The following is a 56490-nucleotide window of genomic DNA, read 5'->3' on the forward strand; positions in this document are numbered from 1 at the left end:
CGGGCAGCTTCCGCTTCTGCTCTTGCCTTGGCTTCTGCTTCCGCACGGGCACGGGCTGCTTCCTGTTCCGCCTTGTGTCGGGCAGCTTCCGCTTCTGCTTTCGCTTTAGCCTCTGCACGGGCACGAGCTGCCTCCTGTTCCTCTTTCAACCGCGCAGCCTCCGCTTCGGCTTTTGCCTTGGCTTCTGCCTGAACCTTGGCTTCAGCAGCTTCCCGCTCTGCCTTCAGTTTTTTCGCTTCCTGCATCGCCTGAAGGCGGGCAAGCTCCGCATCCACTTTTGCCTTGATTTCCGCCTGTGCTTTAGCTTGCGCAGCTGCTTTCTCTGCCCGTGCTTTCTCCGCCTCCTCTTCAACTTTACGTTGCGCCGCTTCTGCCTCTTCTCTCGCCTTGGCTAAGGCAGCTTCCTGCTCCAGCTTGGTTTTTTCAATTTCAGGCGGCGGAGAAACAGGATTTTCCTCCGGCTTATCCGGCTGCTTCACAGGTGGTTCAACAGGCAATGGTTTCGGTGCCGGTTTTGCAACGGGTGGCTTGACCTTAACGGGTGCCGGAGCGGCAGGAAGTGGAGGTACAGGAGAATTATCCGCCACAAGAGTCACTTTCATTTCCTGTGCGTGTTTCTCCCTCCCATGGGAACTTGTGAGCGCGGGATAAAGGACGGCCAGATGCAACGCCAGCACGATCGAAACTATAGTCGTTTGTTCAATCAGTTGCGGGGTGCGCGGCAACACATGGGGTAAATTGTTCAGCATTACCTCCACTGGGATGGATGGTATGGGCCAGCAGAACCCACCGGAACACCTACAACCGCCGCATATAATGTCTGCCTGCAGATTTTTTTCATAGTTGCTGCACTTGTCTATTGCCTACTTTCATTGAAACCCAACCCCATCCATAATTCTTTGGATGGACAATAGAGCTTTTCCCCTGTGCACCGTTATGACCAGACTGAAATGCGCAGAATCCTCGCACCCCTTGAAAATTAATCTTCGTGACTGAGCATTTGGACATTAATTTCATCCGCATTTCCAATATTGTCCCCAAACGTCACGATTATGTGCATAGCCATAACCGCCAGCTATTTAACTTGAAAAACCACTCACAAATGTCACATGGCTCCTTGTCACCTGGCTTGCGCCTGATAGGCTGTATGGGGTTGTAACCAATGCCAGCATATCCCAAAAAGATATTCAGCTTGCAAAATCAATCCGTAACAACATCTGCTTCAAGTGCCACACTACTATCAATGATAATTGTTAGCAATTATATTAACATCAAAATTCAAATGCAATATTCAGAAATTTCTTTTACATGGCACATACTCAGTAAGACAAGACTTACCTTGCCTTACAAACACCAAAGTTATCTGCTCAATATGCCCAATGCTGTCAAAAATGGATTTTCTGCAACCAGCTACAAGTAACAGGTTCACGCTACTTCCTGTTTTGCTGATTCTGAATCCCTGTCAGTAAGGATTCCCTGGCTTTTTGGCGCGACCCAGCATAGTTAAAATCCTCTATCTACCGCTGGATGCTAATTTTTCTTCCCGGTACTGCGTATCCATGATTCAATCTGAGCCTGCGTCAATTTACCGCTGAGCGCTATCGCATGCCCCTGTGCATTGTAAAAATATGTCCGGGGCAGTTCACCGTACCACTGCCTGTCTATTTCATAGCGCAGTCGCTCCGCAAAGCTGTCTGCAAACACCCAGGACTCCGCCTGTTTTAATGGGTATTTTTTCAACACTTTGGCAATCTCGCCAACCTGCTCTGCAGCATCGGTCGAAATCAGGACCAGATCAAGGCCTTGGTGTTTTTTCAACAACCTGCCAAAAATTTCCATATCATCAAAACAGTAGGTACATTCAAGGGACCACAGGCTGACAATGAAAGGTTTTCCTGTCCGGGACGCAACAATCTCCTGAAAACTGCCGCGCACAAAATGCCTGATTATTGGATCGGCAAAAACACTAACGAAACTAATGCTCAGCCACAGCCCCAACAGACACGACAAGATGCCCTTTCGGGATTTCATTGTACGCCCCCCGCTAAACGGATAAAACGGAACCCCTCCGCTACCGTATTCCAGGCAAGGTAAGACTGGTCACCATAACCAGCCAGGAATGGATAATCCGAAGTGTCTCCGGTTGAGGCAATATGCTGTGGAGCAGACCAACTTTTCCCCCCATCGGAAGAGTGCATCAGATAAACGCCGGTAACCTGCCCATCGAACTCTTTCCAGGCAACATAAACATGCTTGTTCAGGCTTAAAACATCCGGATGGGATGCTTGCGACTGGAAACGCCCGAAATTAACCGGGCTGGAAAAATGCCTTCCCTGGTCAGACGAATTTGCATAGAACAACCCGTGCCTTCCTGAAGCGTTGCTGAACCAGACAAAATGATAGATCCCATCTTTCGCGATGGACACTGCAGGGCCATGATGAGGACATGCATTCGCCTCCCAGTTTTCACTGCTCAGACGGACAGGCTGCAAGTTTCCATCTAAACGCATCATGGCATGATCACGTATGTTGTTACCAAAAATATTCCGCCAGACGATTACCGGAATACCATCGCTGTCCATTGACATGGCTACACGGCAGCATTCACAAGAGTGATCGGCGACTTTAATATTTTTGTGGAAGGTATTTCCACCATCATCTGAAATGGCGTAATAGATCGTCGCTCCCTGATATTTTTCTCCCTTCTTCTTGGCAATTATGCTGTCACGCTTGTCGATCCATGCAATATAAATTTGGCTCCGTTCATTTACAGCCATTGCATTAAAACCATGAGTTATCGGGTCCAGGTTATCATTGACCGTAATGGGGGGAGAAAAAGTTTTTCCGCTGTCCAGCGAGCGGCTATAGCGAATATGGCCGGCAAAAGGCGCTTCCAGGTTCTGGGTATAAGAAACATGAATGCCGCCGTTACGGTCTACGACTATTTTTGGCCGGTTCTCTCCTATTGCAGCCACTAATTCCGGCTCCGTATTAACAGCAACTGGGGGAGTATAGCTTTTTCCATGGTTGTCAGAATGACTCACCAGAACATGGCCACCTTGTACATAAGCTTTCCAAAGCCCGCCTTTACCATCCAGTGCAACGGAAACCGCCTGCGGTTTGCGTGAGATAGCAGCTTTCCATACTTTTGCTTTATCGGACGCATGACTGGAGCTATGCTCTGCATGATCTGCCGCACTACACAATCCGCTGGCTGCAATGCAGGCAATCCACAGCAGAATTCTGCAACTATTGCCAAACTGTCGTTCTACCCGATTCCACGCCCGGCCAACAATGGATTTGTTCATGGTGTTATCCGAACATCGGACAAACTGCAGCTGTTATCGTGCTCTGCAGACATAATACGTTCTATAAATTTCATAAATGCATTCCTTAAGAAGGAGAAATTCAGCTTGATGGAACAAACTTAACTGCGCGCACGCATGAAACCACGATTGAATAAAGTATTTTGCAAACTTTATCATTGTAGAAAAAAAGGGGCAGTCGCAAATGCGACAAAGTGTCGCACCCTGCCCGACCCTTCTTCATCGCAATCTCATGTACAAAATACATCCCATCCCGGCAACCTAGAAAGTTCCACGCACTCCCATGATGAACCCGCGACCTGGAAGAGGTGCGATTTCCTTTAGAAAAGAGGTGTGGGTCCGCGCTTCCTCGTTAAAAAGATTATTTCCTTTGAAGTAAGCATCCCAGTGGATTCCCTGTGTCTTGATGCGATAGGTCAACATGGCATCGGCAAGGGTATAGCTGCCAGTAGATAATTCACTGGATGCAACCCGATCCTGCCGGAAGGAATGGGAAACATCGAATCTCGCACCGAAATTTCCAAGCTGGTAATCGAGACCGGCCCCCAGGCGCAAAGGAGCGATACGTGGCAACGGCTCGCCAGTATCGCTGTTTTTCGCGCGCACGTAGTCGCCGCGCAGGTTTAGATCAAGATTTCCTTTTTGCTCATAAATCCTGGATTTGCCTTCCATCTCGAAACCGTAAAACTCGGCCTTGACCGGACGATAAAATGCTTCTGTCAGATCTTCCTGCTTCTGGCCGCTCTGAAGCAGTGCAATATAATTCTGGAAATGATTATAGAAGCCGCCAATACTGACCGAATTCAGACCCGAGCGCCAGCGCAGATGCACATCTGCGCCATTTGATTTTTCCTTTTGAAGCGTTGAATCCCCCACCACAAACTGGCCGGTCGCCACATGCCTGCCATTCGCAAACAGTTCGGCATACGTCGGGGCACGCTCGGTATGCGTCAGGTTTGCAGCCAGGGTGATTTTCGGATCAATGGAATAAAGCGCGCCCAAGGCTCCGCTGTTGGCGGTAAACTGGCGTGACTGTGCAGATCCGAAACGGGTCGTGTCCGGAGTATCCCCAGCCGATTCCACGGAGGCATGTTCGTTACGTCCACCGGCAGTCAGCTTTACTTTCCCGAATGTAGCCTCTTCATACAGGAACAGCGCCTTGGTATCTGTATTCACTTGCGGCAGGAAGGCTGCTTCACCCAGTGCAGCGAAATCAACATTGGTAAGCTGCACCCCGAACGCGCCGGTAAAGGCACCCAACCGGGAATGAACAGCATCGATACGCGTATCATAGCCCTTGTTTTTGAATGTGGTGGCCACCTCCCCGCCCTCCAACTCATTGTGCAGGTAATCGGTATGGTTGTATTTGAATTTCAGCTCCTGCACGAACGTGTTCAGCTCGCGAATTTCTCCTGCCAAACCCAGCCGTTTACTGCTCATGTCAATGCGAACATCCGGTTCCGCCACAGTGCCGAAATTCGACTGCAAGTCGCTGTAGGAAAGGCCGAAATAGCCATTGTCCGAAGTGAGAGACGCGCCCACTGATCCACTGTCGCTACTGGATGAACTGTTGGGCAGACGTCCATATGGCTGCTCAATCTCGGGGCCATCCGCGGCCCACTGACGGCTGGAGCGTGCGTATCCAGGAATTCTGAGATCATCGGTGCGACGCGAAGCGATATCTGCATGAATTGCAAACTGGCCATTGCCGGCTTCCAGCATGGCTGCACCGCTGCGTTCACTGGCAGCACCGCCAAAGCGCGGCTCGAAACGTCCCGTAACCCCTTTGACAGGCGACTGCGGTATACGGTTATCCAGGGTATTCACTACGCCCCCAACCGCAGCACCTCCATACATCAAAGCAGCCGGGCCACGTACCACCTCAACCCGGTCCACCAGCAACGGGTCCACAGCAGTGGCATGGTCCGGGCTCAGAGAAGAAACATCGAGCATCGCTACACCGTTTTGCAGGATCCGTATGCGATCACCGTCGAGGCCGCGTATGATAGGTCGGCTCGCATTCGGACCGAAATAGGTCGAGCTGACGCCAGGAAGTTTGGAAAGCGTTTCCCCCAACGTAATTTCCTGCCGGAAAAGCATGTCTTTTTCCGTCAGTACGGAAACCGGCAACACAAGGTCGAGCAGGGCGCTGCCCATCGGGCTGGCGGTTACAACAACCGATGGCAGAACCCCGGCTGAGCCATCCGTACCTGGAATGGCATCCCCGGTTGCCGGGAAACGGGATGTATCATGCTGGGTGCTGGCATGAGCATCCAGCGCATGAGGATCATGCAGATGATCTTGCTGCTCCTGGCCCTTCATTCCGGCAAGACCCATGGCCGCTTCTCCAGGTTGCAATGATTCACCAGCGGCTTTGAGCTGTGCCGCACCCGAAGGCACATCGACCTCAACATCCGCATTTTTCCCTATCCGGATTACCTGTTCAAAAATCAGAACAGGGACAGTGCCCATTCTTTTTTGCACTTTCAATCTCAGATCGCCTTCCGCGACCGCCTTCTCCAGCGGACAGGCACCGGTATATTCGTCATTGATGTACACATCGGCCCCCTTATCCTCCTCTACACAGGAAACTTTCAGCCTTGGGCCAGCTGCATACGCCTTGCTGCATTCCGCAAGGGTCAAAATTATCAGAAGCATTACACAGACAAACATTCTGGTCGCAGAATGCACAGGTAGCGGAGCACAGCATACTGTGCCCCGAAAGAGGTACGTAACCATAACAATTCTCCAAAAAAATGGCATCGCCCCACAAGCAGCGGGGAATATCAGGCGATTTTCTGGAGAAGCCCGGGCGGGCCGCGCGCGATGGCAGTAACAGGCTGGTCGGAAGCAAATGCAACCACTCTGGACTGCACTGTTCCGCTCGGCAGAAGAATAACGGTAAAAGGAGAAGGCGAACTGCCGATTGCGCTGCCGATCTGAGTGTAAGCCGCACAATACCCGCATGCCGATGAATGCGGGGCATGCTTGTCCTGTTGCTGACCCTGTTCAACAGCCACATGATTCAAAACGTGCACGAACCCTGATTGCTGGGCAAATAACAGCAGGAAGGTTAACAGTAGCGGGAAGAGTGCACGATAATGTCGCATCATGAGCCGAACCTTAGCAAAATTTGGATGATGCTGCAAGATAGAGGCCATTTACTGCAGGCGGAGAAAATATTTGGCATTTATACAACACATGGAATCCTGCGGATCCAGAAAAACATGGCAATATTCATATACGCCCCATTCACAGCCAACACCTCCTGCCGTTCCTGCAGCAATACCCGGTCAAAAATACTGATATTTTTTCAGCCAGAACAATCGATGTAACATTTTCAATATGTTATAATAATTTTGTCCATATTCATATAGCGAAAGAAAGCTCTGAAACAGAACATATAGCCTGGCTCCACTTTCCTGCCGAAAGGAACCAGAGGGAATCACGGCCGGTAAAACCGGGATGCATAGCTTGAGCACCGCATGATATTCTTGTGTTTGCGGCTATCTGGATAACGACTATAATGAATCCTAGATTACTACTCTTAAAAAACTTAACTACAATTATTTCCCAGCCAGATTCATGTTTTCTTCCAGACCCATACCCTTATCCAGAGTATTTATTTTGCTTGCCGGCCTTGCACTGGCAGGATCCGTTTTAAGCCAGGATATGGGTTACGCGAGTGAACCAACCTCGACAAACGGGGAAAACGCCAAAAACACCAACAGTCCGGTAGCTCAGAAAACAAGAAACCCGAGGGATCCGCTGGAAGACTTTAACCGGAGCATGTACCAATTTAATGAAGGAGTGGACAAGGCCATTTTCAAACCCCTGGCAAAAACCTACAACTACATTCTGCCCGAACCCGCACGGAAGATGGTATCCAATTTTTTTGGGAATTTATTCGACATTCGCACCACTATTAACGACTTGCTGCAACTGAAATTTGAACAAGCTGCAAACGATGCCGGGCGTGTGATCATTAATTCGACCTTCGGCGTTCTAGGTCTTTTTGATGTTGCCGATCACCTTGAGAAACATGACGAAGACTTCGGACAGACTCTCGGATACTGGGGAGTAGGAAGCGGGCCTTATTTGGTTCTACCTATCCTGGGTCCTAGAAATATCCGCGACACCGCCGGTCTGGCGGTGGACTTTTCCACCAATCTCAACCCAATTGGCTGGCTTGACAATGTCGCTGTACGTAACACGATGTATGGAACATTGTGGGTCGATATGCGCGCAGATTTACTGGATGACGAAAACATACTTGAAGAAGCCGCAATTGACCGCTATGCCTTTATCCGTGATGCCTATATGCAGCGACGTCAAAATCTGGTCTATGACGGTGATCCTCCACGAGAGAAATTCGATGACGAGGAATTCGATGACAAAGAGGACAATGCACGGTCCGGCATCTCTACCCAAACGGATTCTTCCAGTAACGGTCAGGAAGCCGGACAGCCTAAAGCTACTGACCCTGCAGCTGCTGACGTATCCATTATTCTGACTCTGCCAGAAGAAATGAAACAAGCTGCACAGCCAGCAACCACAGACGCAGCTGCTTCGTCTCCCAGTTTTTATCAGACTGCCCCTTTAACCCAACCGGACAGATAGAACGGCTACCGCCAGATGAATGGCCCTACCTAAGCCTAAGCACACACCCACTTCCAGGCCACATCTGACCCAAGACATATCGGGTTGATTCTTCCTTCATGGGGGTCAAACACCGGAGGATTCTCCCTCTCCCTTTCAACTGACAACCCCATCAGCCTCCTTTACGTAATGCCTCGATACGCTGCTCCAAGGACGGGTGGGTACTAAATAAACTTGCGATACGGCCCCCACCAGAAATGCCAAATGCTGCCATCTGTTCAGGGAGCGCAGACTGATCCCGATTCCTTGCCAGCTTTTCCAGCGCGGCGACCATCTTGTTTTTCCCTGCCAGGCTGGCTCCACCTGCATCAGCCCGAAATTCACGCTGCCGCGAAAACCACATGACAATGACACTGGCCAAAATACCCAGCACCATCTGGGCAACCATGCTCGTAACCCAATAGGCCGGCCCATACTCGCGTTCGGTCTTGAACACCAGGCGATCCACCAGATGACCGATGATCCTGGAGAAAAAAATTACAAATGTATTGACCACCCCCTGAATCAGAGCAAGCGTGACCATATCACCATTGGCAACATGGCTGATCTCATGTGCCAGGACAGCTTCGACCTCATCCCGGTTCATGCCATGCAGCAACCCGGTACTGACTGCCACCAAGGCATTATTGCGGTTCCAGCCGGTGGCAAAAGCATTTATGTCCGGAGCGTCATAGATCGCCACTTCCGGCATGCCAATTCCCGCGGCTTGAGCCTGTCTGCTCACGATATCCACCAGCCAACGCTCTGTAGGATCGATTGGGCTCGTAATAATCTGCGCTCCAACCATCCGTTTGGCGGACCACTTGGACAGGAATAGCGAAATGATCGACCCAGCAAAACCCATGACTGCCGACATAACCAGAAGGGCGTTAAAATTAATACTGCCGCTTTCATCCAGGACTTTGTCGACGCCCAGCAGGCGCAGGGTAATGCTGATGACAAAAATTACGGCCAAATTGGTCAGGACAAACAAAAAAATTCGTTTCATGATGCAAATGTTCCTTGGGCTGAAAATATTATGAATAAGTTAATGTCAGTGCAAATCCGCAACCAATACCTCTTCAATATTGGGGATATAGCCTACCGTTTCAAGAGGTAGGCGCAGGTAAAAAATTGTATACTCGGATTTGACACGATCTCACCGGATAAATTCCCGTATGAGAATAAAAATACAAGCAAAAATCACTACAAAATAGACATCATATGGAAGAAACGCTGAATCATCCCGCCGTTCAAGGCGGTTTTGCTCCTTTTTTCATCGCACTGCTGGTAGCAGAATTACTGCAACGCGTACGACTAAGTGGCCTGGCAGCCATCGCCGGATTTGCTGTCACTGTATATCTGGCCAGCGACTTTGCCATAGAGCCACTCACTACTTCACGCAAGATAGTGTTACTGGGCCTGCTCTCTGCTTTGCTTGCAGTGCTGCTCATGCGATTCACTTGGCGCCCTTTTCGCCTGGCACTCGCAGCGACAGGAGGGGGCGCAACCATATGGATGGCATTGCGTATACTGCAACAGCAGGACATGCAGAACATGCTGCTTTGGGGCACGGGCTGTGCTTTATATACTGGCTGGCTGATTTTCTGGATAGATACGCTTCATGAAAACCCGATACGCGCTGGCAGCGCAGGAATGGCCCTGGGTGTAGGAACCGGAGGATCTGCATTGCTTGGCGCTTCTGCTCTGCTTGGCCAGTTTAGCATGGCTCTGGGTGCGGCAGCCAGTGCTTTTCTTCTGCTTCAGACAGTCTTTAACCAGAAAATGCCAGGCGGACGGGTCTTCACCCTGCCATTATCCCTTATCTGCGGATTAACTGGTGGGCTTGCCGTATTAACCGCACGACTGCCATGGTACGCTTTAATTGTACTTGCCATAATTCCCCTGGCTGCAAAAATACCCATTCCCGACAAAAGGGGAATCAGGCTGCAATCTTTATCATTGTCCGCCTTCACCTTAACCTGTGCCGCAGGAGCCATCTATCTGACCTGGAGGGTGGCCGGAGCACCCCCGCTATGATTATTCGTGGAAAGATAATAGCCAATTTACCGGGAATCCCGCCCCCCACACACCGCATCAAATAGACGATTACCATATGACGGGTTCAGAAAATCCTGTTTAGCGCCAAATCTCGCCGTACATACTTCAACGGAAACGCATAGCCTCTCTTAATCCGAAGCACGGGTCATATTCGGAACCCTACATGATACGGAATAATGTTGCTATTTCCGCATTGTCATGATAATATTCTTTTAATTTCAGTTAGTTATGTTTATTTAAATCTGACGACTTAAAAGTTTTGAAGGTTTTATCAAGGTATCAGTATTCTTGGGGTGACAGCATTAGCAATAAGAAAATTCAAAAAGATAAAGTTTCGCTACCAGCGCACAACAATCAACCTGATTTCAGTTCAATGGAAACCTTGATTTCCGCCATTCAAAAACTGGTTATCAAAGATGTTGTGCAGTACACAGATGAAAAATTGAAGCAACCAAGAAATTAGTCAGCAGCAAATCGTGAAGCGATAACGGGCAAAGTAGAAACATAACCCCCATCCTAAAAAGATGGGGTTATTTTTTAGCGTCAGCAACACTGTTCCGTATCATGTAGTCGGAACCGCATTGACAAATCGACTGCCTGAATATCCTTGGTCAGGCTGCCTATGGAAATACGTTCCACGCCGGTCTCAGCGATTGCCCGCACATTTTTCAGGGTAATTCCTCCCGAAGCCTCCAGCTCAGCGCGTCCTGCAGCGAGTTTGACTGCAGCCCGCATGTGATCGAGATCAAAGTTATCCAGCAAAATTAACCTGGCGCCTGCACCCAAGGCTTCTCGCAACTGCTCCAGGTTTTCTACTTCAATTTGAATGCTTATTCCCTCAGAAGTATTACGGTACGCCTGCTCCAGAACTGGATGGATTCCGCCTGCAGCCAGAATATGGTTTTCCTTAATCAGCACTCCATCGAATAAACCAGCACGCTGGTTATATCCACCACCCGTTTTCACAGCATATTTCTGCGCTACCCGCAAACCCGGCAGAGTTTTACGTGTATCCAGAATTTTTGCTTGGGTACCACATACTGCTTCGACATAACGACGCGTCTGAGTTGCAGTGGCAGAAAGTGTCTGCAAAAAATTGAGCCCACACCGCTCAGCGGTCAGCATTGCACGCGCATCACCGTGAATTTCGCAAAGTACTTGCTTAGCGGCTATGGGATCCCCATCACGAGCAAACCAGCGTATCCGGCAACCCCGATCCATGGAATAAAAACATGCATCGAACCAGGCGGTTCCGCACAATACGGCATCCTGGCGCGTAATGACCGTGGCATAAGCTCTGGAACCAGATGGGATCAACTGGGCGGTGAGATCACTTCCGCCTACATCTTCATCCAGGGCATTGGTTACATTAGCATGAATATGATAGGCCAGTTCATGTTGATTTGTCATTGAGTTCAATCCGGGCACCTGAATAAAGTCATAATCAGGATATTCGCTTCCAGAGAGATTGGCAATCCAAGCCGCACCCTGGGCAGACTCAGTATTCCTGTATCCGTCTGTTGTGAATACAGATAAGCAGCCACTGAAATAAATGCCTATTCCGGGAATTACTCGGCCAGGACCCTGACTATTTTTTCAGGCCCCAGTATAGTTCCAAGCGTGATCGGGTCGCCCCAGCGCACGTGATATTTATTCTCGGGGATTGACGCGAGGGACGTAAGCAGGTTATTGAAAGCAATCAAATCGCTGGTCTCGAAGTATGTTATGAAATCAGCATCATCCAGCCCTGTGGAATGATAAAGTTTTCGTTTAATACTCCCCATATATTCCAAAGTTGACAAAGTATGCACCTTCATTTCTACCAGCCTTTGATCAAAAGACAGATTCCACCATTCTGCACTTTTCTTGACCGGGATGACGATCGCGTATCGGGGAATATCACCAGTATAAGTTGCTGAGACAAGACCGGCATACAATTCAGGCAACCTTTCCTTGGTTATGTAATTCAATGGCTTGGTCACACCAATCAACGTATCCAAAACCTCGACGTGTTTTCCGATAGCTGTCTGCCTGAATTCACGCAAGAATGTCTGCACCTTGGCAAGTTCAAGGGAATGGATACGAAAGAAGAAATCAGAACGCCCTCCCAGACCTGCCGTTAAATAAACATCTACCAATACACTATCTTCATGTTTTTTAATTAATTCCATAACTCTGGATACGTAATCCATTCGCTCGGATAAAGATAGTTCGTACCATTCAGGTAACCATTTGTACGTAGTAAATACTCCAAACACCCCAGGCTGAGATAGAATTTTCGACCTATCCATCTTCAAGGCTTCCGCTTTCTGATCCTGGGCAGTAACAGGCACCATGACCACAGCCATGACCACTGCAACCATCCCTGCCAGCAGATTTCTCAGAAAGCCACCCGCTAAAAATTGATTCATGTTGTTCTCCTCTATGTAAAACATGACTATAAATCAATATAAATATAAATAGCAACAGACCCTCAGATTCGAAACCGTCAGACAGATCAGGCAGACGCTTCCTTTAATACGGTTCTTTCAACTTGAATGCTGTGATTTCCGTCGCTTAACCATACTTGCCCATCCTGAATAATGCATTGCAATTGCATGCTGCGCTGAGCCAGCATGGCAATAGCACACGTATTTTCCATCGGCAGATTAATCACGCTCAGGTTTTTGAACCGCCCGAAATGACGGCCATACTGGGCAAACCACCTATCTGCCACATGTCCACCATAGGAATAAACGACCACCTCCCTTGAGCGGCCACATGCTTTCCGTACCAGTTTTTCGTCAGGAATACCAACGTCTATCCATAAATCAATTGCACCCGTAAAATCCTTTCGCCATAGATCCGCTTCATCATCCGCGGTCATCCCCTGGCCAAATTCCAGATATTGATCAGCATGCAACGCAAATGCAAGCAATCGCACCATCATTCGTTCATCTGTTTCGGATGGATGCCGTGCAAGAGTAATCACATGATTTTGATAATAATGACGTTCCATATCCGCAATTTGCAGATTAGCTTTGAAAATTGTTGCCTTAATAGCCATATCATCCTTGGATCAGCATACAACGATGAGATTGAGTTTCACTGCTTCCGCTCCTGTAAATACCGTAACACTGAAACTTGAGTACGTTCCAGAAAACGGTATGACATAACTCTGCCCATGATCGATTCATCTGGAACAACCTTAATGGCTGGTCATTTCTATAGAATCTGCTCTACACATGCTTATGCACCTAATACCTGAGAATTGGGAAACTATCCCGCAAGCCTGGCAAGGGGGCATGATCCAAGCAATCTAACCGTGCCGTTATGAATGGGTTCGCATACCTAGCCAGAATTAATCAATATATGCAGAAACTTTTCTCAAACGCTTGACCTTCCCCCGCTGCTGCTTCCCCTCAAGGCGCCGTTGTACGGATGTCCAGGTAGGTCTGGACTTTACCCGTGGTTTTGTAGGTTCGGCCGCAGCCCTGATAAGTTCAACCAATCTGTGCAGCGCATCCTGGCGATTTCTTCCTTGGGTTCGGAACCGGCTTGCTTCAATGATGATTATGCCCTCATCGGTCATACGCCTCCCGGACAGCCTGCGCAGGCGCTGCCGCACAGCTTCGGATAATTCCGGGCAATTTTCTGCATCAAATCTCAATTGAACAGCACTGGAAACTTTATTGACATTTTGGCCACCTGGCCCGGAAGACCGGATGAAATGCAATTGAATTTGGCTTTCATCAATGAGCAGATTGGAAGTAATTGGTATCATGCAGCCATGGTAACAGGATGACCAAAGATACTGGAAGCATCTGCATGCGCTATGCAGAAATCACTTCGATGCTCGCATCACCCAAAACCACCACGGAACCCGGACCTATTTTGCATGTCTTGCGGGATTCTGGTTGCCCGTTCACCCGCACTCGCCCTTGTGCAACCAGAACTTTCCCTGCACCGCCACTGGTGCACAGGCCAGCAACTTTGAGTAATTGGTTCAACTCTATGAATTCACCATGAAGCTTGAATTTGAATGATGGCATATACACACCTTAATGGAATAAATGAGTGCATCTTTTGGCAATTTGTTTCAAAATTTTATCAATGGACCGGCCACGTTCTCCAGCCTGACATCCGTAATGCGCCAGGAATAAACATGAAAATTACGATTACATATCATCGACTGATATCGTAACCCCGGCCAGTCATCTGAGCAGATACAAAAACCCCATACTTATGGGATCCAGATGCATCTGACAAATTCTTTTCAATCTAAAATTTCACCGCATGCTCACGTGTGGCATGAAACGCTATTTTCGGCCAGCGTTCCTGGGTGAGCCTCAGATTGACATTGTTTGGAGCAAGGTAAGTCAGATTGCTGGCAGCATCATAAGCGACATTATGTGACAAGTTCTTTTCGAAATCAGCAAGCATTCTTTTGTCATCACAGGATACCCAGCGCGCGCAGGTAATGTTGGTACCATCAAAAACTGCATCCACTCCATACTCGCCCATCAATCGACTGGCAACCACATCAAACTGAAGTTCACCAACTGCACCCAGAATTAAATCTCCCCCACTGACAGGTTTGAATACCTGTACTGCGCCCTCCTCGCCAAGCTGCTGCAACCCCTTATGCAACTGCTTAATTTTAATTGGATTCCTGATACGAACGGAACGAAAAAAATCAGGGGCAAAATAAGGGATACCCGTAAATTGCAACAGTTCACCCTCGGAGAAACTATCTCCGATCTGCATATTGCCATGATTGGGCAAGCCGATAATATCACCGGCATAAGCTTCTTCTACCTGTTCTCGGGTGGATGCCATGAAAGTAACAACATTGGACACCCGAATTTCTCGATTCATGCGCAAGTGTTTGATCTTCATGCCGCGTTCGAAATGCCCGGAACACACCCGCAGGAAAGCGATACGATCACGATGGTTTGCATCCATATTAGCCTGGATCTTAAACACGAAACCAGAAAACTCCGGCTCAGTCGGTCCAACCACCCGTACCGTTGCATCCCGTGGCTGTGGCGCCGGTGCCCAATCCAGCAACGCATTGAGAATTTCTCGCACACCAAAATTATTAATAGCCGAACCAAAAAATACCGGGGTTTGCTTGCCTGCCAGAAATGCTGCATGATCAAAAGGGTGGGAAGCACCTTGAAGCAGTTCAATTTCTGATTTAAGTTGCTGTATTTCCATAGGAAACATCTCGGCAAGGCGCGGATTATCAATGCCCTGCACTACCTCAAGATCCTGGTCGGCTCGCTCCCCGCCTGCCTCGAACAGTAAAATTTCGTCACGCAACAAGTGATACACACCGCGAAAAGTCTTGCCCATGCCCACCGGCCAGGTTACCGGTGCACACTGGATATCAAGGACAGACTCAACCTCATCCAGCAGTTCAACCGGGTCGCGTGTTTCACGGTCCATTTTATTAATGAAAGTTATAATTGGCGTGTTACGCATGCGGCATACATTAAGCAACTTGATGGTTTGTGCTTCCACCCCCTTTGCAGCGTCAATCACCATAAGAGCAGAATCCACGGCCGTCAGCACTCGATAGGTATCTTCGGAAAAATCCTGGTGACCAGGAGTATCCAGCAGGTTTACCACATGATTTCGGTATTCGAACTGCATCACGGAACTGGCGACCGAAATTCCTCTTTGTTTCTCGATATCCATCCAGTCGGAAGTTGCATGACGGCCACTCTTGCGTGCTTTCACCGTACCTGCCAGTTGAATTGCGCCGGAAAATAATAGTAATTTCTCGGTTAGCGTAGTTTTACCTGCGTCCGGATGAGAAATGATGCCGAAAGTCCGGCGACGTGTCACTTCGCGCGTGACTGAATCACGCCCGCCAACTGAAGTCTTATTCCCTGATAAAGCTACTGATCCTGTTTGCATAAGGCATGGTTCCAGCTAAAAAATGGTATTTTCAATTATTTATTTTTCTGGCGCAGAACACTCTTGTCCAGCCCCAGATCACTCCACCCCGAATGACCCAGTTTACGCAAAGTTTCAATATTTTTTTCAAATATTTTATCTGCTTCAGGAAATGCAGAAACTGCCTGCAGGACACTGGCTTCGCGAAGAATATGCAACATGGGGTAAGGTGACCGATTGGTATAATTTTCGATATCATCAGGTTGCGTTTCGGCAAACTGCCATTGCGGATGGAAACCGGCTACTTGCAACTCCCCCTCCAGATCCATATCTTCCAGAGCGGCATCAACCACATCCAGAAAATCGTTGTATTCGATAAAATCAGTAAGCACATGAGGATGAATCAAAAGAGCGGTCTCGACCTTTTCAGCCGGTATTTCGGCCAGCATCTCCAGTTCCTGCATAAAATCTTTCAACAAAGACTCATGTGTGGCAGCATCGCTAATCACATATCGAATCTGATTTTTCACATGAACAGTGCTGGCGAATGGACAAAGGTTAAGGCCTATGACGGCCCGCTCCATCCAATATTTTGTTTCATCTATAATTTTTTCGTTAATTGTGCTATCCACCCCAGAAGCCCCAGAATATAAATTGATACCTGTATCAAGAAAAATTACTGTTACCGGCCGCGTCCACCAGAACGGTGATATACGGGTGAACTTGCAGCCGGTTTAGCCATGGCAGCCAGACTCCTGCCAGTACGATGTGCTTCCTGTACCTGCCCATTGCCTTGTAACCTTCTGTTTCCCTGGACACGATTCTTTCCGGTGATAATAGGCTCTGCCCTGATGCGCGGGTCCGGCTCAAAACCGGTCACCTGTTCCACAGGAATGCACCGTCCGATCAACCGTTCAACTCCCTGCAGCAGTTTATATTCATCTACGCACACCAGGGAACTTGCCTCACCTTCACTTCCCGCTCGTCCTGTCCGCCCGATACGATGAATATAATCTTCCGCCACATTGGGCATCTCAAAATTCACCACATGTGGTAACTCGATGATATCGATCCCTCGGGCTGCAATATCGGTAGCCACCAGAACCTGCAGCTTTCCACTTTTAAATTCTGCCAGCGCGCGGGTGCGCGCCGCCTGACTCTTATTGCCATGTATAGCCAGTGCTGGAATACCGCTTTTAACAAGCTGTTCCGCCAACTTGTTGGCACCGTGCTTGGTACGGGTAAATACCAAGACCTGATACCAGCCATGTTCCTTGATCAGATGAATTAGCAGCTCACGCTTCCTGTCGCGATCCACAGGGTAAATTTTCTGGCTGACCAGATCAGCAGCAGCATTGCGACGCGCCACTTCAATCATCTCTGGGTTGTCAAGCAACTCATCTGCCAGCAGCTTGATCTCATCCGAAAAAGTAGCGGAAAACAACAAGTTTTGCCGATTTTTTGGTAATTTCACGAGGATTTTTTTTATATCACGGATAAATCCCATATCCAGCATACGATCTGCCTCATCCAGCACCAGAATTTCAATGCATGACAAATCTACTGTCTTTTGCTGAAGGTGATCAATCAAACGGCCTGGGGTGGCAACCAGAATATCTACCCTGCTTTGCAAACGCTGTATCTGGGGATTAATATTTACTCCGCCGATCATGGTCATTGAGGTCAGTTTCAGATACTTGCCAAAGTTACGCACGCTGTCTTCCACTTGAACAGCCAGCTCACGAGTAGGTATGAGAACTAGCGCGCGCACTGGAGGTTTTCCACTCAAGAGTTTTGCAGGCATGGAAAGCTTTTGAAGTATCGGCAGGGTAAAACCAGCCGTCTTTCCGGTTCCAGTCTGGGCGCCGGCCAGAAGGTCACACCCGGACAGCACTGCAGGAATGGCTTTTTCCTGAATTGGAGTTGGTTTTACATAGCCGAGCTCAGTAACCGCACGAACGATTTCATCGGACAAACCGAGAGCAGAGAAAGTCATAAATTATTCCTGGAAAAAAACGGCCTGCCGCCTTTCAGTGACGCCAGTGTAGGACAGATAAACATTGAAATCAGTATGGATCGTGGCAGAAAGACAGAAACGGATACCACTTACTTTTTAAAATTATAGCAGAGATGACTGGTCTTCCGTCTTTGGTTCTATAATTGAAAAACAGGCCGGATACTGGTTCTGCCCTGCATTCATCGGAATATTCCATCCGTATATTGCCAACCGACAACCAATTCCTTCTCGATAAAATACAATCCAAGATATCTGCCTGCTCAGAAAAGTAAACGTTAACTACGAAAATGGCCTGCATCCAGCTGGAATAACAACCATCACTTACTTGATCTTTTCTGCCAATAATTTTTCATATTTGGCCTGCAATTGCTCGCGAGTTTCCACATGGGCAGGATCGAGCGGGATACAGTCTACAGGGCAAACCTCTGCGCATTGTGGTGTTGCATAGTGCCCAACACACTCCGTGCATTTCCCAGGGTCAATGTAATAAATGATATCCCCTTGCGAAATCGCATCATTTGGACATTCGGGTTCGCACACATCACAATTGATGCATTCATCGGTGATAATCAGGGCCACACTTTATCCTTATGTTCATCAGGTTCAATATTTGTCAATCAATTTTTCTGCAACCAGCGGCGAGACAAATTTCCCTACCTCTCCCCCAAAACGGGCTATCTCCCGCACCATACTGGCAGAGATAAACGTATAATGTTCAGCCGGGGTCAGGAACAAGGTTTCGACATCCGGGTGCAGGCTACGGTTCATTCCTGCCATCTGAAATTCGTACTCGAAATCCGATACTGCACGCAAGCCGCGCAACACTACACGTGCATTTTGAGCTCGCACAAAATTCATCAGCAAACCCGAAAATCCTTCTACACGTACATTTGCATAATTGGAAAAAACTTCACGCGCCATGAACACACGTTCGGTCAGGGTAAAGAGAGTTAAGCTGCGACTTTCGGCCACCGCAACCACCACCTCACCAAACAGCCCGGCAGCACGACGAACCACATCTTCATGTCCACAAGTGATAGGATCAAACGTTCCCGGGTAAATTACTTTTATCATCCAATTACCCTCTCTCCAGTCCCAATAACTGGTAATGCACTGCCCCCGCCTGAGCACGCTTCAATGCGTGCCAGCCATGTTCTGGCTCAAACACAACTCCGCTTTCCAGATAAATAACACCATTCTGGGTCAGCTTACACCCAAGCAACGGAAACAATGCTGGCAAATAGTCACTCTTAAAGGGGGGATCAAGAAATATTACATCGAACAAACCATTTTCACGACGGACATATTCCAGCCCATTTTCACAACACAGCGACACATTCCTGCAACCCAGCTTCCTGGTGCTTTCCTGCAGGGCACGATAAACTGTACGGTTGAACTCTACCATTACCACTTCAGACGCCCCGCGCGATATGGCTTCAAACCCTAATGCCCCACTTCCGGCAAACAAGTCAAGGCAACGCTTGCCATAAAGATCCTGGCCCAACCAGTTGAACAATGTTTCGCGCACGCGATCCGGGGTCGGGCGCAAATTTTCGGCATCAGGAAACTCGATCCAGCGGCGCCGATACATGCCTCCTATGATACGAACCCGGTTTATCTCCCGTCCCCTTTCCCCTTATGCGTATCCAGACTTTCTGGCGCACCAACGATCACCGTCGCCATTGCATCCGGATTGATTCGTCGCTTAAAGGCAGAACGGATTTGCTCACTCGTTACTCGATCAACATTACCGACAAAATCATCAAGATATGTCAAAGGTAACTCATAAAATCCAATTACGCTAAGATAATCTACTATTTTCCTGTTGCTATCAATGCGCAACGCAAACCCCCCGATAATGTTTTGCTTGGAAGCCTGCAACTCCTTTTCTGTTATCCCCTTGTCGATAAAATCACGTAGCGTGGAACGAACTAGTTGCAACGCTTCATCAGCCTGGTGTTTTTGGGTTTGCAGCCCAATCTGAAACGCTCCAGGCAGTTTCATTGGCATGAAATAACTGTAGACACTGTAAGCAAGGCCACGCTTTTCACGAATTTCGTGCATCAGGCGGGATACGAACCCGCCCCCGCCAAGTATGTGGTTACCTACATAAAGCGGAAAGTAATCCGGATCCTTGCGGGCCAGACCAGGGGCTCCCATCAGAATGTGACTCTGCGTGGCAGGATGCGATATACGCTGCTCTACCGCTTTTATTTGCATAGTCACCGGGGCAACTTGTGCCAAATCCCCACCCTGTGGCAAATGCTCGGTAAGTTTTTGTGCTATCCATTCCGCTTCGGTACGCGTCACGTCGCCCATGATCGCAACTACTGCTGTTTTAGCCTGATAATGCTGACGGTAAAAATTTTCGATATCTGAACGCTGAATTTTTTCCACACTGGCTATTTCACCTGAGACAGGAAAGCCATAGGAATGACTACCAAATACGGACTTGCCGAAGGCTTTTTCAGCAATGCTGTCAGGCTTGGTTTCGCTTTCCTTCAAAGCCGCGACCAAGCGCGCCTTTTCCCTGGACAATACCTTTTCCGGAAACAGAGGATATTGCAACAAGCGCGCAACAATATCCAGAGACTGGGTTCGTTCTGCAATGCTGCTCAGCGTACGCAGGCTCACCCCGGCACGATCCGCATCAAAATTCATGCCCAGCTGGGCACCGATATCCGCCAGACTCCGTGCGATATCATCCTCGCTCAAGCCCTCTGCACCGAGATCCAGCATGCTGTGGGTCAGCCCTGCCAGTCCGGATTTTTCGGTTGTATCAAAACTGCTTCCTGCAGCAAAGGTAACCGTCATATCCAACATCGGAAGATCATGGTTTTCTACAAAATATACCCGGGCACCGCTTGGTGCTTGCCAGTGCTGGATATGAGGAGCCGCAAATGCCGATGAAATGCTGACAATCAAAAACCACAAAGCGGCAAATAATTTAGTGTGCATGAGTTGCCTCTTTAATCTGATTGTACCATCTTGCCCGGAAGCGGCTGCGGGTCAAGTACTGCAATGGTTAATTGGTCATCCGGCAAATACTCGCGGGCCACATCCTGCACCTGCCGGGGTGTTACCGCCTGCAATTTTTGCAGAATCACAGGGATATCCTTGAACGACAGACCAATGCTTTCCATTTGTCCAATCTGCATCGCCTGATAAAACAACGAGTCAAGCTTGTATACTTCGCTGGCAGTTACCTGGGCCTTTACCCGCTTCAGCTCATCTTCGCTAACGCCATCCCGTTTAAGCATGGCTATCTGTTCGCGCAGGCCGTTTTCTAATTCTGTCACGCTTCTACCTTCACTTGGAATACCTGCCAGCATGAACAGACTTGGCCCGCGTGAAGTGGAATCATATTCAACATTCACGGCACTGGCCAGTTGCTGTTCGCGTACCAATGCCCTGTTCAGACGGGCAGAAGCATTGCCATCCAGTATCCCGGCCAGAATTTGCAGGGCGTAAGGTTGCCAGTCCTTTTCCGTATCGCGCAGCGTAGGAGCGTGATACGCCATTACCAGCTGAGGAAGCTTTGCCGGCGCCTTGACGACGATACGCTTGATGCCTGCCTGCGGGGGTTCGCTGAAAGGCTTGCGCAGGGGGAGACTTCTGGCAGGGATTCCACCATAATATCGCTGTGCCAGCGCAAACACCTCGCTTGCCTTTATATCTCCAGCCACCACCAATGTGGCATTATTCGGCGCATACCAGTTTTTATACCATCTTTTTGCATCTTCTACGGAAAGAGTCTGCAGATCGTTCATCCAGCCAATTACCGGGTTGCGATATGGATGCTCCTGATAGGCAACAGCCATCAGCTTTTCATTCATTAAAGCCTGTGGATCATCATCCGTACGCATACGCCGTTCTTCCATGACTACTTTTATTTCCTTACTGAATTCTGTCCCGGTCAGATGCAGGTTACTCATGCGGTCCGATTCAAGCTTCATCGCAAGAGCCAATCTGGATTTGTGCAACTGCTGGAAATAAGCAGTGTAATCATTGCTCGTGAAGGCATTCTCACGTCCCCCTGCGGCAGAAATCAGCTTGGAAAACTGACCTGTGGGCACTTTTTTAGTGCCCTTGAACATCATATGTTCCAAAACATGTGCAATACCTGTAACTCCAATATTTTCATCCATACCGCCGGCGTGATACCAGATCTGCTGAACGACCACAGGGGCTCTGTGATCTTCCTTGACAATCACCTTCAGGCCGTTACTGAGTGTTTTTTCAAATATTTCTGCACTGGCTTGTGGCAATGACATAAACAAGACGGGCCACAAAACCGCTAGAACCAGCCAAAATTTTAATATTTGTGTACGCATTTTTTTAGCCTAAAACAACACATTCAGAATAAAATAACCATGACGGCAAAAACCGCCATAATCCAAAAGATGCATTATGCGCTATTTGGTTCTATTTCTGCCACATCGACAAATTTCCAGAATATGTTTGGTTTTTTAAAAAAATCTGCAACCGAAAACAAAACCTCTCCTGCCGAAGACTTATCCCAAAAAGCTGGCTGGTTCAACCGGCTTAAGAGCGGGCTGACGCGTACTGCCAATCAGGTATCGGCTTTATTCGGGCGCGGCGGAAAAATCGACGACGAACTGTATGAAGAACTCGAAACCATTCTGATTACCGCTGACGTAGGTATGGAAGCCACCCGTTTCCTGCTGGCTGAATTGCGTCAGCAGGTCAAAATTGAGCGACTCACGGAAGCAGCACAACTAAAAGAAGCACTGGCCTCCAGCCTGATCAGGTTACTCCAACCACTCGCCCAGCCTCTGCAGACTAGCCTGCATCAGCCTTTCGTCATCATGCTGGCCGGGGTAAATGGCGCAGGCAAAACCACCTCCATTGGGAAGCTGGCCAAATACTTCCAGACCCAGGGGAAATCAGTACTGCTGGCTGCAGGCGACACATTCCGCGCTGCAGCGCGTGAACAACTGATCGAGTGGGGGGCGCGCAACAATGTTACCGTGATTGCACAGCAAGGCGGCGATGCGGCAGCGGTAATCTTTGACGCAGTGCAAGCCGCCCAGGCACGCAAGATTGACATTGTGTTGGCGGATACCGCCGGACGCCTTTCAACCCAGAGCCACCTGATGGAGGAAATCAAAAAAGTCAAACGCGTCATCGCAAAGGCGCTGCCCGGTGCTCCACACGAAGTGCTGCTGGTTCTGGATGCAAACACCGGGCAGAACGCACTTAGCCAGGTCAAGGCATTTGACGATGCACTCGCTGTTACTGGACTCATTTTGACCAAGCTCGATGGCACTGCCAAAGGAGGAGTCATTGCTGCCATAGCCAAAGCTCATCCCATACCACTTCGCTTCATTGGCGTTGGAGAAAGTCTGGATGACATGCGCCCTTTCGTAGCAGAAGACTTCGTCGTTGCACTTTTGGGGCTGGACGAATGATCCAGTTCAGCAACGTATGTAAACGTTACCCAGGTGGAATTGATGTACTGAAAAACATCAGTTTTACGATTGGGGAAGCGGAAATGGTTTTCCTTTCTGGCCATTCCGGCGCCGGGAAGAGTACCCTGCTCAAACTCATCGCCGCCATTGAACGCCCCAGCTCTGGCAGCATACTGGTCAATGGTCAAAACATCAGCTTGATCAAGGATGGAGCTTTGCCCTTTCTGCGGCGCAATTTTGGCCTGATTTTTCAGGATCACAAACTTCTATATGACCGCAGCATATTCGAGAATGTGGTGCTCCCCCTGAAAATCTGTGATTTCGATCATCGTGAAAGCGCCAAGCGCGTACGAGCCGCTCTGGATAAGGTAGGTTTGTTGAATCGCGAAAAGGCCAACCCGATCGCTTTGTCCGGAGGCGAGCAACAACGCCTATGTATTGCGCGTGCAATTGTAAACCGTCCTTCCATTTTGCTGGCAGATGAACCCACCGGCAACCTGGACACGGAATACTCCGGGGAAATCATGAAGATCTTTAGGTCATTTCACCAGGTCGGCGTCACCTTGGTCATTTCTACCCATGATGAAGGTATGCTAGGCCAGTTCAATGGACGAGTGCTTGCACTCAAAAATGGGGAACTGCACCCATGAAAAACTGGCTGATTCTACATGTCCATGTATTTCTATCTGCCCTGCGCAAGTTTTTCTCCACACCCCTGTCCAGCCTGTTTAATATTCTGGTAATAGGCATAGCGCTCAGCCTGCCAGCTGGCATGTATGTCATGCTTAAAAATATTCAGAACCTTGCAGAGCAAAAAATTGCATCGCCTCAGATCAGCCTGTTCTTGAGCATGGATACCAGCAAAGACGATATCACTCGCATTGACAGGCAGTTAAAGCAGCATGCTGCCGTTGGACAGGCTCGGTTCGTACCCCGTGAACAGGCACTGGAACAACTGAAACAGACCACCGGACTGGAGGATGTAATCGGCGGATTGGAGCATAATCCACTGCCGGATGCATATATCGTCCATCCAAAAATATCCGATGCGAGTGCCCTCAAGACGTTGAAGCATGAATTGCAAAGATGGCCCAAAATTGAGCATGTGCAACTGGATCTGGACTGGGTTCAGAAGCTGGAAGCCATACTGAAATTTGGCCTGATGGCCATCCTGATTCTCTCCATGCTGCTCGGTTTTGCACTGGTAGCTGTCACCTTCAACACGATCCGCCTACAAATTCTTACCCAGCGCGAGGAAATCGAGGTGTCCAGGCTAATTGGCGCTACCAGTGCCTTTATTCGCCGTCCATTCCTTTATTTTGGCTTACTCCAGGGATTACTCGGTGGTGCTGCAGCCTGGTTCATAATCAGCATAAGTCTCTATATGCTGAATAGCAACCTCTCCCAATTGACGGATTTATACTCCGCCAACTTTACGCTGCACCTCCCCTCCACGGAAGATCAGCTCGCACTGTTGCTATTATCGGCATGCTTGGGCTGGATGGGTGCATGGCTGTCTGTTTCCCAGCATTTATGGAAAATTGAACCCAGGTAAATGGCAGGTTTCAAAGGGCTGCAAAGCAAGATCCCAACCGTACGTACAAACCCGTGTAGGAGACAAGAATTCTCGTACATAACCTGCTCTGAAACCCATTACCGAGTAATTGAAATGAGGCGACCATGAAATCCCGATCTGTATATTTTATTCTGACCACAGGTTTAATTTTTTGCCTGCACTCCAAACTTGCAGCCGCCGATACCCCAGAACAAATTTTTGAGAAAGTGTCCCCATCTGTTGTAGTCGTGGACATCTTCAATATTCAGGATGAATATATCGGTCAGGGTAGTGGCGTGGTTATTGGCCCTGGCCAGATCATTACCAATTGCCATGTAGCAAAAAGAGGGAAAAGCCGCCAGGTGAGGCAATCCGGGAAAAGCTACTCAGCCACCCTGCAATACGCTGACCCAAGCCGCGACCTGTGTCAGCTGCATGCCCCCGATTTGCCGGCTCCTCCAGTTGAGCTGGGCACAACCAAAAAACTCAAGGTAGGCCAGCGCGTTTATGCAGTAGGTGCACCGGAAGAACTGGAACTAACTCTGAGCGAAGGCCTCATCTCCAGCCTGCGCCCCCATGAAGACTCCGAATATATCCAGAACTCTGCCGCAATTTCCCTTGGTTCCAGCGGCGGCGGACTATTTAATGACCAGGGACAATTAATTGGCATTACCACCTTTTATCATGCGGAAGGCCAAAACCTGAATTTCGCACTTCCTGTCGACTGGATAAACGAACTACCGCAGCGCGCGCAGGATGCAACACTGCTCACAAAGAAAAAGAAAAGCGGGTTATTCTGGTTGAACAGAGTAGCAGCCATGGAGCAGAATAAAGACTGGCAGGGAATGCTAACATTTTCCCAGCAATGGGCAAAAAGTGAACCAGTCAATGCAGATGCATGGTTTAGCCTGGGCATAGCCCACAAAAATCTGAAACAATATGAACAGGCCATCAAAGCCTACCAGACAGCGTTACGCTTCCAGCCGGAGTACGCTGACGCGTGGAATAATCTTGGCAATATCCACAACAAAATCAAGCAATACGAACAAGCCGTCCTAGCATACCAGGAAGCGTTACGTGCTGAGCCGGATTTCTCCGCAGCCTGGAACAACCTGGGGATTGCATACGGGAATCTCAAACAATACAGGCAGGCAATTTCTGCCTATCAGGAAGCAGTTCGCATTGAACCCGAAAAATCCAGTTTCTGGTATAACCTGGGCGAAGCCTATTTTCGCATTGGTGAATCAGACAAGGTACGAGAGGTATATCAATCTTTGCTAAAACTCGACATGAACCTGGCCAGCGCATATTCCACCGCATTTATTTCCCTGCTAAAAAAATGAGGCAAGCCAGATTCAGCATATTGCACACTGGCAAACACATCTGGTTCTACATCCCCTTCTTACTTTGATGGAAATCATAATAGATGCAAAATATCCTCAAAAAAATCCTGCTGACCTTACTTCTGACGCAAGTCATTGCTGCTGCTCATGCAGCCCGCGTCGAATTCCGCTGGTATGGACATTCCGCATTCAAGATCACCACTCCTTCCGGAAAGGTGCTACTGATTGACCCATGGATTACCAACCCTGCTAACAAACATGGGCAGGAAGACTTATCCAAAATCGACAAAGCCGACCTTATCCTGATTTCACATGGCCATTTCGACCATATAGGCGACAGTGCTGCAATCGCCAAAAAAACCGGGGCCAGACTAGTAGCAACATTTGATCTGGGAAAAGCTTTAACTCAGTATGGGGGCTATCCGCATGAGCAATCCGGCATGGACACTCTGGGAAACTTTGGTGGTGAACTCACTCTTCTAGAAGGAGAAGTAAAGATTGCCTTTATCCCTGCTGTTCACAGCTCCACTGTTACCAAACCACAGGATACGCAGGACATCCGTGACGGAGGGAGTCCCGGTGGTTTCCTCATCACCATTAAAAATGGGCCTGCAATTTACCATGCCGGAGACACCGACCTGTTCAGCGATATGTCTCTGATAAATAAATTTCACAAAGTAAATATTATGCTGGTGCCAATCGGGGGACACTTCACGATGGGACCTGAACGCGCCGCAGAAGCGGTCAGACTGGTTAACCCGGCAATTGTCATCCCGATGCACTTCGGAACTTTCCCAATATTGAACGGCACGCCGGAATCACTTGAAAAAGCCTTGAAGGCAATCCGCTCCAGAACACGAGTAATCCCTCTGTCCGTAGGGGAATCCATCGAACTGTAAGGACTCCCACCCAAATAAAAAGCAGGGCTTTCGCCCTGCTTTTTATTATTTCTGGTCATCTCAACTCAAGCAAAAATGACCAAGCTGATTAACCAGCGGGAATCCGGTAATGGATATTCTACATCTGGCTTTGAAGCCAATTCTGAATACCGACTTTCTGCATTACCTCCACCTGGGTTTCCAGCCAGTCAATGTGTTCTTCAGTATCTTCCAGGATTTCCTTGAAAATCTCACGCGAAACATAATCGCTCACCTTTTCACAGGCAGCCATTCCGGCTACCAGGTTCTCGCGTGAGGACAGTTCCAGCTTAAGATCGCAAGCCACACACTCCTCAGCCTTTTCTCCGATCATCAGCTTGCCGAGTTCCTGAAGATTAGGCAAGCCTTCCAGAAACAAGATCCGCTCTATGAGCAAGTCGGCGTGCTTCATCTCCTCGATGGATTCATCATATTCATGCTTGCCCAAACTATTAAAACCCCAGTTTTTATACATCCGGGCATGAAGAAAATACTGGTTGATGGCAGTCAGCTCATGCTTCAGTTGACGGTTAAGAAACTGAATAATTTCAGCATTACCTTTCATGGTTAGCCTCCTAAGACTTAAGTTGTCGCTCCAGCCGTGGGCTGTATTAATGTGAAATTATGCAGTCTTGTCTGGATTCTGCCAGGGTTTCATTCAAAATTTCTCTGGCATGGCAGGCGCATTTACCACACTGCGTACCTACGCCCAGACAGGTTTTCAAATCGCGCATGCAACATGCACCCTGACAAACTGCTTCACGTATAGCAGAATCAGTAATTGCCTTGCAGATACAGATATACATAACTTCAGCCTTTAATTATATACCAGTGAGTCAACCCACGTCTACCAAGCTAACCTAATTACCTGAAAATACAATATAATTTATAGTTATGTTTTGTAAGATTCTAAAACTAACAATAATGAGAATGATACTTAATAAAATGAAAAATGCAACTACTTTTTATCGCTCTCTGAGACATATTTTTCAGATTTTTTCGTAATCCGCAGAACCGGGATACCAGACAGTTAGAATCATTTTGCCTGCTGGCCCCACTTTATCCATTTCCGGATGGGTTCAATATGCTCAAGATCATGTGGAGCAATCCAGAAATGCTTCAATTTAATTGGCTCCCAGAAAACCCTTCCCTGATCTTGAAAAGCTCGGAAGACCGGAGGCATTTCTTGCCTGACACTCGCTGCAAAATGCATCCACGTTATAATTCATATTTCCACACCACACCTATCCATCATGCAGATTACCCGAAGGCTAGAATTTGATGCAGGACACCGTATCCCCAGTCACTCCAGTCAGTGCCGCCACTTGCACGGCCACCGCTATATCATTGAAATCACCTTGTCCGGCGAAATTATCGCCACCGAAGGTTTATCCGAGCAAGGCATGGTGATGGATTACTCAGAAGTGAAGCGCATCGCCAAGGAACAGTTGGTAGACGCATGGGACCATGCTTTCCTGGTATATTGCAAAGATCAGGTAGTATTGAATTTCCTGAATTCCCTACCAGACCACAAAACGGTAGTACTGGAAATGCCGCCTACCGCAGAAAACCTTGCAACGCTTGCATTCAGGAAACTCGACAGCGCATACCACCATAATTATGGGAATAACCTGAAGCTGGAACGCGTGCGCATCTATGAAACCCCGAATAACTGGGCAGACTGCATGCGTAGCACAAGCTGACGAAAATACCAAGGGGCCGCTGCTGCGGCCTGCCCAATCCCGGCTACACCTCACCGGCCAGTTCCGTCCAAAAAAAAGGCACGCCTGCTGGCGTGCCATGGATGTCCAAAAACTGTCAATAGCCTACACTTGCGGGTGTGCACGCTCCGCTTCATTCCCCAGTTTATTCAATGCATGCAAATAAGCTTTGGCAGACGCAACCACGATATCCGTATCTGCGCCCTGACCGTTGACCACCCTGCCTCCCTTGGACAGACGTACAGTAACTTCACCCTGTGCATCCGTACCGCTAGTTATATTGTTCACAGAATACAACTGTAATTCTGCCCCGCTATGCACGATCTGCTCAATGGCTTTAAATGTGGCGTCAACCGGGCCACCCCCCTTCGCCTCTGCTATCCGCTCTTCCCCACCAACATTCAATCGCACCTGTGCCAAAGGCAGAAGTCCTGTTTCCGAATGTGCACGCATACCTACCAAGCGATAATGTTCACTAACCTGCTCTACTACACTTTCGCTGACCAGCGCCTGCAAGTCCTCGTCAAAAATTTCTCGCTTACGGTCCGCCAGTTCCTTGAAACGTGCAAAAGCATCATTCACCATTTCTTCATTTTCCAGCACAATGCCCAGTTCATGCAAACGGGTACGGAAAGCATTACGACCGGAAAGTTTGCCCAGAGTCAATTTATTCATGCTCCAGCCCACATCCTCGGCCCGCATGATTTCATACGTCTCGCGATGCTTCAGCACTCCATCCTGGTGAATGCCGGATTCATGGGCAAAGGCATTTGCTCCTACGATTGCCTTGTTCGGCTGCACAGGATAACCCGTGATACTGGACACCAGCTTGGAAGTGGGCACGATCTGCGTAGTGTCGATACGCGAATCGCAATTGAACACGTCCCGACGCGTCTTTACCGCCATCACAATTTCTTCCAGGCTGGCATTCCCGGCGCGCTCTCCCAGTCCATTAATGGTACACTCCACCTGACGCGCGCCGTTCATGACCGCTGCCAGCGAGTTGGCAACCGCCATGCCAAGATCATTATGACAATGAGTAGACCAGATCACCTTTCCGGAATTCGGCACACGCTCTATCAGCTGCCGGATACGCTCGCCCCATAGCACCGGAATGCTATACCCAACCGTATCCGGGACATTCAGCGTACTTGCCCCGGCCTGAATGACGGCATCAAAAATCCGAACAAGAAAATCCATTTCTGATCGCACCGCATCCTCTGCAGAAAACTCAACGTTATCGGTATATTCCCTTGCCAGCCTAACCGCTTTCACGGCAGCATCCACCACCTGGTCTGGATGCATGCGCAACTTCCTTTCCATGTGGATCGGGGAAGTGGCAATAAAAAGATGGATCCGTCCTGACCTGGCTGGCCGGATCGCCTCTCCTGCGGCACGAATATCTTTCTCGGTTGCGCGCGCCAGCGAACAGACTGTAGCAGACTCAATGACCTGCGCAACGCTGCGAATCGCATCCGCGTCCCCGGGACTGGCGGCAGCAAACCCTGCCTCGATCACATCCACGCCCAACTTTTCCAGTTGTCGCGCAATTCGGATTTTTTCTTCTCTGGTCATGGATGCACCCGGACTCTGCTCTCCATCACGCAAAGTGGTGTCAAAAACTATCAATTTTTCTGTCATGCCTGACTCCAATGTAATTATTTAAATCATGTGGCCCGGATAAAAAAAATCCGGCCGCATGCTGCCTGCGTTAAAGCGGGGTAAGTTCAATGGTTATTTTTTAGCGCGCGAGGCGCAGCAGCAGCGCTGCGAGCAGGCTGGAGGTAGAATGCGATTGCGAGATCTGACGGAAAAAATGCATAGTGAATAATATAACGGCTTTTATTTAGTAGCGCAATACTCAGGCGACGTAAAGATCATCGCAGCAGAATCAGTTCTGGAACTGCACCCGCTCCATTCCAGACTATGGCGTTCTGCCCGTAATTCCTGCCTAGATCTCGGGCCTCTCCCAGAGTAAGCCCGAAAACCAGAAAACTGGCCTCGCCCGGCCAGAGATTGGACGGATGCTTTCCAGTACCATCGATAAAGGGGAAACCACGAGCAGCAAGTTCACGCGCCAGGGAGATATGGCGCTCCCGGTTTAAGACAGGGTCAAGCGGGCGACTGAAGGGATTCGCGGCTGTAATAAAAGCGCTGCCACTGGAATGATAGGTTTTATGCAAAGCAGATAACTCAGCACATGCCTTACCGATATTCAGAGTAAAAGGACAATCACCGTACACCTGGTAATCCGTTTCAAGATAAGCCTGAATTGTGGCGTGATCGACCTGTGTCATAAAACCGCCATCCCCCTGTCCTCCCATGATCGCTCTGAAAATTGCACACATGCATCAGCATGATGGCAATCGTCACCGACCGGGCACACAACAACAGAAAAACCATCCTGCAGGCCAGGTAGCACGATACCCGGAACCACTATCGAGCGATACCGCTTAGTTTCCGATAGTGAAACCGGAGATGCTCTTCTGCAAACGTGGAAATAAAATAATACCCGTGGTCATAATCAGGATGCATACGCAGTTCCAAAGGCTGCTGCACCTTCTGGCAGGCCAACTCAAATTCCTGCGGAAGCAATTGCTTTTCAAGAAACTGATCATTTAGCCCCTGATCAATCAGAATCCCGCCCGGAAATGGCGTTTGCCGCTGTTCCATCAGTACGCTGGCATCATACTGCTGCCAGTTCTTATGCACGTTGCCCAGGTATCCGGTAAATGCTTTGATACCCCATGGGCATTGGCTCGGCGCACAGATCGGGGCGAATGCGGATACGGATTTAAACAGAGCCGGATTACGCAACGCCAGCACCAGCGCCCCATGTCCACCCATGGAATGCCCGGTAATGCCAATCCGGGAAGAAATTACCGGAAACTCGCGTACAACCAGCCCATACAACTCCAGCATGTAGCTGTACATGCGGTAATGACGATTCCATGGCGCTTGGGTAGCATCAATATAGAAACCTGCCCCGACTCCGAAATCCCAGCTCTCTGTTTCGCCAAGGATATTGGCTCCCCTGGGGCTGGTATCAGGGGTGATCAGAATCATTCCAAGTTGTGCGGCAACACGCTGGGCGCCAGCCTTGATCATGAAAGTTTCTTCGGTGCAGGTCAGGCCTGCCAGGCAAAACAATGCCGGGACTTTATCTTCCAGTGCCTGTGGGGGAAAAAACACCGAAAAACGCATCGGCAGACCGATTTCTTCAGAAGGATGGCGATAATAGCGCTGCATGCCTCCAAAACATGCATGTTCACTCATCAGTTCAAGCATGGGGCCAGCCGCTCAATACAATACTACGGAGCGAATCGATTCGCCCAGCTTCATCAGGTCAAAACCCTCGTTGATGCGTTCCAACGGCAACGTATGGGTAATCAGATCATCAATATTCAATTTTCCGTCCATGTACCAGTCGACAATTTTCGGAACATCCGTACGGCCGCGAGCCCCGCCAAAGGCAGAGCCTTTCCATTCGCGACCAGTAACCAGCTGGAAGGGACGGGTACTGATTTCTTCTCCTGCGGCAGCAACACCAATAATGTAGGACTGCCCCCAGCCCTTGTGACAACACTCCAGAGCCTGGCGCATGGTAGTGACGTTGCCGATGCATTCAAAAGAGTAATCTGCACCACCATCCGTCAATTGAATCAGGTGGCCGACAAGGTTTTCCACTTCATTTGGATTCACAAAATCTGTCATGCCGAATTTGCGCGCAATCCCGATCCGCCTCGGATTGATGTCCACCCCGATAATCTTGTTGGCCCCCACCATCCTTGCCCCTTGAATCACGTTCAGGCCAATACCACCCAAACCAAACACCACTACATTCGCTCCAGCCTCCACCTTGGCTGAAAAAATCACGGCACCTACCCCGGTCGTCACGCCACAGCCAACATAACAGGCCTTATCAAAGGGTGCATCCTCGCGGATTTTCGCCACGGCAATTTCAGGGACAACAATATAGTTGGAGAAAGTCGACGTTCCCATGTAATGGTAGATAACCTTGCCGCCGATAGAAAAGCGCGACGTGGAATCCGGCATCAAACCCTTCCCCTGGGTCGAACGAATCGCCTGGCAAAGATTGGTCTTGCGCGAAAGGCAATACTTGCACTGACGGCATTCCGGAGTATAAAGAGGAATGACATGATCATATTTTTTAACCGAGGTAACTCCTGCGCCAGTCTCTACGACGACACCCGCCCCTTCATGACCCAGTATGGCCGGAAAAATCCCTTCTGGATCCGCACCCGACAAAGTGTAATAATCGGTATGACAGATTCCGGTCGCTTTTACCTCAATCAGCACCTCCCCTTCCCCTGGTCCGGCCAGATCCACCTCTTCAATCGTCAGCGGCGCTCCAGCCTTCCATGCGACTGCGGCTTTTGTTTTCATCACGTTACTCCCTAAATATGTAATTGCACCGATACCCAACCCGTACGACAAACAACCCTACAAAAAATACCAGTCAAATGAACATGAATCAGGAAGCGAGGCTATCCACCAAAAATGAAGAGCCCATCCGCCTGTTCCCGGCCCCCAAACATTCCCGTTCACCATGCACCCAGACCTGCCGCATTCAATAAAATTATAGCCAAATACACAGGTCGATCACTGTAATATCCAGTCAAGCCAGATAGGCACAGCAACACCTTACTGGATAACCTCGACCGTTCCGGAAATCTGGACTTTTATGGTACTTTCACCTCCCGCAAATTCCGGCGCAGGAATGGCCGTATCGGATAAGGCTGCGCGCGCCATCATTGGTCTCGGACCAGGGTAGGTTCCACCCTGATTGATAGACATGCGTACAATTTTGTAGCCGCTCCCCCCCATTGCAGCGCTCACTGCGTTTGCACGCTTTCTGAAAGCATCAATGGCCTCGCCGATCAGCGTATTTTCCACCTGTTTACGGGTATCTGCCGCCAGGGAAAAATGAACCCCTTCCAATTGCATCTGCTCCTGCATCTGCGCAATCAGCTCACCCATGGACTTGAAATCCTGGCTCTCCAGGCGTAGCTCGGCATGTCCGCGCCAGCCCTCGATCTTTAAGTTATTTTTCCCATAAACGGGATAAGTGCTCTGATTCCCGCTGGTAACCCTGACAGTTCCGAATGCAGCGGCTCTTTTGAACTCCGCATTCAGCATCATATTGATTCGCTTCGCTATATTGGCCGGCTTGGGTTCGTTGATCTCTATGCTCAGCGTGGCAGACATCAGATCGTTGACCACCTTTCGTTCGGCCTCACTGCTGAAATCCACCTGGTTGTAGCTTTCAGTTGCGGCAATAGCAGGAAAGGACCACAAAAACCAAACATAAAGCAACATGGCAGGGAATTTCATTTTTTTCCTTTCAGACCCAAAGGCCAGAGATTGTATGAAAACTGTATGAATCATCCCCCGATTTTACCAGCAACCTGCACCTCCATACTTCAAATATAAACATAACCGCCCATGTACGAAAAAAAATTCTTACCCAGAAATCCGGAATATCCTTGCAGAAAAAACGAAAATGAGAAACAACATACCCGTTATGTGCATCTGGGTGACCTCCTGATTCACCTCCGGCTCTTTCTTCTGGCCCGGATAGAGCCTGCCGGTTTCAGTATCTATATCTGCAACAAAAGCAGGCCACGCCAATAATGCAAAATCCCGAGTAAAATTTTTTAAAATATATTATATTTAACCTAATAGCCATCTTAAATCTAGGCATACAGGAAGCCAGCCTGATCATTGCAAAACACTTACTTTTCATGCAGGTGCAACTTCATTACTCGACCCTGGCTATTCCATCACAAAAAATAAAATCATGAATGCAGGAAAAATCGCATCTGTCATATTGCTAACCCTGTCCCTCCTGGGCTGTGCCAATCTCGATGAAGTCAGGGAATATGCCACCGAATCGGCAAAATTCAGTGCCTACACCGAACTCACTACCCGGTTCCGCGATACCTATGAACGTGAACAACCTTATCTTTCAGGAGAAGCGGCCCAACAGGCCCAAGAAAACGACAGGCGGCGCAAGGCTGCCTACAATGATCTGCTGAAAATCCATCGGGGAGTTGCCCTGTACATGCAGACCCTTGCGATTCTCGCCGGGGAAGACACATTCAGTCTTTCCGGGGAAATTGACTCTCTCGCCGGCGGAATCAAAGCCTATCCTGATCTCGGTATTGACGCAAAGCATGTGGATGCCCTCGCAGGCATCACAAAAACCGTCACCAAATGGATATCCGCGTCCCGTCAGCAAAATGCAGTTCGCAATATGGTCAGGGAAGGCCACGAGCCACTGCAAACCACTCTGGATGGAATGAACTCGCTAATCCGTTATTACCGGAAGACCAACGAAAATGAACATAAAACAGTTCTGGGATTTTTTGAGGTAGAAATGCTGTTCCTTGACACACCAGAAAACAAACTACTTGAAGCGCTCGCGCGTGCTCATTTGCAAAATAAAGTGCGGGAATACAGTCAGGCACAACAAAAATATGACAATGCCGAACAGGGGATCATGCGCATTGCAGAAGGTCACAGGAAACTGTTCGAGGGGATTGACAAGCTGTCCAGTGCCGAGATCCGATCCGCAATCAGCAAATTCGCCAAGGATATCAAGTCTGTCAGGCAAAACCTTCAATACGTGCACGAATAATACAACCCCTGTTCCACAACCAAAGAGAATGAAATGGCGCTAAAAAATCAAAAACAGGTTGAAGCATTCGCTGACAACATAACCGCATGCGCGGATGACATTCATGGCCGGCTCATCGAAGCAATCAAGGACAAGAAAATCGACCAGATGACAGCCCAGCAAATATTTCAGAATGAAGCCAGCCTGCGGCAACACGCCAATACTCTATACATCGATGCCGCAAATTTTGTAGTAGACGGACTGGGGGAATCACATACAAGCCTGATCGACCTGATTGGCAGCGCCAGGGAAAGCATCCGAACCATGGAAAAATTGGCGGGCACTATCGGACTGATTGCCAATCTTATACTGCTGGCTGCGGCGGCCTGCACCGCCAAACCCGGCCCGATCCTGTCTGCAATGAAGGCAGTACAGTCGGATATACTTGCGCTGAACAACAGCAGGGAACCACTATCTGACGGCATTGACGATCTTGCTGGCGATAGCAGTGCCCATCACACAGCTATAATCCGGACGTAAAATGGGCCGCTCACGGCAACCACTCTGTATCGGGATACCAGATCCGAACCATATGGCTGTCCGCCACCTGCCTCATTACCCGGCCTTCCATAAAGGCAGGCCGCCGGTTTCAAGGTAAGTCAGGTAAACTCGCAGGTCAAATTCCAGCTGATGATAAGCAGGCTCCATATGAGAACAAAGCTGATAAAAAGACTTGCCATGCTCCCGCTCCCGAATATGCGCCAGCTCATGCACAACAATCATGCGCAAGAAATCCAACGGCATCCACCTGAACAGAGAAGATATCCGGATTTCACACCGGTTTCTGAGCCTTGCCCCCTGTACCATTGACTTGCTGCTATGCATGCCCAGCGCATTTCGGACAACATGCAGCTTTGCGTCAAACACCACCTTGTCCAGCTGTCCGGCATTTCGCAAATGCATCTCTTTGATCTTCATAACATACTCATACAGTGTTTTGTCCGTGCGCACCGTATGCATACCCGGGTATTTATGCAACAACACCCGGGCCAACCGATCTTGCTCGATCAGACGTTGCACTTGCTCCACCATTACTACAGGATAACCAGCAAGATAATTAGCCTTATTTACGGCAGGGAGCATGCTCAGACTGCACTCCATGAATTGAATGCTGCCGCCTGACCTCGGCAAACCCCGTGCAGGTTTATAAGATTCCACACCGTTGCACGCTGAATGAAGAAGCGCCGGCCCGACCTGGAAACCCGTATCCCGGAATAATTATCGATGAACCCGTGAACAGCAACACGATCCAGAAATTTTTGCCTGTCGGCCCTCAGCACGGGTTCGGCAGATTTTCGCGACGGCATCCTGACCATTTCATCCCATGTCATTTCAAACAATTTCTGGGCCATCTGGTTCGCATAGAAAAAAACCGGGTCGGCAGCTGTATCGTGGGCAAGAACAACGAATGGGGCCAGATACAGCATTCGCCCGGTTTCGGTTTCGTCGGGGCAGGCCAGCATTGATTGCCCAATCAGTCTCTGATAACTGCCGGTGATCAGCTCGGAAATTTCCGGCCGGTAATGGTTAACTTCGGCAGGTTCACTTCTATCTGTATGCATGGAATCGTTTTTACCGGGTTTTGTGCATGATTGCGTACGCGAATACTTTATCAGCAAAACGACCCTGTATGAATCATAACCAGAAAACTGCCATTCGCCGTTGTATTGCAATTGCAATGCATACCTTTCATATTCGTGTGGCATTGCCTGCCCTGACAAGTCTTAAATCTGGTATAAACCCATTCTGGCATCCATCCTGATTGGCAAATGTCAAATAACAATAAACACATCGCTTCGCATTGGGAACACTTTGCGCATGAAGCAGACATGGGAATACGCGGTTTCGGCCCTACTTGCGCTAAGGCCTTCGAGCAGGCAGCGCTGGCGCTAAGTAGCATCGTTTCCAGCCTTGCATCCATCCGGCCTGAGCATAAAATAACCATCGCCTGTGCTGCGCCGAATATAGAACTGCTTTTGGTCGACTGGCTGAACGCCATTATTTTTGAAATGTCCACACGCCACATGCTGTTCAGCCGCTATGAAGTGCAGATTGACAATGAAAAGCTGACCGGGGCTGCATGGGGCGAAACAGTAAAGATGGGGCGCCACTCGCCAGCGGTCGAACCGAAGGGTGCTACCTACACCAGCCTTTCCGTGCACCAGAAAAACGCAGGCTGGGTTGCACAATGCGTGGTGGACGTCTAGCCACCTATATGTTCGAACACGGGGTCAGCAGAAAATACCCGGACCTGCATGCATCACGGAATCAAGGAACGAATACCCAGAGCGGGTGGATGACTGAATCGAGGCGACCATGGAACTGAACGGCTTTGAGCGTTTGTCTGAACTGGAATGGCATTTGCCCGCAACTGACGCAATGCGGGTACCGGTCATTATCTATGCCGACGAAGCCCTGATGCGCGACATGAATGACAAAGTTCGCGAACAGGCAGTTAACGTCGCCAAACTTCCCGGCATCGTGCAAGCATCCTACGCCATGCCGGACGCACACTGGGACTATGGCTTCCCGATTGGTGGCGTCGCCGCCTTCGATCCGGAAGAAGGCGGGGTGATTTCCGCCGGTGGCGTGGGATTCGATATTTCCTGCGGCGTGCGTTGCCTGCATACGGGACTGAAGACACAGGATATTTCCCGGGTAAAAGAACAACTGGCCGATACACTGTTCCAGCGCATCCCGGCTGGGGTCGGCAGTACCGGGGCGATCTGTCTCGACAGCAGGGAAATGGACGAAATGCTGGCTGGGGGAGCAAGCTGGGCTGTCCAGAATGGGTTTGGCGAAACAGCCGATCTGGAACGTATCGAAGAAGGCGGCAAGATGACAGGCGCAGATCCTGCCCAGGTTTCGCAGCAGGCCAAGAAGCGCCAACGCGATGAAATGGGCACGCTCGGCTCGGGGAACCATTACCTGGAAGTGCAACGCGTGGTTGAAATCTATGACCAGCGTATTGCCATGGGTTACGGCCTGACCCAGGATGACGTAGTCATCAGCATTCATTGCGGCTCGCGCGGACTGGGCCACCAGATCGGCACCGAATTCCTGAGAGAAATGGCTATCGCAGCAGCCAGTCTCAATATCCTACTGCCCGACCGCGAACTGGCCTGCGCACCAATCGGTTCACCGATTGCTCGCCGTTACCTCGGTGCCATGCGCGCCGCCATCAATTGCGCACTTGCCAACCGCCAGATCCTGACGCATCTGGTGCGGCAGATTTTTTCCCAGCTGATCCCTCAAGCGAGGCTACCCTTGCTGTACGATGTTTCGCATAACACCTGCAAGGTTGAACAACACGAAATAAACGGCCGGAAACGGAAGCTGCATGTGCACCGCAAGGGAGCCACCCGCGCCTTTGGCCCGGGCCACCCGGACCTTCCGCCGGCATTGCGCGCCACCGGGCAACCGGTACTCATTGGCGGCAGCATGGGCACGGCGTCCTACATTCTCGCCGGAACCGAACGCGGAATGCAGCTCGCCTTTGGATCTGCCTGCCACGGGGCCGGACGCGCCATGAGCCGCCACCAGGCCACCCGGCTCTGGCACGGTCGCGATATCATCAATCAACTGGCAAGGCGCGACATACTGATCCGAAGTCCATCCTGTCGTGGTGTAGCCGAAGAAGCCCCGGGCGCCTACAAGGACGTCAGCGCCGTGATTGAAGTAGCAGACAGGGCCGGGCTGGCGCACAAAGTGGCAAAACTGGTACCCCTGATATGCATCAAGGGATAACCCGATAGCCGCGCTGGACTGACCCGTTGATCTCATCCGCCAGATCCAGACCATGCCGGCAAACCGAAACAGAAAACTCATGCAGCCAAACCCGGCCTTGGCCATCCCCACTAAAACCCAGCCAGTAAAAACTCATACATCCGGATGAAATTCGAATCTGCCGCACCCTCCCCTGCCCAGACAGACCCCTCTGCAACCTCAGTCAAAAAACCCATGGAAGACACACGCCACGTCCAATGGCGGAGAAAACCAGGCCGGACATCCGGATCCCTGTAGCTGGATGGAGGCAAGATGGAAATAACCCAAGGCATACCCATGGCTATCCCATTCGGATTGCTCGCATTATCAATGATCACAGTCTGGCTTCCCCCGCTGGCACTTGGGAAAGCCTGCCGCATGCCAGCATGGCTGCTGCTCTTCGCCGCTGCGAGTACAAGCGCGCTGGCAACCGGATATCTCGAATGGTCAGCCCTCCCCACCCTTGCTTTCTTCCTGACTGCCGCCTTCCTGGGAAGCCATCCAGAGGCAGGCCAGATACAGCGCACCCTGTTCAGCATCCTGACGGCGCTGACCGCCCTGGCACTTGCCCTGCATCTTCTGCCCGGGTTCAACAACCCGGTGCTTTTGTCAGGCGTCCGGCTCTCCCCTGACGCAGCGCCCTTAATGCAATATGCGAATTTCGACAAAGGGGCAGCCGGACTGGTTCTGCTCGCCTGGTTCTGCAACCGCACAACCTCTGCCTGGGAATGGAAAGAAATCGGGCGCAAAATCCCTGTGATCATCCTTGTCACCACCGCATCCGTACTGATTGCGGCTGTCCTCATGCATTACCTGCACTTCCAGCCGAAACTACCAGCCTTCACCCCCGTTTTTCTTGCCGCCAACCTCTTCTTCACCTGCGTCGCAGAGGAAGCATTCTTTCGCGGATTCCTGCAGGAACGTATCACATCCTCACTCAGCCAATTCCGCCCGGGCGTCATCATTGCCATTCTGTGCTCCGGCCTGCTGTTCGGCCTCGCCCATGCCGCAGGCGGAGTTTCATACATGTTGCTCGCCACAATGGCTGGCCTGGGCTATGCCAGCGCATATGCCCGGGTGCGGCGCATAGAAGCTGCGATCATCACGCATTTCATCGTCAACACTACGCACTTCATCGGGTTCACCTATCCCCATGCCGCCTAACGGAACACAGGCATCTGCCAGCTGCAACCCGGAAGCCTTTCCCGGGCAACAATCCACTTCCGAGAGATGTTTTACATGTTCCCGAACACGCAAATTCAGGTGACCCTCCCCAGCATTTTATCCAGCAGACAGACGTAGCACAGCCAGCTGCTTCTACCTCCTGATCAGATCACCGGACGGCATGAATGATCGGCGGCATATTCTTTGGGAAAAACTCGATGTAGGGAGTATTCAGTGCCTGGCCTGGAGGAACGGCCTCAGGTGCAGGCTGGCCCTTCGCCCCAAGACTGTGAATGAACCGGTACATGGCCTTCATATCCTTGTCGGACATCGCGGCCAGATTGAACCATGGCATGGGCGGAAGGCGCTTGGCGCGGGCATGGGTCAGCCATTTGGCTTCGCTCATAGACTGGACTACAAGACGCAGATTGGTGGGATAACTAGCCCCCCATGGCCCCTGAAAGGCTACCTGGCTACCGGTCAGCCAATCCGATTCGGGCACCTTGCCACCTGATTCTGGATAACCCGGGGTATGACAGTCGTTGCAGCCGCCTATCCTGACCAGGTAGCGTCCGCGTTCCAACTCTGCTTTGCTGAAGGATGGTGCTGCTTGAACCGTGACGCTTGCAAAAATTCCCATGCTCAGCAAACCCATCAAACAATAATTGATTTTCATTATCATGTCTGTTTCTGTATGGTAAATAAATCTATTAAACTTGCGCGCAATAGTAAATCTTATTGCCATTAAAAATGTGATTCTTCAATTATTATATTCCATATCATTTAATTTATTTTTGTTAATCAGCGTTAAATTTTTGCAGTAAGAAGCGTGGTTTCTCTAAATAATTACATATATCTGTTTAATTTAAATAAACCGTCCTATACCTACAATTGATGGACGCTAAGGTGTTAGTTATTAAGCGCTGTTTAACAGTTCAGGCTGAGACAAACTGAAAAAATGGAATCCAATGTTTGTAAAATTTTACAAACTGAGGATAGAGATGGAACGAATATCAGATCCCAATAGGAACCCTACACTGGGATATGCATGGAACATGAACATCATTATATTCCGCCATCCGCCTAACACCGCGCCACGGCAATCTCTTTCCAGCTGGTGATATAGCACGGGCTCTTGTTGCCCGAGCGCATTTTCCAGTTCTGCGTAACGCCTTCCAATGCATAGCGCAGGATATTCTTGCCCATCTTGCGGTTGATGCCGTCCAGTGCGGCCATGCGGGATTCGGATTGGTCCATGCGGGTTGTTGCAGAGAACAGGCATTGCTGAACGGCCGCTTTCGCAGTCAGTTCAGCCAGCATCACCCCCGCTTTCTGGTAACGAAATTCCGGGCGGTATATTCGCTTCAGGCCCCACAGAGCCGCCTTAATCAGCTGGCTGGTGTCATCGGTCGAAACCGGCAGCGTGATGGACAGGCTGGGAGCGTATTGCGGCGCCTTTGGTTGGTGCGGGCTGGTTTGCAGGAAAACCGAAATCGATCCAGCTACCGATCTTTGTCTGCGCAGTTTTTCTGCTGCCCGGGTGGTATAGAAGCTGATGGCTTCCTGCAGGGAGGGCAAATCACTGATTCGCATCCCGAAAGAACGCGAGCAGACGATCTGCTGTTTCGGTGCGGTCATGGTTTCCAGGTCCAGGCAGGCGACTCCCTTCAGTTCCAGCACGATCTTTTCCATCATTACGCCAAAACGCGAAGCAGCATGGCAGGGTTGGTCTGTCTCAGGTCCTGTACTGTGTGTATGCCGATTGCGGCCAGCCGGGGAGCCAGCTTGCGGCCGATGCCCCAGATTTCGCCTGCGAGGATGCGGGTGAACCATTCCTCCTGTTCCGCCGGGTTCAGGGCATTCAGGTCACAGACACCGTTGAACCGGGGATGCTTCTTGGCGATGTGATTGGCCAGCTTGGCCAGGGTTTTGGTGGCGGCAATGCCGGCACAGACCGGCAGGCCGGTCCATTGCCGGATCTGCTTCTGGATGGCCTGGCCAATGGCGGCATGGGGTAGGGGCATGCCGGTGAGCTCCAGGAAGCATTCATCGATGGAATAGATCTCCTGTACTGGGGAGAACTGGGAAAGGCTGGTCATGACCCGGTTGCTCATGTCGGCATACAGGGAATAGTTGCTGGAATAGGCAAGAATGCCATGCTGCCGGGCCAGGTCACGCAGCTGGAACCAGGGGGTGCCCATCTGGATGCCGAGTGCCTTGGCTTCGTTGCTGCGGGCCACGGCACAGCCGTCGTTGTTGGAAAGAACGATGACAGGCTTGCCTTCGAGCGCCGGGTTGAATACCCGTTCGCAGGAGACATAGAAGTTGTTGACATCGATCAGCGCAATGCTGCGCATGGTCATTTTACCGAGTGGATGACGTTGGTGACGACGCCCCAGATTACCAGTTCCTGTCCTTCCTTCAGTTCGATATCGGGAAATTCCGTGTTCTCGGCAACCAGGCGTGTTCTGCCCTGCTCCATCGAGAGCCGCTTGACGGTGAGTTCACCATCCACAGCCGCCACGACGATGTGGTGATGACGGATGTCGATGGAACGATCGACCACAATGGTGTCGCCATCGAAGATGGCCGACCGAGCCGCATGAAGGAAAATGTACCGCCCTGCTGGGCTTGCTGCAATACCTGTGCAGCAACGAATCCAACCATAGTGAAGTCTACCAGTGGGTTCTCAACTGGCTGGCCTATCCGATCCAGCACCCAGGGGCAAAGATGCAAAGCGCAATTGTCATGCATGGCGGACAGGGCACCGGCAAAAACCTGTTCTTCGAGCATTACATGGAAATCTTCGGTCTCTATGCCACGGTGCTTGACCAGACCGCACTGGAGGATCGTTTCAATGCCGACTGGGCACAGAAGAAACTGTTCATCCTCGCGGATGAAGTGCTGGCCCGGCAGGATATGTATCACATCAAAAACCGCCTCAAGGGTTTCGTGACCGGCAAGCAGATCCGCGTCAATCCGAAGAATATCACCGCCCATGAGGAAACCAACCACATGAACATCGTGTTCCTCTCCAACGAGAAGATGCTGATCGTTCTGGAAGACGATGACCGCCGCCACTGTGTGATCTGGGTGCCACCGAAACAGGAAGACGAATTTTACCAGGCGGTTCAGGAAGAATGCCGCAACGGCGGCGTGGCAGCGCTGCATCATTATCTGCTGAACCGGGACCTCGGCGATTTCCAGCCCTGGACCCGACCGCCAATGACGCAGAGCAAACAGGACCTGATCCAGCTGAGCCTGGGCAGCGAGGCGCGCTTCTTCAACGAATGGATTGCAGGAGACCTGGAACACACAAATGGCAGAACGATACCGTTCTGCCCATGCCTGGGCAGTCAATTACACGAGGTATATCAAGACTGGTGCCGGAAGCAATACTATGCAACACTGCTCGCTGCCTAACCTGTTGGACTCTACGATTGACAGCAAAGGTCAGACAGTGCTTTGTGTTCAAGTCAAATTAGACTGGCACGAATACAGCTGGGCTAATGCAGAAGAACTTGCCCAATTTACCTGCCAAGGTTGCACTGATTTTTCGTTTCCCTGCCAGGATTGCCGACAGGTTGCTCTGTAGCACAACGGCTGACAGGTCTTCTTGCTTCAAGCCGCGAGCATCCATCAAGAAACGCAGGGCATCCTTGGGTTCTGCTGCCTCGATGGCGTAATGCTCTTGCTCGTACTTCGAGACCATATCCCCAACCAAATCAAGCAAGCCTGACAGCGGATGGTCTTCGTCATCTCCGGTGGTATCCAGCAGGGAATTCATCAGAGCCACCATACGGACATAACTCTTTTTATCATGGATGGGGCGAAGATGCGCCATTGCATCCAAAGCCTGCCAAGAGGATTGAATAGCCTGGATGTCAAACTGAGTGTGTGCTGCGCGCATGATTAGTTTTTGCCTTTTCTATAGAGCTTGTTCCAGTAATCGTATTCCCGATGCGTCATCACCTTATGCACAAATATCTTCTTGAACCTGTATCTGACGACAACGACCAGACGATAGTTGTTTCCACCCACATCAAAGATCGTATAGGGTGGCACGTAATCGACGGAGCTGAAAAACTCACGAACATGGTTGAAGTCCCTGAATTCAGCGTGCTCCACAACTGAGTGCCACTCGCGTAGGAGCTTTTCCGCCTCTGGGTGTTTCTGCCAGAACTCGCGAAGCATTTTGATGGAGATGATGTGCACGAGCGAATTATATCAAACTGATATACAGCGTCAAGGCTGTGTACAACGAAAATCCTGACAGTGTGCTGGAATTCGGCGCCAGGCGGTATCTAACCGGTGGGTATAGCTATCTCGGAAACCGCCATTGATGCCTTGCGTACGAACTTGAAATTGCTCAAGGAAAGCCATTCCCAAGTCACAGCACTGGACTGGGTGTCCAATTTCAGTGGAATACGCATACCTGGCACAATCGCCGGTATTGCAGGCGCTGTATTTTGCCAAGAAGCAATTGAATGGGTTTCTGGTGTTGCGTACTTTGAATGCCACACGGGCAGGCAAGATGCTCCCCAAATTCCTGAGGTTGATTCGTCAGTTTGAACAAAGTCCGGCCAAGGCGCTCGCCGCTACGTTATTATCGTGGCTCGAACCTATTGTGCGCATGTGGCGCTTCTCCAGATCGAACGGCATCACCGAAGGATTCCACACGAAGATGGAGATGCTCTCGCGCAGAGCATATGGGTTCAGGAATTTTGAAAATTACCGCATGCGAGTCTTGGCTCAGTGCGGATGGAACGGTGTAATTAACCGGGTCTGATGAATGCTCATCCCCCGTTAATGGGGTAGAGCCTATACCCCAAGCGCCAGCGTCTTGCGCTTGCCCTCAAAGCGGTAATCCATACGCCAGCACTTCGTACCCGAAGTTTGCACCAGTAGATACATTCCGCCGCCATCCGCCAGCTTCTTCGGCTTGTCGGATGCCTTTTCCTTTTTAACCTCCAGTTCAGTCAGTGCCATGCCTGCCCCCATGACGGTATCAAAATTACCGTGTCGGTATGCAGTGTGCAGGATACCGCCAAATGTTGCAAGATTCAATGAGATTGGTTGATACCGCCTGAACATAAAAAAACCCGCTAAAGCCTTATGCTGTGCGGGTTTGTGAGATAGCTTGATACTGGTTAAAACGCAGTACTGGCGGAGAGGGGGGGATTCGAACCCCCGTCAGGATATTATCCTGAACACGCTTTCCAGGCGTGCGACTTAAACCACTCATCCACCTCTCCGAAGGTCGCGCAGCATAAACCAGAATGGGCTTTACCGCAATCAGAAAATCACATCAAAAATGGTTCCGCAATGTACGAAGGGCAGAAAAGACACCGAACTCACCGGTATTGTTGACTTGCGTCAAGCCGGACACGCGGGCCACAATCTCTGGCACATTACAGCGCAGAAATGGATTGGTAGCTTTTTCCAGTGCGATTGTAGAAGGTAGCGTTGGAAGTCCTGCGGCACGCAAAGACTGCGTGTCTGCCTGACGTTGCCTGAGACGGGCATTCCCGGGTTCGCACGCCAGTGCGAAACGGATATTGACTTCGGTATATTCATGTGTGCAGTACACCCTGGTTTCATCCGGCAGGCTTGCCAGCCGCTTCAGGGAATGGAACAATTGTTCAACGGTTCCGTCAAATATCCTGCCGCAACCGCAGCCGAACAAGGTGTCACCGCAAAACACGCCGCTTGCTCCTGCATAGGCAATATGTCTTCTGGTATGCCCAGGGACATGCATCACCTGCATCCTGACTGGCAATTCAGAAATCTCAATAATCTCGCCGTCGTCAGGGGTATGGCTGACGCAGGGGATCGCTTCAAGTGATGGCCCATATACGGGCACACTGTATAATTCATGGAGTCTGTGGATACCGTCGGTATGATCATGGTGATGATGGGTGCAAAGAATGGCAACCAACCGGAGATTGTGCCGATCCAGATAATCCAGAACCGGGGAGGCATCACCGGGATCGACCACTACCGCATATTGTTGATTGTGCAGCGTCCAGATATAGTTGTCCCTGAATGCAGGGAGAGCAATGATTTTTATCATGAGAATATCCGATCTTTAACTAGCCATACTCAAACGAAGCAGGATTGAATGTCGACCATGAATACACTGAGCGAGTGGTTTTCCACCCCGCCCGGAAAATACCTGCTGGAATGTGAACAGGCTCTGTTCGATCATAGCGTGGCCGATATTTTTGGCTACAATGCGATCCAGTTCGGCCTGGCGGAGTACGATTTCCTGCGCACCAGTCGCATGCCACTGCGCGCAACAGCTGGAGACGAAATCGGAGTGCAGGTCCGCTTAGACGCGGAGGAACTGCCCTTCGGCTGCTGCAGTCTGGATCTGGTCATTCTACCGCATGTACTGGAATTTCATCCGCAACCGCACCAGATCCTGCGCGAAGTGGTGCGTGTACTCAGGCCGGAAGGTAATGTCATCATCAGTGGCTTCAACCCTCATAGCCTGTGGGGTGCCCGTCGCGCGCTGGGCGCGCAGATGAATTATCCCTGGTGCGGAAATTTTATTACATTGCCACGATTGAAGGACTGGCTGGCATTACTGGGACTGAATGTAATAACCGGGCGTTTTGCCTGTTACGCCCCGCCTTTATCCAACCCAAACTGGCTGAACCGATTTCATTTTATGGAATCCGCTGGAGACCGCTGGTGGGCAGTATGGGGCGGGGTATATTTCCTGCAGGCAATCAAGCACGTATCGGGCATGCACTTAATCAAACCCCGGTGGAACGAAGGGCTGGTTGGCAAGCTCATCCCCGCGACTCCCAAACTGAACCGGGAAATATCACAATGTACCGCGCAGAATCCGGAAGGGCGAACGATTCATAATGAATGACGAAGCAGTAGAAATTTTTACCGATGGAGCCTGCCGTGGAAACCCAGGGGTGGGCGGCTGGGGTGCGCTGCTACAAATGATGGGCAAGGAGCGCGAGCTGTATGGCGGTGAGGCACATACCACCAACAACCGCATGGAACTGACCGCCGCAATTCGGGCGCTGGAAACATTGAAGTGGCCGTGCCGGGTAATTCTGCACACAGATTCAAAATATGTGCAGCAGGGCATCAGTGCCTGGATCCATGACTGGAAGCAGCGCGGTTGGAAGACTGCCGGCAAAAAACCAGTCAAGAACGAGGATCTTTGGCGCAGGCTGGATGAACTGGCAAATATGCATCGGGTTCAGTGGGTATGGATCAAAGGACATGCGGGACATGACGGGAACGAGCGCGCCGACAGGCTGGCCAATCGCGGGATTGATCAATTATTGGACGAAAGCATGAAATGAGGCAGATCGTACTGGATACCGAAACTACCGGGCTTGACCCTGGAAAGGGACACCGCATTATTGAGATCGCGGCAATTGAATTATGCAACCGCAAGGTCTCTGAGCGGCGTTTTCACCGCTATCTCAACCCGGAACGGGAAATTGATGCCGGGGCGGCTGAAGTGCATGGCCTGACCCTGGAGCGCCTGCAGGACGAACCTAAATTCGCGGAAATTGCTTCTGCGCTGACCGAGTTTATCCGCGGCGCTGAGCTCATCATCCATAATGCACCCTTCGATGTCGGGTTTCTCAACCGGGAACTGGAATTATCCGGGCTGCCGATGCTGGATCACTACTGCACAAGCATTATCGACACACTGAAACTGGCCAAGGAACTTCATCCGGGCAAAAAGAACAACCTCAATGCCCTGTGTGACCGCTACCAGATCAACAATTCCCACCGCACCCTGCACGGTGCACTGCTGGATACCGAACTACTGGCAGAAGTCTATCTGTCCATGACGCGCGGCCAGAAAAGCTTGCTGGATGAAGAGAACGCTCACTTGGAATCACAATCAGGCTTGATTGCTCCCGGCCTGTCAAGCCTGAAAGTGCTTGTGTTACCCGCCAGCGATGAAGAACTGGCCAAGCACGAACAGCAACTGGAGGACATAGACAAAACCAGCAAGGGCAGCTGCCTCTGGAAAAAACTGAAGTCTATGGAGGTAACGCCCTGACGGGGCTATTCCGGGATATGATCCAGTCAAACCGGTCATTGAAACCGCTTCATTCTTTTTTACATGAATGACCGTGCAGATGTGCTGATCATCGGTGCCGGGGCAGCAGGCATGATGTGTGCCATTACTGCCGCACGCCGCGGGCGATCGGTGCTATTGCTGGATCACTCCAGAAAGCTTGCCGAAAAAATCCGCATTTCCGGCGGTGGCCGCTGCAATTTCACCAATCTGCACGCCGGGCCGGAAAATTACCTGTCCGGCAATCCGCATTTCTGCCGCTCCGCACTGGCGCGCTTCACTCCCCGACATTTTATTGCCTGGCTACAACAACATAACATCGGTTATCACGAGAAAAAACTCGGGCAACTGTTTTGCGATGAGGGCTCTTCGGCAATTATTGGCATGCTGAAAGAAGAATGCGATGCGGCAGGCGTCCGCTGGCTTTTTCCTTGCGAAGTTCATCAGGTAGAAAGCCTGCAGACCGCTGCTTCCACGCTGACCACCGAAGAAAATCCCATGGATACTTCGCCTCTTCCAACCGGCCGGTTTCGCATTCACACCTCCCGTGGCACTGTTTGCACGCAATCCCTGGTAATCGCCAGCGGTGGATTGTCCATCCCCAGGATCGGTGCAACTCCATTCGGTTACCGCCTGGCGCAACAGTTCGGTATCCCGGTAACCCGACTGAAGCCGGGACTGGTTCCGCTGAGTTTCCATCCGGAAGACTGGGCGCCTTTCGTGAATCTCGCCGGGATTTCTATGGATGCCACCATAGAATCCGGCGGCCAGTCGTTCCGGGAAAACCTTCTTTTTACCCACCGTGGACTCAGCGGCCCTGCCATCCTGCAAATCTCTTCATACTGGGAGCCTGGCAAGCCGCTTTCCATCAATCTGCTGCCCGATCATGACCTGGCGGTTTTGCTCGAGCAGCACCGGGATCGTCGCCAGTTGCTGCACAATTTTCTGGCGCATTATTTACCGAAAAGATTTGTCGATACCTGGTGCGCACAGTTGGCCGGCAGCCATCTTTCACCTGACAAGCCTCTGAACCAGTACTCGAACAAGGAAATATCCACATTGGCGGCCAGAATTCACCGCTGGCAAATCACACCCAGCGGAACGTTAGGCTACGGCAAGGCAGAAGTAACCTGCGGCGGAATTGATACCCAGGCACTGTCCTCCAAAACCATGGAGGCAAGCAGGGTAAACGGGTTGTATTTTATTGGGGAAGTGGTGGATGTCACCGGACAACTGGGGGGCTTCAACTTTCAGTGGGCATGGGCATCCGGCCATGCCGCCGGTCAATATTGCTAGGGGTCACGGAGCATGGGTGCAGAAAAGGGGTATCGGTCTTGGCAGGCCGCATTAGGTTTGACCGCCAGTTCCCGCATCCGATAAAAATACTCCCGCTCAGCAGCAGCGCTGGATTCCGCCCCATTTTTTCTGTTGCTGGTTCCGGAAAAAATCCTTGCGCGCCAATGGCATGCTGCCCGAGTGACAGGCTGAATGATGCGCAAGATAGCGCTCATAGGCATCATCCCCACTCAATTCCCGTATGATACTCCATGCCCGCTGCCAGAATGACTGGGATTTACAGCCAGCCGCATGGACAACCGCATCCGGCTCAGTCTGCCTTGCCATATCCTTGCCAGCTGCCCATATCGACTGATCTCCGGCTCCTGCTGCTGACGTGGTTTCTTCCAAATTTTTTTCGACGACGCTGTTGCTCATGCTTTCTCCAGCCTGGTCAACTGATAGGACGCTTCCGACAAGGGAGGTACCGGCTTGCCATATAGATAGCGGAAGCATACTCGCACCATGTCCAGCACAATCACCCATAGCATGCAGGCAAAAAACACCGCCAGCACTGCATCCAGGCGCTGGTTGAAAATAAGTTGCGGCGCACTCGCCGCTTTTTCCGGACTCAGGATACCGGACGCAAGCTTGGCGGCAAGATCATCGGCCGCAGCAATCAAACCAACACGAACGTCACTACTGCTGATTTTTTCCCACACTGCACTGGTGGTGATGATCACCAGCCAGAAAAGAGGCAAAGCGGTAATCCAGACATATTTCAGCTTACCCGACTTCACCAGAATCCCCGTAGCAACACATAGCGCAATCGCCGCCAGAATCTGATTGGCAATACCAAACAGGGGCCACAGGATGTTAACCCCGCCATTGGGGTCAATCACGCCAATATACAGAAAATAGCCCCAGGCAGCGACTACAATGCCGCTGCTCAGCAAAACCGATGGATACCAGGAAGTACGCCCCAGCGGTTCCCAGATATTTCCCAGCATGTCCTGCAACATAAAGCGGCCGACGCGCGTACCGGCATCCAGCGTGGTAAGTATGAAGATTGCCTCGAACATGATGGCAAAGTGATACCAAAGGGCAAGCATGCCCTGCCCAAAGGCGCTGCCAAAAATGCTGGCCATGCCGACTGCCAGGGATGGCGCACCGCCGGTACGTGCAAAAAGGGTGGCCTCCCCCATCTGGCGCGCCAGCAAGTCCATCTGCTCCACGGTAACCGGAAAACCCCAGCTGGAAATTTTTGCCACCGCCTCTGCGGCTTCCTTGCCGACTACTCCGGCTGGCGAATTGATGGCAAAGAACACACCGGGATCCAGTACTGTGGCTGCAATCATCGCCATAATGGCAACGAACGATTCCAGCGCCATGCCGCCATACCCGATCATGCGAATATCACGCTCATTGCTAAGCAGCTTGGGCGTCGTACCCGAAGCTATCAAAGCATGAAAACCGGAAATTGCACCGCAGGCAATCGTGATGAATACGAACGGAAACAGCGTGCCTCCGAATATGGGTCCGGTTCCGTCGATAAACTGGGTGAATGCGGGCATTTTAACGCTCGGCTGCATCCAGACAATGGCCAGCATCAAAAGGATGACCGTACCAAGCTTCATGTATGTGGAAAGATAATCCCGGGGTGCGAGCAGCAGCCAAACCGGAAGGATAGCAGCCGCGAACCCATATGCAATGACTGCCCAGGCCAGAGGCAGGCCAGAATAATCAAACAGTTCGCGCAAAACCGGCTGTTGCTCGACCCATCCTCCCCCCGCCACCGCCAGCAGCAGCAAGATGAGACCCAACAGCGAGCCTTCCAGTACGCGCCCAGGGCGTATGGAGTGCATGTATACCCCAACCAGCATGGCAATGGGAATCGTCGCAGCCACAGTAGAGGTAGCCCATGGGCTGTGTTTCATCGCATTGACTACCACCAGGCCAAGTACCGCGATCAGGATAATCATAATAAACAACGTGGTAATGAGCGCAGCTATCCCACCGATTGCACCCAGTTCGTCTCGCGCCATCTGACCAAGGCTGCGCCCGTTACGCCGCGTGGAATTGAACAGGGTAACCATGTCCTGGACGCATCCCCCGAGCACTGCACCGAATAATATCCATAGCGTACCCGGCAGGTAACCGAACTGTGCCGCCAGAGTCGGGCCAACCAGTGGCCCCGGACCGGCAATTGCGGCAAAATGGTGACCGAATACCACCCAGCGGTTGGTCGGGACATAATCATGCCCATTATTCAGCCTCTCCGCAGGAGTCGCGCGCGAAGGATCTACCAGCAGAACTTTGGTGGCAATCCATACCGCATAGAAACGATACCCGATCGCATAGATGCACAAAGCAGCAGTCACAAACCACAACGCGTTGACCGTTTCGCCGCGATTCAGTGCAATACCGCTGACTGCTGTGGCTCCAAGCATGGCTACTGCCAGCCAGACCAGCAGACTCAACAATGATTTTTTCATGGTGAAATTTTTATAATCCTGGCAAGAAATTTATACACAAAAACCAACAGCATGAATTATGTCATGCCTCCTGACAGTATGCTTCCAGTAACTCGATAAGCCATGCGGCCGAATTTTTTCCAGACCAAATTCCATTATAATCTTGTATTAACCAGCCGCTGCGATTCTTTGGTTTTCATGTCTCTACCATGCCGGCAGCAAGGAACATGCATGATCCATCAGTGCACACAATGGTGCTGCAACATGGAGCTATCCACGAATCGGATTAGCATGCGGATGTCATTCAATCAAATGGACTCTGGTTCTACGAGCATTGTACAATGCGATTTTTATCGACCTGATGCCGAACTGTTAATTTCCCCCTTTGCGTGACAGGGAAACACTGTCAAAATGACTGCATTATTCGTGCAGGAGATCTTTATGAAAGTACCTATTCGCATCGCCGTAACCGGCGCTGCAGGTCAAATCAGTTATAGTCTTTTGTTTCGCATTGCCAATGGAGACATGCTAGGTAAGGATCAGCCCGTCATTCTCCAGCTTCTGGACATCACGCCAGCCCAGCAGACCTTGCGTGGAGTGGCAATGGAACTGGAAGACTGCGTGTTTCCCATGTTGCATCAGGTCATTATTACCGACGATCCGAAAATCGCTTTCCGCAATGCTGAAATTGCCCTGCTCGTGGGAGCGCGCCCACGTTCCAAGGGGATGGAACGTTACGACCTGATCAAAGTCAATGCTGAAACCTTTGCCGAACAGGGAAAAATCCTCAATACTTACGCCGCACCCCATGTCAAGATCCTGGTAGTAGGCAACCCAGCCAACACCAACGCACTCATTTTATTACACAATGCTCCCAACTTGGATCCAAGAAACATCAGCTCCATGATGCGCCTGGATCATAACCGCGCCATCGGACTGGTTGCGCGCAAACTGTCGCAGCCAGTTACCAGCATCCGGAAAATGATAGTATGGGGCAATCATTCCAGCACGCAGTATCCTGATCTTTCCCATGCCGAAATGGACGGTCGCAGCATTCTCGAATTCCTGCCCGATCGCAACTGGGTTGAAAACGAATTTGTCCCCACCGTACAGTCGCGCGGAACTGTAGTCATCGAAGCTCGTGGCCTGAGCAGCGCTGCCAGCGCTGCCAACGCAATTGTTGGTCATATGCGGGACTGGATATTCGGCTCTCCACCGGATGACTGGGTCACAATGAGCGTACTTTCCGATGGCAGCTATGATATTCCCGCAGGAGTGCTGTATGGTTTTCCGGTCACCTGCCAGAATGGAAATTACCGGATTATCCAGAACCTGCCGATAAGCGAAACCGGCCACCGAAACATGATGGCCAGCTACCTTGAATTGCTGAAAGAAAAAGAGCAGGTAAAACACCTGCTACAACAATGACCCTATCCATGGCCATACGGGATATCAATTCAGTCTTTTCCAGTAAATCGCCGGAAAACTGTAACTGTACAAGCCCCCCCACAGCATCCCTTATATCAACCCATAAATTATGTGCTGTAGAATATCCCCTGGCATCCGGAAAACATTGAGGTAAAAACTATGAGCAGCGTATGGCGAAGTATCTGGGCTTTTTTCATGCTGATTTTTGCTATTCTCCTGATTTTTACGCTTATTGGTGTAATCGGTATTGTAGCGTTCCCGTCCCATTGGAAATGACACTCGGTGGCAGATGAACCCGGGTTTCCTCCGCTGCCAGACAATCCCGTTATGGTTTTCATCCAAAGCGGAAACCAACAGAAAAATTCAGCTCCAGCAAACAAAAATCCCGGTAGAACCGGGAGTTTTGTTTGCTGTTATTTACTGAAAATACCTGTTAAATCAATACTGCAAAGCCTTGATCATATCCTCGACCACCTTCTTGGCATCGCCAAATACCATCATCGTCTTGTCCAGGTAAAACAGATCATTATCCAGTCCGGCATATCCAACGGCCATACTGCGCTTGACCACCAAAACAGTACGCGCCTTGTGCGCCTCAATTATCGGCATGCCGTAAATAGGTGAATGCGGATCGGTCTTGGCTGCCGGATTGACCACATCATTGGCGCCAATTACCAGCACCACATCCGTATCGGAAAATTCGTTATTGATCTCATCCATTTCAAAAACCTGGTCATAAGGCACTTCGGCCTCGGCCAGTAACACATTCATGTGCCCCGGCATACGCCCAGCCACAGGATGGATCGCATAACGCACCTTGACGCCTTTTGCAATCAAAAGCTCGGCCATTTCGTTGATGGCATGCTGTGCTCGTGCCACTGCAAGACCATAACCCGGCACAATAATAACGCTGTCGGCATTCCCCATCAGGAAAGCCGCATCATCTGCGCTACCACTGCGCACTGGCCGCTGCTCGACTGCCCCACCGCCTGACCCACTGTCACCTTCCCCGCCAAAACCACCAAGAATCACATTGAAGAATGAACGGTTCATCGCCTTACACATGATGTACGACAGAATCGCTCCTGAACTGCCCACCAGTGAGCCGGCAATGATCAGCATATTGTTGTTCAGAGTAAACCCAATCCCTGCCGCAGCCCATCCAGAGTAGGAATTCAGCATTGACACCACAACCGGCATGTCCGCTCCCCCGATTGGCATGATGAGCAATACCCCGAGCAGCAACGCCAGAGCAATCATGATCAGGAACGGAGTCCAGCTTTGTGTGAACATAAAAACGATGCCGAAGGCAATCATCACAAGGCCCAGCAAAAGGTTCAACCAGTGCTGTCCGGCAAATACCAGCGGCTTGCTGCCGAGCTTTCCGGACAGCTTTCCAAAGGCAATGATAGACCCGGAAAAGGTGATCGCACCAACAAATGTACCAATGAAGAGTTCCAGCAGATTGCTGGTATGCAGTGGCGCGATGCCATAGGCCACCGGGTTGTAAAATGCAGACATGGCGACCAGCACAGCCGCCAACCCGACCAGCGAGTGCATCGCTGCCACCAGTTCCGGCATAGCGGTCATTTCAATGCGCCGCGCAACCACCGCCCCTATCGCTCCGCCCACGATAATTGCAAGCGCAATATAAAGCACGTTTTGAGTTATCGTCAGCGTCGTCAGCACGGCAATAGCCATGCCGATCATCCCAAACATATTTCCGCGGCGGGAGGAAACGGGGGAACTCAAACCTTTCAGCGCCAGAATGAATAAAACAGCGGCGATCAAATAGGCTAATGCAACAGAATTGGCCGACATATTTTTTCCTTGTTTATTTTCTATGCAACTGCTTCACCACATTGCGGGGTAAAGCAGGGTAAAGCCCTTCGAACTGGGTAAAACCAATGATACGCAATGAATGAAGTAGTACTCCAGCAACCAGATATCTGGCTACTGTGTTTATTTATTTTTCTTCTTGAACATGGCCAGCATGCGCTGCGTTACCAGAAACCCTCCGAATACATTCACTGCCGCGAGCATAACGGCGCCCAGCCCCATCACTGTTCCGGCGTCGATCTGCTCCGGACCTGCCGCAAGCATGGCACCAACAATAATAATGCCACTGATCGCATTGGTCACAGCCATGAGCGGAGTATGCAGCGCTGGCGTAACATTCCAGACCACGTGATAGCCAACCACTACGGCCAGTACGAATACGGTCAGATTAATAATCACAGGATCAACCATTTCAATACACTCCTATTATGAAATTCATGAGTCTTAACCTTTTCGAGCCTTTGTTCCAAAACCAGGCCAATTCCCCGGCAAAGTCAGTATCTTCAATCAAACCACAACGGCTCCGTCGATGCACAGCAGTGATCCGGCAATAATGTCATCTTCTCGGTTTAGGTTCATCTTCCCGCCACTCTTGGGATCACATAACAGGTTCAGGAAATTAAGCAAATTACGCGCATACAATGCGCTGGCATCTGCCGCAACCAGGGCAGGCAGGTTCTCTTCCCCAACCAGCGTAACACCATGCTTGACCACCGTTTTACCTAACTCGGACAACGGGCAATTGCCCCCTGCCTCAACTGCCATATCCACGATCACTGAACCGGGCTTCATCGACTTCACCATATCTTCCGTAACCAGTACAGGAGCAGGTTTACCGGGAATAAGTGCAGTAGTAATCACGATATCGGCCTGTGCAACCCGCTTGG

Annotated in this window: 62 protein-coding genes and 1 tRNA gene (1 of these 63 only partly in view); 20 read left to right on the forward strand and 43 right to left on the reverse strand. The window is 50.5% G+C overall.

Annotation, left to right across the window (positions count from 1 at the left end; all coding sequences use genetic code 11):
- From tolA to KJA68_RS02085, 5 genes are all read right to left on the reverse strand, one after another.
- On the reverse strand, positions 1–749 hold a 749-nt coding region (gene tolA, locus KJA68_RS02065), incomplete at its 3' end, for a cell envelope integrity protein TolA (RefSeq protein WP_213035272.1).
- A gap of 781 nt (positions 750–1530) precedes the next feature.
- Complete coding sequence (locus KJA68_RS02070) at positions 1531–2031, reverse strand: TlpA family protein disulfide reductase (RefSeq protein WP_213035273.1); 501 nt, start codon at positions 2029–2031, stop codon at positions 1531–1533.
- Positions 2028–3308 (reverse strand): sialidase family protein, encoded by a 1281-nt coding sequence (locus tag KJA68_RS02075; RefSeq protein ID WP_213035274.1) that lies wholly within the window; start codon positions 3306–3308, stop codon positions 2028–2030. Before KJA68_RS02075 ends, KJA68_RS02070 begins: the two co-directional genes overlap by 4 nt.
- Before the next feature lie 279 nt (positions 3309–3587).
- Positions 3588–5984, reverse strand: coding sequence for a TonB-dependent receptor (locus KJA68_RS02080; RefSeq protein ID WP_213035275.1), 2397 nt, complete (start codon positions 5982–5984; stop codon positions 3588–3590).
- Between the two features lie 128 nt (positions 5985–6112).
- Positions 6113–6439 carry a DUF2946 family protein gene (locus KJA68_RS02085; protein ID WP_213035276.1) on the reverse strand — a complete coding sequence of 109 codons (327 nt, stop codon included), beginning with the start codon at positions 6437–6439 and terminating at the stop codon, positions 6113–6115.
- A gap of 472 nt (positions 6440–6911) precedes the next feature.
- Between KJA68_RS02085 and KJA68_RS02090 the strand changes: the two genes are divergently transcribed.
- The gene (locus KJA68_RS02090) at positions 6912–7946 is read left to right on the forward strand and encodes an MlaA family lipoprotein (protein WP_213035277.1); all 1035 of its coding nucleotides are present in this window, start codon (positions 6912–6914) and stop codon (positions 7944–7946) included.
- A 151-nt stretch (positions 7947–8097) separates the two neighbouring features.
- On the opposite strand, the gene htpX is transcribed toward KJA68_RS02090, so the two are convergent.
- Positions 8098–8973 (reverse strand): protease HtpX, encoded by an 876-nt coding sequence (gene htpX, locus KJA68_RS02095; protein WP_213035278.1) that lies wholly within the window; start codon positions 8971–8973, stop codon positions 8098–8100.
- A gap of 215 nt (positions 8974–9188) precedes the next feature.
- On the opposite strand from htpX, the gene KJA68_RS02100 reads away from it, so the two are divergent.
- Positions 9189–10004 carry a hypothetical protein gene (locus KJA68_RS02100; protein WP_213035279.1) on the forward strand — a complete coding sequence of 272 codons (816 nt, stop codon included), beginning with the start codon at positions 9189–9191 and terminating at the stop codon, positions 10002–10004.
- A 564-nt stretch (positions 10005–10568) separates the two neighbouring features.
- On the opposite strand, the gene nadC is transcribed toward KJA68_RS02100, so the two are convergent.
- The 13 genes from nadC to KJA68_RS02165 all read right to left on the reverse strand — a co-directional run bounded on the left by nadC (position 10569) and on the right by KJA68_RS02165 (position 22259).
- Complete coding sequence (gene nadC, locus KJA68_RS02105; protein WP_213035280.1) at positions 10569–11435, reverse strand: carboxylating nicotinate-nucleotide diphosphorylase; 867 nt, start codon at positions 11433–11435, stop codon at positions 10569–10571.
- 158 nt (positions 11436–11593) lie between these two features.
- On the reverse strand, positions 11594–12436 hold the full coding sequence (locus KJA68_RS02110) for a chlorite dismutase family protein (protein ID WP_213035281.1): 843 nt from the start codon (positions 12434–12436) through the stop codon (positions 11594–11596).
- An 86-nt stretch (positions 12437–12522) separates the two neighbouring features.
- Positions 12523–13071, reverse strand: coding sequence for a YaeQ family protein (locus tag KJA68_RS02115; protein WP_213035282.1), 549 nt, complete (start codon positions 13069–13071; stop codon positions 12523–12525).
- A 294-nt stretch (positions 13072–13365) separates the two neighbouring features.
- Positions 13366–13788, reverse strand: a complete 423-nt coding sequence (arfB, locus tag KJA68_RS02120) for an alternative ribosome rescue aminoacyl-tRNA hydrolase ArfB (protein ID WP_213035283.1) — start codon at positions 13786–13788, stop codon at positions 13366–13368.
- 49 nt (positions 13789–13837) lie between these two features.
- Positions 13838–14056, reverse strand: coding sequence for an RNA-binding S4 domain-containing protein (locus tag KJA68_RS02125; protein WP_213035284.1), 219 nt, complete (start codon positions 14054–14056; stop codon positions 13838–13840).
- Positions 14057–14285: 229 nt separating this feature from the next.
- Positions 14286–15929, reverse strand: a complete 1644-nt coding sequence (locus KJA68_RS02130) for a peptide chain release factor 3 (protein WP_213035285.1) — start codon at positions 15927–15929, stop codon at positions 14286–14288.
- Between the two features lie 35 nt (positions 15930–15964).
- Complete coding sequence (locus KJA68_RS02135) at positions 15965–16540, reverse strand: DUF1415 domain-containing protein (protein ID WP_213035286.1); 576 nt, start codon at positions 16538–16540, stop codon at positions 15965–15967.
- A 50-nt stretch (positions 16541–16590) separates the two neighbouring features.
- Positions 16591–17904 (reverse strand): DEAD/DEAH box helicase, encoded by a 1314-nt coding sequence (locus KJA68_RS02140; RefSeq protein ID WP_213035287.1) that lies wholly within the window; start codon positions 17902–17904, stop codon positions 16591–16593.
- A gap of 342 nt (positions 17905–18246) precedes the next feature.
- Positions 18247–18504 carry a YfhL family 4Fe-4S dicluster ferredoxin gene (locus KJA68_RS02145; RefSeq protein ID WP_213035288.1) on the reverse strand — a complete coding sequence of 86 codons (258 nt, stop codon included), beginning with the start codon at positions 18502–18504 and terminating at the stop codon, positions 18247–18249.
- 24 nt (positions 18505–18528) lie between these two features.
- Positions 18529–18999, reverse strand: a complete 471-nt coding sequence (coaD, locus tag KJA68_RS02150; protein WP_213035289.1) for a pantetheine-phosphate adenylyltransferase — start codon at positions 18997–18999, stop codon at positions 18529–18531.
- Between the two features lie 4 nt (positions 19000–19003).
- Entirely contained in the window at positions 19004–19543 is a 540-nt protein-coding gene (gene rsmD / locus KJA68_RS02155) for a 16S rRNA (guanine(966)-N(2))-methyltransferase RsmD (RefSeq protein ID WP_281412125.1), read from the reverse strand.
- Positions 19540–20883, reverse strand: coding sequence for a M16 family metallopeptidase (locus KJA68_RS02160; RefSeq protein WP_213035291.1), 1344 nt, complete (start codon positions 20881–20883; stop codon positions 19540–19542). The genes rsmD and KJA68_RS02160 overlap by 4 nt, the downstream gene beginning before the upstream one ends.
- An 11-nt stretch (positions 20884–20894) precedes the next feature.
- The gene (locus KJA68_RS02165; protein ID WP_213035292.1) at positions 20895–22259 is read right to left on the reverse strand and encodes a M16 family metallopeptidase; all 1365 of its coding nucleotides are present in this window, start codon (positions 22257–22259) and stop codon (positions 20895–20897) included.
- A 123-nt stretch (positions 22260–22382) separates the two neighbouring features.
- On the opposite strand from KJA68_RS02165, the gene ftsY reads away from it, so the two are divergent.
- The 5 genes from ftsY (at position 22383) to KJA68_RS02190 (ending at position 27154) form a co-directional block, all read left to right on the forward strand.
- A complete protein-coding gene (ftsY, locus tag KJA68_RS02170; protein WP_213035367.1) occupies positions 22383–23357 on the forward strand; it encodes a signal recognition particle-docking protein FtsY in 975 nt (324 codons plus the stop codon).
- Positions 23354–24007 (forward strand): cell division ATP-binding protein FtsE, encoded by a 654-nt coding sequence (gene ftsE / locus KJA68_RS02175; RefSeq protein WP_213035293.1) that lies wholly within the window; start codon positions 23354–23356, stop codon positions 24005–24007. Before ftsY ends, ftsE begins: the two co-directional genes overlap by 4 nt.
- On the forward strand, positions 24004–24912 hold the full coding sequence (gene ftsX, locus KJA68_RS02180; protein WP_213035294.1) for a permease-like cell division protein FtsX: 909 nt from the start codon (positions 24004–24006) through the stop codon (positions 24910–24912). Before ftsE ends, ftsX begins: the two co-directional genes overlap by 4 nt.
- Positions 24913–25037: 125 nt before the next feature.
- Positions 25038–26255, forward strand: coding sequence for a trypsin-like peptidase domain-containing protein (locus KJA68_RS02185; protein ID WP_213035295.1), 1218 nt, complete (start codon positions 25038–25040; stop codon positions 26253–26255).
- An 83-nt stretch (positions 26256–26338) separates the two neighbouring features.
- Entirely contained in the window at positions 26339–27154 is an 816-nt protein-coding gene (locus KJA68_RS02190; RefSeq protein ID WP_213035296.1) for a metal-dependent hydrolase, read from the forward strand.
- 118 nt (positions 27155–27272) lie between these two features.
- Here the strand turns inward: KJA68_RS02190 and bfr are convergent, their stop codons facing one another.
- Complete coding sequence (gene bfr, locus KJA68_RS02195) at positions 27273–27737, reverse strand: bacterioferritin (protein ID WP_213035297.1); 465 nt, start codon at positions 27735–27737, stop codon at positions 27273–27275.
- A 46-nt stretch (positions 27738–27783) separates the two neighbouring features.
- Complete coding sequence (locus KJA68_RS02200) at positions 27784–27978, reverse strand: (2Fe-2S)-binding protein (RefSeq protein ID WP_213035298.1); 195 nt, start codon at positions 27976–27978, stop codon at positions 27784–27786.
- Between the two features lie 447 nt (positions 27979–28425).
- Here KJA68_RS02200 and queD point away from each other — a divergent pair, with 447 nt between their 5' ends.
- Entirely contained in the window at positions 28426–28875 is a 450-nt protein-coding gene (gene queD, locus KJA68_RS02205) for a 6-carboxytetrahydropterin synthase QueD (protein ID WP_213035299.1), read from the forward strand.
- Positions 28876–28998: 123 nt separating this feature from the next.
- On the opposite strand, the gene KJA68_RS02210 is transcribed toward queD, so the two are convergent.
- From KJA68_RS02210 to KJA68_RS02230, 5 genes are all read right to left on the reverse strand, one after another.
- Positions 28999–30534, reverse strand: coding sequence for a 2-isopropylmalate synthase (locus KJA68_RS02210; RefSeq protein ID WP_213035300.1), 1536 nt, complete (start codon positions 30532–30534; stop codon positions 28999–29001).
- Positions 30535–30770: 236 nt separating this feature from the next.
- Positions 30771–31241: a DUF3293 domain-containing protein gene (locus KJA68_RS02215; RefSeq protein WP_213035301.1), complete on the reverse strand. Its 471-nt coding sequence runs from the start codon at positions 31239–31241 to the stop codon at positions 30771–30773.
- Between the two features lie 88 nt (positions 31242–31329).
- Positions 31330–32169, reverse strand: coding sequence for an S-formylglutathione hydrolase (fghA, locus tag KJA68_RS02220; protein WP_281412124.1), 840 nt, complete (start codon positions 32167–32169; stop codon positions 31330–31332).
- A gap of 24 nt (positions 32170–32193) precedes the next feature.
- Positions 32194–33300, reverse strand: coding sequence for an S-(hydroxymethyl)glutathione dehydrogenase/class III alcohol dehydrogenase (locus KJA68_RS02225; protein WP_213035303.1), 1107 nt, complete (start codon positions 33298–33300; stop codon positions 32194–32196).
- Positions 33301–33558: 258 nt separating this feature from the next.
- Entirely contained in the window at positions 33559–34248 is a 690-nt protein-coding gene (locus KJA68_RS02230; RefSeq protein WP_213035304.1) for an SIMPL domain-containing protein, read from the reverse strand.
- Between the two features lie 466 nt (positions 34249–34714).
- Between KJA68_RS02230 and KJA68_RS02235 the strand changes: the two genes are divergently transcribed.
- Positions 34715–35554, forward strand: coding sequence for a hypothetical protein (locus KJA68_RS02235; RefSeq protein WP_213035305.1), 840 nt, complete (start codon positions 34715–34717; stop codon positions 35552–35554).
- Positions 35555–35587: 33 nt separating this feature from the next.
- The gene (locus tag KJA68_RS02240) at positions 35588–36073 is read left to right on the forward strand and encodes a hypothetical protein (RefSeq protein WP_213035306.1); all 486 of its coding nucleotides are present in this window, start codon (positions 35588–35590) and stop codon (positions 36071–36073) included.
- Between the two features lie 75 nt (positions 36074–36148).
- Here the strand turns inward: KJA68_RS02240 and KJA68_RS02245 are convergent, their stop codons facing one another.
- The gene (locus tag KJA68_RS02245; RefSeq protein ID WP_246487025.1) at positions 36149–36694 is read right to left on the reverse strand and encodes a YgjP-like metallopeptidase domain-containing protein; all 546 of its coding nucleotides are present in this window, start codon (positions 36692–36694) and stop codon (positions 36149–36151) included.
- Entirely contained in the window at positions 36679–37155 is a 477-nt protein-coding gene (locus tag KJA68_RS02250; protein WP_213035307.1) for an MEKHLA domain-containing protein, read from the reverse strand. The genes KJA68_RS02245 and KJA68_RS02250 overlap by 16 nt, the downstream gene beginning before the upstream one ends.
- Before the next feature lie 207 nt (positions 37156–37362).
- On the opposite strand from KJA68_RS02250, the gene KJA68_RS02255 reads away from it, so the two are divergent.
- Together KJA68_RS02255 and KJA68_RS02260 are read left to right on the forward strand one after the other, a co-directional pair.
- Positions 37363–37800: an archease gene (locus KJA68_RS02255; RefSeq protein WP_213035308.1), complete on the forward strand. Its 438-nt coding sequence runs from the start codon at positions 37363–37365 to the stop codon at positions 37798–37800.
- A 109-nt stretch (positions 37801–37909) separates the two neighbouring features.
- Positions 37910–39340 carry an RtcB family protein gene (locus tag KJA68_RS02260; RefSeq protein ID WP_213035309.1) on the forward strand — a complete coding sequence of 477 codons (1431 nt, stop codon included), beginning with the start codon at positions 37910–37912 and terminating at the stop codon, positions 39338–39340.
- Here the strand turns inward: KJA68_RS02260 and KJA68_RS02265 are convergent.
- Entirely contained in the window at positions 39330–39476 is a 147-nt protein-coding gene (locus KJA68_RS02265) for a hypothetical protein (protein WP_213035310.1), read from the reverse strand. The genes KJA68_RS02260 and KJA68_RS02265 overlap by 11 nt on opposite strands.
- A gap of 155 nt (positions 39477–39631) precedes the next feature.
- Here KJA68_RS02265 and KJA68_RS02270 point away from each other — a divergent pair, with 155 nt between their 5' ends.
- Complete coding sequence (locus KJA68_RS02270; RefSeq protein ID WP_213035311.1) at positions 39632–40522, forward strand: CPBP family intramembrane glutamic endopeptidase; 891 nt, start codon at positions 39632–39634, stop codon at positions 40520–40522.
- 169 nt (positions 40523–40691) lie between these two features.
- Here KJA68_RS02270 and KJA68_RS02275 read toward each other — a convergent pair whose 3' ends face one another.
- The 4 genes from KJA68_RS02275 to KJA68_RS02285 all read right to left on the reverse strand — a co-directional run bounded on the left by KJA68_RS02275 (position 40692) and on the right by KJA68_RS02285 (position 43163).
- Positions 40692–41198, reverse strand: coding sequence for a cytochrome C (locus KJA68_RS02275; RefSeq protein WP_213035312.1), 507 nt, complete (start codon positions 41196–41198; stop codon positions 40692–40694).
- 407 nt (positions 41199–41605) lie between these two features.
- Positions 41606–42217, reverse strand: coding sequence for a DinB/UmuC family translesion DNA polymerase (locus KJA68_RS11015; RefSeq protein ID WP_320412095.1), 612 nt, complete (start codon positions 42215–42217; stop codon positions 41606–41608).
- On the reverse strand, positions 42217–42879 hold the full coding sequence (locus KJA68_RS11020) for a Y-family DNA polymerase (protein WP_320412096.1): 663 nt from the start codon (positions 42877–42879) through the stop codon (positions 42217–42219). Before KJA68_RS11020 ends, KJA68_RS11015 begins: the two co-directional genes overlap by 1 nt.
- A gap of 2 nt (positions 42880–42881) precedes the next feature.
- Positions 42882–43163 carry a LexA family protein gene (locus KJA68_RS02285; RefSeq protein WP_320412099.1) on the reverse strand — a complete coding sequence of 94 codons (282 nt, stop codon included), beginning with the start codon at positions 43161–43163 and terminating at the stop codon, positions 42882–42884.
- Between KJA68_RS02285 and KJA68_RS02290 the strand changes: the two genes are divergently transcribed.
- On the forward strand, positions 43154–43945 hold the full coding sequence (locus tag KJA68_RS02290) for a DUF5906 domain-containing protein (protein WP_213035313.1): 792 nt from the start codon (positions 43154–43156) through the stop codon (positions 43943–43945). The two genes, KJA68_RS02285 and KJA68_RS02290, sit on opposite strands and share 10 nt — an antisense overlap.
- Before the next feature lie 58 nt (positions 43946–44003).
- Here the strand turns inward: KJA68_RS02290 and KJA68_RS02295 are convergent, their stop codons facing one another.
- Together KJA68_RS02295 and KJA68_RS02300 are read right to left on the reverse strand one after the other, a co-directional pair.
- Positions 44004–44432, reverse strand: a complete 429-nt coding sequence (locus tag KJA68_RS02295; RefSeq protein WP_213035314.1) for a helix-turn-helix domain-containing protein — start codon at positions 44430–44432, stop codon at positions 44004–44006.
- Between the two features lie 2 nt (positions 44433–44434).
- Positions 44435–44716 carry a type II toxin-antitoxin system HigB family toxin gene (locus tag KJA68_RS02300; protein WP_246487027.1) on the reverse strand — a complete coding sequence of 94 codons (282 nt, stop codon included), beginning with the start codon at positions 44714–44716 and terminating at the stop codon, positions 44435–44437.
- Between the two features lie 226 nt (positions 44717–44942).
- On the opposite strand from KJA68_RS02300, the gene KJA68_RS02305 reads away from it, so the two are divergent.
- Entirely contained in the window at positions 44943–45311 is a 369-nt protein-coding gene (locus tag KJA68_RS02305; RefSeq protein WP_213035316.1) for a transposase, read from the forward strand.
- Positions 45312–45343: 32 nt separating this feature from the next.
- Here the strand turns inward: KJA68_RS02305 and KJA68_RS02310 are convergent, their stop codons facing one another.
- The 3 genes from KJA68_RS02310 to gloB all read right to left on the reverse strand — a co-directional run bounded on the left by KJA68_RS02310 (position 45344) and on the right by gloB (position 46595).
- Complete coding sequence (locus KJA68_RS02310; protein WP_213035317.1) at positions 45344–45589, reverse strand: Arm DNA-binding domain-containing protein; 246 nt, start codon at positions 45587–45589, stop codon at positions 45344–45346.
- Positions 45590–45686: 97 nt separating this feature from the next.
- Positions 45687–45777 (reverse strand) — tRNA-Ser (locus tag KJA68_RS02315).
- A 53-nt stretch (positions 45778–45830) separates the two neighbouring features.
- Entirely contained in the window at positions 45831–46595 is a 765-nt protein-coding gene (gene gloB / locus KJA68_RS02320) for a hydroxyacylglutathione hydrolase (protein WP_213035318.1), read from the reverse strand.
- 48 nt (positions 46596–46643) lie between these two features.
- On the opposite strand from gloB, the gene KJA68_RS02325 reads away from it, so the two are divergent.
- The 4 genes from KJA68_RS02325 to KJA68_RS02340 all read left to right on the forward strand — a co-directional run bounded on the left by KJA68_RS02325 (position 46644) and on the right by KJA68_RS02340 (position 49883).
- Positions 46644–47405, forward strand: a complete 762-nt coding sequence (locus KJA68_RS02325; RefSeq protein ID WP_213035319.1) for a class I SAM-dependent methyltransferase — start codon at positions 46644–46646, stop codon at positions 47403–47405.
- Complete coding sequence (rnhA, locus tag KJA68_RS02330; RefSeq protein WP_213035320.1) at positions 47398–47853, forward strand: ribonuclease HI; 456 nt, start codon at positions 47398–47400, stop codon at positions 47851–47853. Before KJA68_RS02325 ends, rnhA begins: the two co-directional genes overlap by 8 nt.
- Positions 47850–48569: a DNA polymerase III subunit epsilon gene (gene dnaQ, locus KJA68_RS02335; protein WP_213035321.1), complete on the forward strand. Its 720-nt coding sequence runs from the start codon at positions 47850–47852 to the stop codon at positions 48567–48569. Before rnhA ends, dnaQ begins: the two co-directional genes overlap by 4 nt.
- Before the next feature lie 63 nt (positions 48570–48632).
- Positions 48633–49883, forward strand: a complete 1251-nt coding sequence (locus KJA68_RS02340) for a BaiN/RdsA family NAD(P)/FAD-dependent oxidoreductase (RefSeq protein ID WP_213035322.1) — start codon at positions 48633–48635, stop codon at positions 49881–49883.
- Between the two features lie 96 nt (positions 49884–49979).
- On the opposite strand, the gene KJA68_RS11025 is transcribed toward KJA68_RS02340, so the two are convergent.
- Together KJA68_RS11025 and KJA68_RS02350 are read right to left on the reverse strand one after the other, a co-directional pair.
- The gene (locus KJA68_RS11025) at positions 49980–50300 is read right to left on the reverse strand and encodes a YbdD/YjiX family protein (RefSeq protein WP_320412097.1); all 321 of its coding nucleotides are present in this window, start codon (positions 50298–50300) and stop codon (positions 49980–49982) included.
- Positions 50297–52357 carry a carbon starvation CstA family protein gene (locus tag KJA68_RS02350; RefSeq protein ID WP_213035323.1) on the reverse strand — a complete coding sequence of 687 codons (2061 nt, stop codon included), beginning with the start codon at positions 52355–52357 and terminating at the stop codon, positions 50297–50299. The genes KJA68_RS11025 and KJA68_RS02350 overlap by 4 nt, the downstream gene beginning before the upstream one ends.
- A gap of 420 nt (positions 52358–52777) precedes the next feature.
- On the opposite strand from KJA68_RS02350, the gene KJA68_RS02355 reads away from it, so the two are divergent.
- On the forward strand, positions 52778–53764 hold the full coding sequence (locus KJA68_RS02355; protein WP_213035324.1) for a malate dehydrogenase: 987 nt from the start codon (positions 52778–52780) through the stop codon (positions 53762–53764).
- A 438-nt stretch (positions 53765–54202) separates the two neighbouring features.
- On the opposite strand, the gene KJA68_RS02360 is transcribed toward KJA68_RS02355, so the two are convergent.
- The 3 genes from KJA68_RS02360 to KJA68_RS02370 form a co-directional block, all read right to left on the reverse strand.
- Positions 54203–55585, reverse strand: a complete 1383-nt coding sequence (locus KJA68_RS02360) for an NAD(P)(+) transhydrogenase (Re/Si-specific) subunit beta (protein WP_213035325.1) — start codon at positions 55583–55585, stop codon at positions 54203–54205.
- 141 nt (positions 55586–55726) lie between these two features.
- On the reverse strand, positions 55727–56014 hold the full coding sequence (locus KJA68_RS02365; protein ID WP_213035326.1) for an NAD(P) transhydrogenase subunit alpha part 2: 288 nt from the start codon (positions 56012–56014) through the stop codon (positions 55727–55729).
- Between the two features lie 96 nt (positions 56015–56110).
- Positions 56111–56490, reverse strand: the end of a protein-coding gene (locus KJA68_RS02370) for a Re/Si-specific NAD(P)(+) transhydrogenase subunit alpha (RefSeq protein WP_213035327.1). It continues 742 nt past the right edge of the window; only the last 380 of its 1122 coding nucleotides appear in the window; its start codon lies beyond the right edge, outside the window; the stop codon is at positions 56111–56113.

Source organism: Candidatus Nitrotoga fabula (assembly GCF_905221025.1).
In the GTDB taxonomy this organism is placed as follows: Bacteria; Pseudomonadota; Gammaproteobacteria; order Burkholderiales; family Gallionellaceae; genus Nitrotoga; species Nitrotoga fabula.

What these genes read in the sequence shown, in the direction of transcription:
- KJA68_RS02070 (WP_213035273.1), bottom strand. Translation starts at nt 2,031, where the DNA reads ATGAAATCCCGAAAGGGCATCTTGTCGTGTCTGTTGGGGCTGTGGCTG.
- KJA68_RS02075 (WP_213035274.1), bottom strand. Translation starts at nt 3,308, where the DNA reads ATGAACAAATCCATTGTTGGCCGGGCGTGGAATCGGGTAGAACGACAG.
- KJA68_RS02080 (WP_213035275.1), bottom strand. Translation starts at nt 5,984, where the DNA reads ATGCTTCTGATAATTTTGACCCTTGCGGAATGCAGCAAGGCGTATGCA.
- KJA68_RS02085 (WP_213035276.1), bottom strand. Translation starts at nt 6,439, where the DNA reads ATGATGCGACATTATCGTGCACTCTTCCCGCTACTGTTAACCTTCCTG.
- KJA68_RS02090 (WP_213035277.1), top strand. Translation starts at nt 6,912, where the DNA reads ATGTTTTCTTCCAGACCCATACCCTTATCCAGAGTATTTATTTTGCTT.
- htpX (WP_213035278.1), bottom strand. Translation starts at nt 8,973, where the DNA reads ATGAAACGAATTTTTTTGTTTGTCCTGACCAATTTGGCCGTAATTTTT.
- KJA68_RS02100 (WP_213035279.1), top strand. Translation starts at nt 9,189, where the DNA reads ATGGAAGAAACGCTGAATCATCCCGCCGTTCAAGGCGGTTTTGCTCCT.
- nadC (WP_213035280.1), bottom strand. Translation starts at nt 11,435, where the DNA reads ATGACAAATCAACATGAACTGGCCTATCATATTCATGCTAATGTAACC.
- KJA68_RS02110 (WP_213035281.1), bottom strand. Translation starts at nt 12,436, where the DNA reads ATGAATCAATTTTTAGCGGGTGGCTTTCTGAGAAATCTGCTGGCAGGG.
- KJA68_RS02115 (WP_213035282.1), bottom strand. Translation starts at nt 13,071, where the DNA reads ATGGCTATTAAGGCAACAATTTTCAAAGCTAATCTGCAAATTGCGGAT.
- arfB (WP_213035283.1), bottom strand. Translation starts at nt 13,788, where the DNA reads ATGATACCAATTACTTCCAATCTGCTCATTGATGAAAGCCAAATTCAA.
- KJA68_RS02125 (WP_213035284.1), bottom strand. Translation starts at nt 14,056, where the DNA reads ATGCCATCATTCAAATTCAAGCTTCATGGTGAATTCATAGAGTTGAAC.
- KJA68_RS02130 (WP_213035285.1), bottom strand. Translation starts at nt 15,929, where the DNA reads ATGCAAACAGGATCAGTAGCTTTATCAGGGAATAAGACTTCAGTTGGC.
- KJA68_RS02140 (WP_213035287.1), bottom strand. Translation starts at nt 17,904, where the DNA reads ATGACTTTCTCTGCTCTCGGTTTGTCCGATGAAATCGTTCGTGCGGTT.
- coaD (WP_213035289.1), bottom strand. Translation starts at nt 18,999, where the DNA reads ATGATAAAAGTAATTTACCCGGGAACGTTTGATCCTATCACTTGTGGA.
- KJA68_RS02160 (WP_213035291.1), bottom strand. Translation starts at nt 20,883, where the DNA reads ATGCACACTAAATTATTTGCCGCTTTGTGGTTTTTGATTGTCAGCATT.
- KJA68_RS02165 (WP_213035292.1), bottom strand. Translation starts at nt 22,259, where the DNA reads ATGCGTACACAAATATTAAAATTTTGGCTGGTTCTAGCGGTTTTGTGG.
- ftsY (WP_213035367.1), top strand. Translation starts at nt 22,383, where the DNA reads ATGTTTGGTTTTTTAAAAAAATCTGCAACCGAAAACAAAACCTCTCCT.
- ftsE (WP_213035293.1), top strand. Translation starts at nt 23,354, where the DNA reads ATGATCCAGTTCAGCAACGTATGTAAACGTTACCCAGGTGGAATTGAT.
- ftsX (WP_213035294.1), top strand. Translation starts at nt 24,004, where the DNA reads ATGAAAAACTGGCTGATTCTACATGTCCATGTATTTCTATCTGCCCTG.
- KJA68_RS02185 (WP_213035295.1), top strand. Translation starts at nt 25,038, where the DNA reads ATGAAATCCCGATCTGTATATTTTATTCTGACCACAGGTTTAATTTTT.
- KJA68_RS02190 (WP_213035296.1), top strand. Translation starts at nt 26,339, where the DNA reads ATGCAAAATATCCTCAAAAAAATCCTGCTGACCTTACTTCTGACGCAA.
- bfr (WP_213035297.1), bottom strand. Translation starts at nt 27,737, where the DNA reads ATGAAAGGTAATGCTGAAATTATTCAGTTTCTTAACCGTCAACTGAAG.
- KJA68_RS02200 (WP_213035298.1), bottom strand. Translation starts at nt 27,978, where the DNA reads ATGTATATCTGTATCTGCAAGGCAATTACTGATTCTGCTATACGTGAA.
- queD (WP_213035299.1), top strand. Translation starts at nt 28,426, where the DNA reads ATGCAGATTACCCGAAGGCTAGAATTTGATGCAGGACACCGTATCCCC.
- KJA68_RS02210 (WP_213035300.1), bottom strand. Translation starts at nt 30,534, where the DNA reads ATGACAGAAAAATTGATAGTTTTTGACACCACTTTGCGTGATGGAGAG.
- KJA68_RS02215 (WP_213035301.1), bottom strand. Translation starts at nt 31,241, where the DNA reads ATGTGTGCAATTTTCAGAGCGATCATGGGAGGACAGGGGGATGGCGGT.
- fghA (WP_281412124.1), bottom strand. Translation starts at nt 32,169, where the DNA reads ATGAGTGAACATGCATGTTTTGGAGGCATGCAGCGCTATTATCGCCAT.
- KJA68_RS02225 (WP_213035303.1), bottom strand. Translation starts at nt 33,300, where the DNA reads ATGAAAACAAAAGCCGCAGTCGCATGGAAGGCTGGAGCGCCGCTGACG.
- KJA68_RS02230 (WP_213035304.1), bottom strand. Translation starts at nt 34,248, where the DNA reads ATGAAATTCCCTGCCATGTTGCTTTATGTTTGGTTTTTGTGGTCCTTT.
- KJA68_RS02235 (WP_213035305.1), top strand. Translation starts at nt 34,715, where the DNA reads ATGAATGCAGGAAAAATCGCATCTGTCATATTGCTAACCCTGTCCCTC.
- KJA68_RS02240 (WP_213035306.1), top strand. Translation starts at nt 35,588, where the DNA reads ATGGCGCTAAAAAATCAAAAACAGGTTGAAGCATTCGCTGACAACATA.
- KJA68_RS02245 (WP_246487025.1), bottom strand. Translation starts at nt 36,694, where the DNA reads ATGGAGTGCAGTCTGAGCATGCTCCCTGCCGTAAATAAGGCTAATTAT.
- KJA68_RS02250 (WP_213035307.1), bottom strand. Translation starts at nt 37,155, where the DNA reads ATGCATACAGATAGAAGTGAACCTGCCGAAGTTAACCATTACCGGCCG.
- KJA68_RS02255 (WP_213035308.1), top strand. Translation starts at nt 37,363, where the DNA reads ATGTCAAATAACAATAAACACATCGCTTCGCATTGGGAACACTTTGCG.
- KJA68_RS02260 (WP_213035309.1), top strand. Translation starts at nt 37,910, where the DNA reads ATGGAACTGAACGGCTTTGAGCGTTTGTCTGAACTGGAATGGCATTTG.
- KJA68_RS02265 (WP_213035310.1), bottom strand. Translation starts at nt 39,476, where the DNA reads ATGAGTTTTTACTGGCTGGGTTTTAGTGGGGATGGCCAAGGCCGGGTT.
- KJA68_RS02270 (WP_213035311.1), top strand. Translation starts at nt 39,632, where the DNA reads ATGGAAATAACCCAAGGCATACCCATGGCTATCCCATTCGGATTGCTC.
- KJA68_RS02275 (WP_213035312.1), bottom strand. Translation starts at nt 41,198, where the DNA reads ATGAAAATCAATTATTGTTTGATGGGTTTGCTGAGCATGGGAATTTTT.
- KJA68_RS11015 (WP_320412095.1), bottom strand. Translation starts at nt 42,217, where the DNA reads ATGATGGAAAAGATCGTGCTGGAACTGAAGGGAGTCGCCTGCCTGGAC.
- KJA68_RS11020 (WP_320412096.1), bottom strand. Translation starts at nt 42,879, where the DNA reads ATGCGCAGCATTGCGCTGATCGATGTCAACAACTTCTATGTCTCCTGC.
- KJA68_RS02295 (WP_213035314.1), bottom strand. Translation starts at nt 44,432, where the DNA reads ATGCGCGCAGCACACACTCAGTTTGACATCCAGGCTATTCAATCCTCT.
- KJA68_RS02300 (WP_246487027.1), bottom strand. Translation starts at nt 44,716, where the DNA reads ATGCTTCGCGAGTTCTGGCAGAAACACCCAGAGGCGGAAAAGCTCCTA.
- gloB (WP_213035318.1), bottom strand. Translation starts at nt 46,595, where the DNA reads ATGATAAAAATCATTGCTCTCCCTGCATTCAGGGACAACTATATCTGG.
- KJA68_RS02325 (WP_213035319.1), top strand. Translation starts at nt 46,644, where the DNA reads ATGTCGACCATGAATACACTGAGCGAGTGGTTTTCCACCCCGCCCGGA.
- rnhA (WP_213035320.1), top strand. Translation starts at nt 47,398, where the DNA reads ATGAATGACGAAGCAGTAGAAATTTTTACCGATGGAGCCTGCCGTGGA.
- dnaQ (WP_213035321.1), top strand. Translation starts at nt 47,850, where the DNA reads ATGAGGCAGATCGTACTGGATACCGAAACTACCGGGCTTGACCCTGGA.
- KJA68_RS02340 (WP_213035322.1), top strand. Translation starts at nt 48,633, where the DNA reads ATGAATGACCGTGCAGATGTGCTGATCATCGGTGCCGGGGCAGCAGGC.
- KJA68_RS11025 (WP_320412097.1), bottom strand. Translation starts at nt 50,300, where the DNA reads ATGAGCAACAGCGTCGTCGAAAAAAATTTGGAAGAAACCACGTCAGCA.
- KJA68_RS02350 (WP_213035323.1), bottom strand. Translation starts at nt 52,357, where the DNA reads ATGAAAAAATCATTGTTGAGTCTGCTGGTCTGGCTGGCAGTAGCCATG.
- KJA68_RS02355 (WP_213035324.1), top strand. Translation starts at nt 52,778, where the DNA reads ATGAAAGTACCTATTCGCATCGCCGTAACCGGCGCTGCAGGTCAAATC.
- KJA68_RS02360 (WP_213035325.1), bottom strand. Translation starts at nt 55,585, where the DNA reads ATGTCGGCCAATTCTGTTGCATTAGCCTATTTGATCGCCGCTGTTTTA.
- KJA68_RS02365 (WP_213035326.1), bottom strand. Translation starts at nt 56,014, where the DNA reads ATGGTTGATCCTGTGATTATTAATCTGACCGTATTCGTACTGGCCGTA.